Annotated in this window: 40 protein-coding genes (2 of these 40 cut by a window edge); 14 read left to right on the forward strand and 26 right to left on the reverse strand. The window is 54.2% G+C overall.

Annotation, left to right across the window (positions count from 1 at the left end):
* A protein-coding gene (locus tag ABD971_RS29730; RefSeq protein WP_345327338.1) for an AAA family ATPase crosses the window boundary here: on the forward strand, positions 1–1,137 show its final stretch. It extends 1,743 nt beyond the left edge of the window; 1,137 of the gene's 2,880 nt are visible here — the last part of the coding sequence; its start codon lies beyond the left edge, outside the window; the stop codon is at positions 1,135–1,137.
* Between the two features lie 436 nt (positions 1,138–1,573).
* Here ABD971_RS29730 and ABD971_RS29735 read toward each other — a convergent pair whose 3' ends face one another.
* The 8 genes from ABD971_RS29735 to ABD971_RS29770 form a co-directional block, all read right to left on the reverse strand.
* On the reverse strand, positions 1,574–2,368 hold the full coding sequence (locus ABD971_RS29735; protein WP_345327339.1) for an anthrax toxin lethal factor-related metalloendopeptidase: 795 nt from the start codon (positions 2,366–2,368) through the stop codon (positions 1,574–1,576).
* Positions 2,368–4,950, reverse strand: a complete 2,583-nt coding sequence (locus ABD971_RS29740) for a spermine/spermidine synthase domain-containing protein (protein ID WP_345327340.1) — start codon at positions 4,948–4,950, stop codon at positions 2,368–2,370. Before ABD971_RS29740 ends, ABD971_RS29735 begins: the two co-directional genes overlap by 1 nt.
* A 612-nt stretch (positions 4,951–5,562) precedes the next feature.
* Entirely contained in the window at positions 5,563–6,099 is a 537-nt protein-coding gene (locus tag ABD971_RS29745) for a hypothetical protein (protein WP_345327341.1), read from the reverse strand.
* 140 nt (positions 6,100–6,239) lie between these two features.
* On the reverse strand, positions 6,240–6,893 hold the full coding sequence (locus tag ABD971_RS29750; RefSeq protein ID WP_339942608.1) for a hypothetical protein: 654 nt from the start codon (positions 6,891–6,893) through the stop codon (positions 6,240–6,242).
* 118 nt (positions 6,894–7,011) lie between these two features.
* Positions 7,012–10,212 carry an efflux RND transporter permease subunit gene (locus ABD971_RS29755; RefSeq protein ID WP_339942609.1) on the reverse strand — a complete coding sequence of 1,067 codons (3,201 nt, stop codon included), beginning with the start codon at positions 10,210–10,212 and terminating at the stop codon, positions 7,012–7,014.
* Positions 10,213–10,278: 66 nt separating this feature from the next.
* Positions 10,279–11,769: an efflux RND transporter periplasmic adaptor subunit gene (locus ABD971_RS29760; RefSeq protein ID WP_345327342.1), complete on the reverse strand. Its 1,491-nt coding sequence runs from the start codon at positions 11,767–11,769 to the stop codon at positions 10,279–10,281.
* Positions 11,770–12,191: 422 nt separating this feature from the next.
* On the reverse strand, positions 12,192–12,725 hold the full coding sequence (locus tag ABD971_RS29765) for a hypothetical protein (protein ID WP_345327343.1): 534 nt from the start codon (positions 12,723–12,725) through the stop codon (positions 12,192–12,194).
* Positions 12,726–12,866: 141 nt separating this feature from the next.
* Positions 12,867–14,465: a TolC family protein gene (locus tag ABD971_RS29770; RefSeq protein WP_345327344.1), complete on the reverse strand. Its 1,599-nt coding sequence runs from the start codon at positions 14,463–14,465 to the stop codon at positions 12,867–12,869.
* 621 nt (positions 14,466–15,086) lie between these two features.
* On the opposite strand from ABD971_RS29770, the gene ABD971_RS29775 reads away from it, so the two are divergent.
* Positions 15,087–15,854 (forward strand): hypothetical protein, encoded by a 768-nt coding sequence (locus tag ABD971_RS29775; protein ID WP_345327345.1) that lies wholly within the window; start codon positions 15,087–15,089, stop codon positions 15,852–15,854.
* A gap of 21 nt (positions 15,855–15,875) precedes the next feature.
* Here the strand turns inward: ABD971_RS29775 and ABD971_RS29780 are convergent, their stop codons facing one another.
* From ABD971_RS29780 to ABD971_RS29795, 4 genes are all read right to left on the reverse strand, one after another.
* Positions 15,876–17,330: a DUF389 domain-containing protein gene (locus tag ABD971_RS29780; protein ID WP_345327346.1), complete on the reverse strand. Its 1,455-nt coding sequence runs from the start codon at positions 17,328–17,330 to the stop codon at positions 15,876–15,878.
* Positions 17,331–17,371: 41 nt separating this feature from the next.
* Positions 17,372–18,661, reverse strand: coding sequence for a DUF1552 domain-containing protein (locus ABD971_RS29785; protein WP_345327347.1), 1,290 nt, complete (start codon positions 18,659–18,661; stop codon positions 17,372–17,374).
* A gap of 61 nt (positions 18,662–18,722) precedes the next feature.
* Positions 18,723–21,182: a DUF1592 domain-containing protein gene (locus ABD971_RS29790; RefSeq protein WP_345327348.1), complete on the reverse strand. Its 2,460-nt coding sequence runs from the start codon at positions 21,180–21,182 to the stop codon at positions 18,723–18,725.
* Between the two features lie 173 nt (positions 21,183–21,355).
* Entirely contained in the window at positions 21,356–22,264 is a 909-nt protein-coding gene (locus tag ABD971_RS29795) for a cation diffusion facilitator family transporter (protein ID WP_345327349.1), read from the reverse strand.
* Positions 22,265–22,597: 333 nt separating this feature from the next.
* Here ABD971_RS29795 and ABD971_RS29800 point away from each other — a divergent pair, with 333 nt between their 5' ends.
* The 4 genes from ABD971_RS29800 (at position 22,598) to ABD971_RS29815 (ending at position 25,053) form a co-directional block, all read left to right on the forward strand.
* Positions 22,598–23,056 (forward strand): hypothetical protein, encoded by a 459-nt coding sequence (locus ABD971_RS29800; RefSeq protein ID WP_345327350.1) that lies wholly within the window; start codon positions 22,598–22,600, stop codon positions 23,054–23,056.
* Positions 23,057–23,061: 5 nt separating this feature from the next.
* Entirely contained in the window at positions 23,062–23,508 is a 447-nt protein-coding gene (locus ABD971_RS29805; protein WP_345327351.1) for a TadE/TadG family type IV pilus assembly protein, read from the forward strand.
* Positions 23,509–23,513: 5 nt separating this feature from the next.
* On the forward strand, positions 23,514–24,572 hold the full coding sequence (locus tag ABD971_RS29810) for a VWA domain-containing protein (protein WP_339942620.1): 1,059 nt from the start codon (positions 23,514–23,516) through the stop codon (positions 24,570–24,572).
* A gap of 88 nt (positions 24,573–24,660) precedes the next feature.
* Positions 24,661–25,053 (forward strand): TadE/TadG family type IV pilus assembly protein, encoded by a 393-nt coding sequence (locus tag ABD971_RS29815; RefSeq protein WP_345327352.1) that lies wholly within the window; start codon positions 24,661–24,663, stop codon positions 25,051–25,053.
* Position 25,054: 1 nt separating this feature from the next.
* Here the strand turns inward: ABD971_RS29815 and ABD971_RS29820 are convergent, their stop codons facing one another.
* The 3 genes from ABD971_RS29820 to ABD971_RS29830 all read right to left on the reverse strand — a co-directional run bounded on the left by ABD971_RS29820 (position 25,055) and on the right by ABD971_RS29830 (position 27,742).
* Positions 25,055–26,356 (reverse strand): glycosyltransferase family 4 protein, encoded by a 1,302-nt coding sequence (locus ABD971_RS29820; protein ID WP_339942622.1) that lies wholly within the window; start codon positions 26,354–26,356, stop codon positions 25,055–25,057.
* A 183-nt stretch (positions 26,357–26,539) separates the two neighbouring features.
* Complete coding sequence (locus ABD971_RS29825) at positions 26,540–26,875, reverse strand: DciA family protein (RefSeq protein WP_339942623.1); 336 nt, start codon at positions 26,873–26,875, stop codon at positions 26,540–26,542.
* 672 nt (positions 26,876–27,547) lie between these two features.
* Positions 27,548–27,742 carry a hypothetical protein gene (locus tag ABD971_RS29830; protein ID WP_345327353.1) on the reverse strand — a complete coding sequence of 65 codons (195 nt, stop codon included), beginning with the start codon at positions 27,740–27,742 and terminating at the stop codon, positions 27,548–27,550.
* Positions 27,743–27,756: 14 nt separating this feature from the next.
* On the opposite strand from ABD971_RS29830, the gene ABD971_RS29835 reads away from it, so the two are divergent.
* The 3 genes from ABD971_RS29835 (at position 27,757) to ABD971_RS29845 (ending at position 30,770) form a co-directional block, all read left to right on the forward strand.
* A complete protein-coding gene (locus tag ABD971_RS29835; protein WP_345327354.1) occupies positions 27,757–28,680 on the forward strand; it encodes a DUF1571 domain-containing protein in 924 nt (307 codons plus the stop codon).
* Positions 28,681–28,950: 270 nt separating this feature from the next.
* Positions 28,951–29,472 carry an ATP-dependent zinc protease family protein gene (locus tag ABD971_RS29840; RefSeq protein WP_339942626.1) on the forward strand — a complete coding sequence of 174 codons (522 nt, stop codon included), beginning with the start codon at positions 28,951–28,953 and terminating at the stop codon, positions 29,470–29,472.
* Positions 29,473–29,543: 71 nt separating this feature from the next.
* On the forward strand, positions 29,544–30,770 hold the full coding sequence (locus ABD971_RS29845; RefSeq protein ID WP_339942627.1) for a RimK family alpha-L-glutamate ligase: 1,227 nt from the start codon (positions 29,544–29,546) through the stop codon (positions 30,768–30,770).
* Positions 30,771–30,847: 77 nt separating this feature from the next.
* Here ABD971_RS29845 and ABD971_RS29850 read toward each other — a convergent pair whose 3' ends face one another.
* The 6 genes from ABD971_RS29850 to asnB form a co-directional block, all read right to left on the reverse strand.
* Entirely contained in the window at positions 30,848–31,753 is a 906-nt protein-coding gene (locus ABD971_RS29850; protein ID WP_345327355.1) for a transglutaminase family protein, read from the reverse strand.
* Positions 31,754–31,857: 104 nt separating this feature from the next.
* The gene (locus ABD971_RS29855) at positions 31,858–34,416 is read right to left on the reverse strand and encodes a circularly permuted type 2 ATP-grasp protein (protein WP_345327356.1); all 2,559 of its coding nucleotides are present in this window, start codon (positions 34,414–34,416) and stop codon (positions 31,858–31,860) included.
* A gap of 265 nt (positions 34,417–34,681) precedes the next feature.
* A complete protein-coding gene (locus ABD971_RS29860; protein WP_345327357.1) occupies positions 34,682–38,017 on the reverse strand; it encodes a transglutaminase family protein in 3,336 nt (1,111 codons plus the stop codon).
* Positions 38,014–38,964: an alpha-E domain-containing protein gene (locus ABD971_RS29865; protein ID WP_339942631.1), complete on the reverse strand. Its 951-nt coding sequence runs from the start codon at positions 38,962–38,964 to the stop codon at positions 38,014–38,016. The genes ABD971_RS29860 and ABD971_RS29865 overlap by 4 nt, the downstream gene beginning before the upstream one ends.
* Before the next feature lie 135 nt (positions 38,965–39,099).
* Complete coding sequence (locus ABD971_RS29870) at positions 39,100–40,614, reverse strand: circularly permuted type 2 ATP-grasp protein (protein WP_345327358.1); 1,515 nt, start codon at positions 40,612–40,614, stop codon at positions 39,100–39,102.
* 230 nt (positions 40,615–40,844) lie between these two features.
* Positions 40,845–42,752 (reverse strand): asparagine synthase (glutamine-hydrolyzing), encoded by a 1,908-nt coding sequence (gene asnB / locus ABD971_RS29875; protein ID WP_345327374.1) that lies wholly within the window; start codon positions 42,750–42,752, stop codon positions 40,845–40,847.
* A 571-nt stretch (positions 42,753–43,323) separates the two neighbouring features.
* Between asnB and ABD971_RS29880 the strand changes: the two genes are divergently transcribed.
* The gene (locus ABD971_RS29880) at positions 43,324–44,085 is read left to right on the forward strand and encodes a hypothetical protein (protein WP_345327359.1); all 762 of its coding nucleotides are present in this window, start codon (positions 43,324–43,326) and stop codon (positions 44,083–44,085) included.
* 233 nt (positions 44,086–44,318) lie between these two features.
* The gene (locus tag ABD971_RS29885; protein ID WP_345327360.1) at positions 44,319–45,086 is read left to right on the forward strand and encodes a hypothetical protein; all 768 of its coding nucleotides are present in this window, start codon (positions 44,319–44,321) and stop codon (positions 45,084–45,086) included.
* 537 nt (positions 45,087–45,623) lie between these two features.
* On the opposite strand, the gene ABD971_RS29890 is transcribed toward ABD971_RS29885, so the two are convergent.
* From ABD971_RS29890 to ABD971_RS36135, 3 genes are all read right to left on the reverse strand, one after another.
* On the reverse strand, positions 45,624–46,298 hold the full coding sequence (locus tag ABD971_RS29890) for a response regulator transcription factor (protein ID WP_345327361.1): 675 nt from the start codon (positions 46,296–46,298) through the stop codon (positions 45,624–45,626).
* Positions 46,299–46,398: 100 nt separating this feature from the next.
* Positions 46,399–50,073: a CheR family methyltransferase gene (locus tag ABD971_RS29895; RefSeq protein ID WP_345327362.1), complete on the reverse strand. Its 3,675-nt coding sequence runs from the start codon at positions 50,071–50,073 to the stop codon at positions 46,399–46,401.
* Positions 49,994–50,320, reverse strand: coding sequence for a chemotaxis protein CheB (locus ABD971_RS36135; protein ID WP_425571393.1), 327 nt, complete (start codon positions 50,318–50,320; stop codon positions 49,994–49,996). Before ABD971_RS36135 ends, ABD971_RS29895 begins: the two co-directional genes overlap by 80 nt.
* 747 nt (positions 50,321–51,067) lie before the next feature.
* Between ABD971_RS36135 and ABD971_RS29900 the strand changes: the two genes are divergently transcribed.
* Positions 51,068–52,249 (forward strand): hybrid sensor histidine kinase/response regulator, encoded by a 1,182-nt coding sequence (locus tag ABD971_RS29900; protein ID WP_345327363.1) that lies wholly within the window; start codon positions 51,068–51,070, stop codon positions 52,247–52,249.
* Between the two features lie 1,109 nt (positions 52,250–53,358).
* Here the strand turns inward: ABD971_RS29900 and ABD971_RS29905 are convergent.
* Positions 53,359–54,612, reverse strand: a complete 1,254-nt coding sequence (locus ABD971_RS29905) for a PDZ domain-containing protein (protein ID WP_345327364.1) — start codon at positions 54,610–54,612, stop codon at positions 53,359–53,361.
* A 970-nt stretch (positions 54,613–55,582) separates the two neighbouring features.
* Positions 55,583–56,452 carry a formate/nitrite transporter family protein gene (locus ABD971_RS29910; RefSeq protein ID WP_345327365.1) on the reverse strand — a complete coding sequence of 290 codons (870 nt, stop codon included), beginning with the start codon at positions 56,450–56,452 and terminating at the stop codon, positions 55,583–55,585.
* Positions 56,453–56,875: 423 nt separating this feature from the next.
* Here ABD971_RS29910 and ABD971_RS29915 point away from each other — a divergent pair, with 423 nt between their 5' ends.
* Both ABD971_RS29915 and ABD971_RS29920 read left to right on the forward strand, forming a co-directional pair.
* Entirely contained in the window at positions 56,876–57,538 is a 663-nt protein-coding gene (locus tag ABD971_RS29915) for a ferredoxin reductase domain-containing protein (protein WP_345327366.1), read from the forward strand.
* Positions 57,539–57,568: 30 nt separating this feature from the next.
* Positions 57,569–57,671 carry the 5' portion of a type 1 glutamine amidotransferase domain-containing protein gene (locus tag ABD971_RS29920; protein WP_345327367.1) on the forward strand. Its footprint extends 467 nt past the window's final position, so the window shows 103 of its 570 coding nt (coding positions 1–103); it begins with the start codon at positions 57,569–57,571; the stop codon falls past the right edge of the window.

Below are 57,671 nucleotides of genomic sequence, written 5' to 3' on the forward strand. Positions count from 1 at the left end.
ATGGCAGGTGAAACACAACTGGAGATTGCAGATTACACCACCATCATTGAGATGACTAACGCGCCACCAGACCAGAGAGCAAAAGCTCTGTTAAACAGAGGATTTGTTTACGGGCAAATCAGTGAGTCGGAGTTGGAGCTCGCAGATTATTCAGCGATCATTGATATGCCTGGTGTTCCGATAAAGGAGTGTGCCAAGGCTTTGCTAAATCGTGGTATCAGGCACGGTGAGCGAGGCAAGCCTGAATTGGAAGTCATTGACTACTCAACGGTCATTGAAATGCCCAACGCCCCCGCAGAGCAAAAAGTCAGAGCATTGTTATGTCGTAGTGTCTGGTACGGCCAGCGGGGTCAGGAAGCACTAGAAATCGCAGACTGCACAACAATTATCGAGATGCCCGACACCCCAGCAGAGCACAGAGCAAAAGCCTTCCTCATTCGCGGCATATCGCACCACCGACTAGAAGAATCGGAGTTGGCGTTGAATGACTTCGATGCAATTGTTGGTATGCCCCACGCCCTGCCGGACACCAAATCAAGCGCCTTGAATAATATAGCCGCGTTACATTTTGAGTCGGGGCGGCTTGAACAGTCTCTCGAATTCTTTGATGCTGCGTTGCAAGTGACCGGGAAATCAAGGAAACTGCGAACCAAAATACTTTTTTCCAAACCCGAGCCGATGGCGGCACTGGGCGAGGCATCGGTTACGATCGAAGCTCTGCGCGAAGCCTTCGAGACAGGCGATTGCAATTGCGTGGACTACGGCGGAACACCAGGCGCGCTGCTTAGCACAATACTTCGCCACAGCCCAATGGACTGGAGTGATTACGCAGATGCGTTAGTGCCACTGTTTGTTGAGCATGGTGTCGGAGCGAAACTGGGCAAAGGGATCGTGGAATCGATCGGAAAATTAGACGAAGGCGAATTCTCTGACTCTCAGTTAGAGTTGTGGAATGATGCTTGGCAATCCGCGGGGAAGGAATGTGATGAACTTGAACTTTCCCTTCGCTGCCTCGACGCGGCAGTCGAGGTGTTGCAAATGGACAAACCATCCGACCGCCCGCTCTTTCGCCTGCCGCTGGAGATCCGAGGAATCGTTCGAGATCTGCTGACAAATACGCTGGGCCCAACAGCGTAGCCGACAATAAAGTGAAGCGAGAGGGAGCAGTTCCCCCAGGTCGCGAATGGGAATGGCTCTCCTCAAGTCACATTGCGACTGGGCGATCAGCACAACTCAGCTCGCTCGAGCTTAGGTGACTGCTGATTTAGTAACAATGATCACAGGCCGGAGGCCGACACGCCCTCTGCCGGTGGCGTGAGCCACCGGCTAGTGAAGGTGGGGAAACATAGCCCAGCGGGCGACACACTCTGCAGTCAGTGTGTCGGCCTCCGGCCTCATGGCGCCAGGTCGCCCCAAAACCGTTGGCTCACGCCAACGGCAGTTCATGTTTCGGCCTCCGGCCTATTCGCGTGCTACTAAATCAGCAGTCTCCGCAGCTAGGGAGAGGTGACTACACAATGAGTTGCAGCCGATGAAATCGAGACTGCTTGCCCCGGCCTGCCCAGGTACACCACTACTCGACTTGGTCCTCAACGCCCCATAACTTGACCAACAGCGACAACATCTCGGGATCGTGTTTTTTTAACTCTTCTCGATCGTAGGGAAAAAAGTCATTGCGGCTGAAGTAGGCTTCGCTTGTTTCGGCAAAGTACTCTTGCGGCGTTGTCATTGCATACGCTCGCCCCCGATGCTTGCGGCCGTTGGCGTCTTGACGCTCGACATCGTCGTACTTGCCACTCGCCTTGGCTTTCTCGTAAGCCTTCTTTAGCGGTTGATTGCCAAAGCCACGCTCAAGCACTCGGTCGTGGTAGGCGTGGGCCAGTTCATGCAATGCGAAGTTGGGCATCCGCCGCGTCTCGGCTTCGAAAATGCGGACATTGGTGAACTCGACGCCCTTCGCCATGCTCGGATCACGGCCGTTATCAATTAACCATTTTTTGTTTGGATGATATTCCGCTCGTGGCTGAGTGTCCGGGTACTCGGGCGAAAACCATAATGGCACCTTTAGTAACTCTGCGACTGCGGGCTCAGGAACCACCCGAATAATCTCTTCGAGCTGCTTTTCTAGCAGCTTCAGCGCCTTCGCGGTCGCTTGCTCGTTTTGCGATTCCAATTTCTGGCTGACGTGAACCGTCCAACCCGCAACCACCCGTGTCTGGTGAGATGAATTCGATTCCTCTGCGGCTTGCGACTTCCGCCCCACACCACTGGCCAACACCGCGGCCGCGATGACGAACCGGATCCAATTTCGACGACGACAACCGATCTGCATCTGTAACACACTTCTTATGACGAAAATTCGGGACACTAATTTGAATTGGGTTCGGGAAACATCACCGCGTGTTGCCACGATCGATCACTCGGCGGTGACGATCCCGTTGCTCCAATATACTTGATCGAATCGGTTGTCGATGTCTCCTGAAACCGTTTCAGAAAACGATGCAGCGCGGCCCCCCGCATCAAGCTTCGACTTCGATGCGATACTGGTGAATGAAACTCGACCCACGGGTGCTCGTCGGTATTCAAACGAGCCCCCTCACGTTGCGGCCAATCTCCCGCGTACAACTCAAACAATCGCGTCGCCGTTGCTAACGAGGTATCCTGAAAATGCCCACCTGCCAACAATTCCCTCAGTCGTTCGTCGAGCGCAATTTCGTTGATCTGCAGCGGTGATTCGGAGGCCACCAGACCAACAATCGGTCGTGACCGGCTCAATCGCCCCCACCACAATGTGACATGAGGAAAGACACTGCGAAGCGAGTCGGCGATCATTTCAAAGTCGTCAACGCCAAGCTGATAGAGCGGCAACCACTGGCACAGTAGCCCTTGCGGGCGAAGTCGTTTCTTGGCCGCTGCAAATTGCTCGACCGTATACAGGTACCCTGTTTCGCTTTCCCAGGGCACAAACAAGTCCGAAACAATCACGTCGTATTTCCGCTCGGTCGTTGCCAGGAAATGACGCGCATCATCAACAATCATGGTCGTCCGCGGATCATCGACCACATGACGATTTTCGTCGCCCAGTAGTCGCACGGCATCGACGACTTCGGGGATCAGTTCGACGATGTCGATCGATTGCAGTTCACGATGCGGCACCGCACCACCCGCTGTCATTCCGGTGCCCAATCCAAGCAGCGCGACGTCACGCGGTTGAGGGTGCAATAGCAGCGGTAAATGGGCTTGGCGATACTCACGTTCGGCGCTTTCCCCGGTCGCTCCGAATCGATAGTGCAAATTCTGACGAACCTTTTTAGCACCGGTCCGCGGATTTTGAACCACGTCGATCCATCCGTAGGTGGAATGCAAACGACGCAGCAACGTGTCCTGATCCTCGCCACGCACCCACGATTCGGGATTGCCAATCAGAAGCGGCAAACACGCAAGGACCGCGACTACCACCGGTGTAAGAATTCGCATCCGTGTCGCGTCGCTATGTAATTGCCAAAATGCCGGAGCCAGCATCGCCAATGCCACCACCGCAAACGATTTCCAGAGTCCGAGGGCAGGAAACAAAACAAAGCTGGCGATGATCGCTCCGACCGCTGCGGCGACGGTGTTGGCGAGCGTCAATCGTCCCACTTCATGGCTGTGCGTTTCCGCTTGCACACTCAAGGCAAACCAAGCGGTCGGCAAAATCAATCCGGTAAAGAAGGCGACGGGCAAAGTGATCGCCAGCACCAACAACAAACCGTTGGCGTAATAAGCGGCAAATGTTTCGCCCGCTTGAAAATACAGCAAGCGAGTTCCTGTTACAAAGGCGACTACCGAGATCGCAATCGCTGCGGCTGCTAAACATCCGGCCCAGGTCACGATCGTTTTCGGCGAAAAAGAAACCAGCAACCGACTGGCTACCATGGCACTGAGCGAAAGCCCCAGCAGAAAACCGATCAGCACGAACGAGAATGTGTAGGTGCTGTTATGAAACACCAAGCTGAACAGCCGTGTATACAAAACTTCCATGGCCAACGTTGCAGCGCCCGAAACCACCACCACCATGCTCCAAAAGCGGCGCTCGGATTTGTCAAGATTGCCAGGCCTCTTCGGCAGCGACTTCTCCACGGCATTCTCACCTAGGTTCGCCGGAGCCATTGCTGACGTAGCGGAACTCGTCATGAGTTTCGAGCTGTTCTGCGATTCACGAAAGTCTTGACGACTTCCGCTACCAGTCATCCCGTCACCTGATGTTCCGGCAGTTCTTAACCTCGTCACGCGTCGCAGCATCAGTGCAGCGGCAGCACAGGCCAGCGAGATCATCGCTGCCACCCCGCTGCTTCGCGTCACCCCGACGATCGGTAATAGCAACGACGACGCGGCGAGGACGCCACCGACCGCTCCGAGCACATTCCATCCATAAGCTCGCGTCAAACGATCACGAGGAGCGACGCCATCACTGAGCTGCATTTGCCGGAAAATCTCGTTCATGATTGGCAGCGTCGCGCCCAACGCAATCGTCGCGGGCGCCAACAGCAACAGACTGAACACCACTCGCGATCCCATTTGGATCACTGAAACGCGGGAATGCAGCAGCGGCTCGATCAGCGAACCAGCCGAGTGACTGATCAAAAACGGAACGGTGATTGCCCACAAACCGGCGACGATTTCACAGGCGGCATAGCCACGAAAGGGACACACTCGATGGGCCCATCGTCCGCCGATCGCATAGCCGATCGCCATGCCGCCAAAGTACGCGGCCAGCACCGCTGCGGCGGCATGCGAGGTGTGCCCAAACAGCAATCCCAGCTGACGATTCCAACTGACCTCGTAAACAAGCGCCGCAAACCCCGAAGCAGCAAAGATGAGGTAATACGGCAGCATGGCAACCTTAGGCAGCGGGCGGGAGGTTTCTGTTTGGGGTGCGATGCGAGAGACCTGCCTGGATACGGATCTCATTGCAACGATGTGTTTTTAGGGCAAAGGCTGCTTGACATCACCGATCTTAAGTTAGCCTGGACTGCTAACACTTTGGTATTGACATCGGAGGTTAGGGGTGGGTTTTTCTTCCGGTCGTTACTGCAGTTACCTCTCCACCGACGAAGGGTGACTGCTGATTTAGTAGCATTGATTGCAGGCCGGAGGCCGATACACCCTCTGCCGGTAGCGTAAGCTACCGGTCAGGAGAGGCGGAAAAACATAGCCCGGAGGGCGACACATCTGCTGCCAGTGTGTCGGCCTCCGGCCTTACGGCGACAAGTCGCCCCTAAACCGTTGGCTCACGCCAACGGCAGTCTATCTGTCGGCCTCCGGCCTGTGCGTTTGCCACTAAATCAGCAGTCACCGAAGTTGGTGGAGAGGTGGCAGAAAACTAGCGCATCCAAAAATCACGGCAACACTAGAGTTTTAGCAGTCCAGCTTTAGCCCCGGTTGGATGGTGACGAAACCATGGCTAGCGCCAAAACGGCTAATTAATTAACTGCTACCTATCTGCTTAGGACCGTAAACGGCCGAAAGTCTTGGCGACTTTCGCTACAGCTTACGGCCCGAAAGCTATTCGTCGCCGGAAGACTAGTGGTCGTGGCCTTCGTGGTCGTGGTCGTGTTTGATCTCGCCGCGATAGGGCGTTCCGTTGATCGTCACGCTCAACTTGGGTGCCGAAGCTTCGTCATCGATATGCCCAACCAATTCGGCATCGGCCAGCGTAAAGCGTGACGACTTGCCGTCTGTGTCGCCGGAATCGGGACTGGCCGCCAACTTGAACTGCTCGGGCGCTCCCTCGTGCGTCAAATTGATCGTGACTTCCTTGGCATCAATTGGAACCGCTTTCGCTGCCGCCGAGTCAAGGATATAGACAGTGACCGACTTGGCATCATGAACCACTTCGGCATGATATTCTTCGTTGCCGAGTTCGACTAACGAACCATGGTGAGGCCCTTCGCTCGGATGGGCGTGCACATCGACGGTCGCAGGCGGAAGTCCGTCGACGGTCACGTCGTTACCGGAGACGCTGGGGTCCGCATCGGGATTTGTCGTCGTTTTATCGCCACATCCCGTGGTGAAAAGAATCAGACCGGCGGCAAAGGTTGCAAATTTTGTCATACGCATTGTAAAAATCTCTGTGATCAGGGGGCAAAATGAGAACGTCTCACGAGAAGAAATCGCGAGGCGGTACGTTTTCGGAAAAACCTCGCAACCGAAATTGCGAAGCGACTGCGGGGCGGCTTTCGATTTACCCCGCTACGGCATTAATGGGAGTGGCGAGCTTCAAAGCCGTTTTGTTGTAACCACGAAGCCCATTGTTCGGACGTGTTGTGGTCAACCAAGTGGATATCTCGCCAAGTTGGGGCGCGAAACCGAATGTCGCGGTGATCGCCGTGGCTTTCGACGACCACCTCGCACCCCATGTCTTGTAATACTTTCAAAGTCTGAGTTTCTTGAGCCGAACCGCTGCCATGGATTTGCTTCCAATCGACCATGCGAAACTCGACAATTTCCGCACCTTCGGAAAATACCGCTGCGGTGTGAGCATGAGACACATCAAACCCTGAGGCTTTGAGCCACCGAGCCCACTGATCCGCCATCGCATGGTCTTTGACACTAAGTGATCTCCACTTCGGACTGCGGTAAGCAATGTCGATGTGTCCGGCATGTTGGTCCTGCTGGGCTTCACAGCCAAGCTGTTGCACGGTGGCAAGATGCTGAGCCGCCTTGTTCGCGTCTTCGAAATGCATCGTTTTCCATTGTGGCAACTGGAACGCCAACGTTTCGCCCGAGTGATCATGATCGCCATGCGAATGGCCATCATCACCGCCATGCGAATGGTCGTGTGCTTGGCCGTAGGACGAGCCGCCGCAGGTGACCATCGCAGCAAAAACCATCAGGGGGAACAATTTCTTCATTTTCTTCTCCGTACGAACCAAGGGGGGAGAGACTCCGATCATCGTGTAGCAAACCTTGAGCCACCGGCGTGGGCTCGCGACACCGTTTTTCACGCACGATTTTTTTTCACGCACACATCTAAACTTCATTCAATTCGATTTCGCCTGCGGTGGCATTGACGACCCGCTCGGCTGACTTCATGCCAAACAACCAAAACAGCGCCGGATGCACAAAGAAGTCCAACATCGTCGAACTCACCAATCCGCCTAGAATCACCGTGGCGACGGGATACAAAATTTCTTTACCCGCATCGCCGGCCGACAACACCAAGGGCACCAATCCAATACCCGAGGTCAATGCGGTCATCAAAACCGGCGCAAGTCGCTCGAGACCTGCGCGAACAATCATCGAGGGCGTGAACTGTTCGTCTTCGTGTTGCACGAGATGCAAGTAATGCTGCAGCAACAGAATGCCATTTCGCGACGCGATCCCGGCAAGCGAGATGAATCCAACCATCGCGGCGATCGTTAGCGTTTGACCGGTGATCACCAAGGCGGCGACCGAACCGATGAACGCCATGGGAAGCGCCGCCATCACTTGAAACGCCAAGTTCACACTGCGGAACAAGGTGTACAGCACCAGAAACACGCCCATCATCGAAATCACAAATAACACCGAGATGATTCGGCTAGCCGATTGCTGACTTTGAAATTGGCCTCCGTACTCGACAAAATATCCCGAGGGCAATTGAGCAATGATCGGTTTGATCGACGTCTGAATATCGGTCACCACGTCGACAACGCCGCGGTCGGCAACGTTACACTGGACCACGATGCGGCGACGAACATTCTCGCGATTGACCACGTTGGGACCACCCGATTCGTAGACTTTCGCAAGCCCGGACAGCGGGATCATTCCGCCATCAGGCAACTGAATCGACAATCGCTTCAATTCTTCGATGTCCTCGCGGTAGTCCTCTTTCATTCGCACTATCAAATCAAACGTTCGCATCCCGTCGAGCACTTCCGAAGCGACTTTGCCATTCATGGCGGTTTCGATGTATTCGTTGACCGACGCAGCACTGAGCCCATATTGCAACAATCGATCGCGATCCAGTTCGATGCGAAGCTGAGGGATAATGACTTGCGGTTCGACCAACGCGTCGGTGACGCCCGGCACCAATTCGATTTCCGCCTTGATCTGTTCCGCCTTCTGACGCAACACATCCAAATCGTCTCCGTAAATCTTGATCCCCACCTGGGCTTTCACTCCCGACAACATGTGCGAGATCAAGTGGGCAATCGGTTGCTCAACCGCGGTGACCACGTGCGGAAACTCTTCCATCGCCTCGCGGATTTCGGCTAATTGCTCTTCACGTGAGCGAGGCGAATTGGGATCAAGCTCGATGATCATTTCGGACATATTGACGCCCTCGGCATGCTCGTCCAACTCCGCACGCCCCGTCCGCCGAGCAAACCGCTGCACATCGTCAATCTGTTTCAATGACTCTTCAACCGAGCGAGCGATCTCGTTGGACGCCGCCAACGAGGTGCCCGGCGGCAGCACGACGTTCAACTGGATTGTGCCCTCGTTAAAGGGAGGCAGAAAATCTTTTTCAAGTCGCGAGACGAAGATCGCGGCGATCGCGACCATCAACAACGTCACACCGAGGTTCAGATAGGGAAAGGTCAAACTGAACCGGATCACTTTATCTGCAACCCACTTCAACCCCCGCAACACGAAGCCATCTTTTTCTTCGCCGCTTCCTTTACTCATTCCGAGCAACCAATACGACAGCACCGGTGTCACCGTTAGCGAAACCACCAATGATGAAAGGATCGAAACGATATAAGCAACTCCCAGCGGAGCAAATAATTTGCCTTCCATCCCTCCCAGAGCAAACAGCGGAATGAAAACCAAAATCACGATCATGGTGCCAAACACGATACTGCGACGCACTTCGGCACTGGCTCGAAACACCACCAGCAATGGGTTCAGCGGATTCCCGGCAGCACGGTTTTCTTTCAAGCGGCGATAGATGTTCTCGACGTCCACGATCGCATCATCGACAAGTTCGCCCATGGCCACCGCGATCCCGCCGAGCGTCATCGTGTTAATCGACAGCCCAAATACCGCGAATACGATTGCGGTCATGACCAGCGACAGTGGGATGGCCGTTAGCGTGATGAACGTCGTTCGTAGATTCAGTAGAAACAGAAACAGCACGATGACGACCAAGATTCCGCCGTCACGAAGTGCTTCGACAACATTGTCAATTGCGCGGTCGATGAAGGATTTTTGCGAGTAGACCGTCATCAGCTGCGTGCCCGCCGGCAACGTTGGTTTGAGTTCTTCGATCGCAGCCATCACATCTTCGGTCACGCGGCGGGTGTCGGCGCCGGGCTGTTTATTGATCGTCAGCACCACCGCCGGCCCACCACGCCAATTCGATGCCGGATCGTCCGTTGCGTTCGATTCGGAACTTGCATTTGTCGAGCGAACGAAGGCAGAACTGTCACCGCGTTTAACTTGCGCTCCCTCGACCACCTCAGCGACTTGAGACAGCAACACCGGCCGACCTTCGCGAATTTTCACCGGCACTTTTTTCAGATCGTCCAACGACTGAATCCGTCCTAATGAGCGAACCAATAGTTCTTTCGGTCCCTGTTTGTCGAGGTAACCGCCCGTCCCGTTTTCGTTACTCTCGGTCACGGCCGATTCAATTTCGGGCAACGTGACTCCGAAACGGAGCATCGCGTCGGGGTCCACCAAGACTTGAAATTGCTTCCGCTCGCCGCCCATCGTGAAGACTTGCGAGACACCAGGAATCGTCAACAACCGTTGGCGGACGACCCAGTCGGCGGTGGTGCGAAGCTGCATGGGGTCGACATCTGGATTGTCGCTCCACATTCCCAACATCAGAACTTGGCCCATGATCGACGAGATCGGCGCGAGCTGAGGCGTGATCCCGGGTGGCAACCGATCCTGAACCATCTGCATCCGCTCGGCCACAATTTGCCGGTCGGTATAGACATCGGTGCCATAAGCAAATTCGACATAAATGACCGAGATCCCGACACCTGAGGAACTGCGAACCGCCTCGACCCCGTTGGCACCATTCATCGTGGTTTCGATCGGGAAAGTGATCAGCGACTCGACCTCTTCGGGAGCCATACCCGGCGTTTCTGTCATGATTACGACGCGAGGTCGGTTCAAATCGGGAAACACATCGATGGGCATCACCATCGTTTGCCATGTCCCGTAACCAATCAGGAACAGTGCGACTGCGATGACAAGCAATCGTTGATGAAGTGCGAAGCGTATGACGGCGTTAAGCATGAATCAATGGAAAATGGAGAAGCGGTGATTGAGACGATGACGTGTCGGAGTCTTCCTGTTTGTTTATCAGTGCGAGTGTCCGGCATGCGGATCGGCACCACCGCCCGATTTGTTTTTGATTGCCATTTGCATTTGGTGCGCGGCTTTCAGGGCAATCACATCACCGGGATAGATCGAACCATCGTTGGCGATCACCACGGCGTCTTGGCCACGATGGCGAACATGCACCGGCACGCGAGTAAAATTCTTACCGTTTTGCTGAAACACAAACCAATCGGCACCCTCTTTCACGACCGCGTCCACCGGCAATACGATTTGATTCTCCCACTGTTCCACGGGAACACGCAGTTCAAGTCGCTGGCCGATGCGATACTTCCACGAAACAAACCGCTGCCCCTCGTCATTTTTGACATCACGCATCTTTTCATTGGGCAATTCCACGAACAGTGACAAGGTTCGCGAATCACTGTCGATCGAATTGGAAACGAAGACCAACTTCAATCCGCTAACGACCTCTTGCCCCATCGAACCGCTGAACACCGCATCGACTGACCAACCTTGCTGAGCTGCTTCGGAGATCGCCGCGATGTCGTTTTCAAACGCTTTGCCTTCGATAAACAATTGGGTGTAATCCGATAGCGAGCAAAGCTTGTCACCCGCCGTGATCGCTTGTCCTTTGTGAACACTCAGGTCATCGATCACCAACAGTTTCTTGTTGCTTCGGTTGCGAGTCATGTCCTGAGGCAACCCCTGTGGCTTGGTATACGAGACCGGGTGCACGGACACCTGGCTCAGATGCAGTTCCTCGTCCTCGCTATGGCTGTCCACATCAGGAGCCACGATCTGCAAATCGCCCATCAATTTTCCGTCGCGAGCAATCGCATCAATTTGCCGGTCCGAAAGTCCGTGCAACCGGAGAGCTTCTCGCTGTGACTTTGCAAACGCTTCGAGTTTTTCTTTGGCGTATCGCCGTTCCAACAGCTGTTTCCCTGAGATCGCACCGGACCGGGTTGCATCTTCCAAACGAGCGATCTCGCGGTTTTCCACTTCCAATTCGCTGATTGTTTTCAGATAGGCCGTTTGCGTTTCCACCAAGTCTTCGTAGGTCAAACGCACTTCAAACAGCAGGTCTCCTGGCATCACCGCTTCGCCGGTAACCGCGTGCACGTGGGTGACGACGCCATTGAGCGGCGACGACACCACGATCGAGGATCGCCCAGGTTTGGCGACCACAACGGCGGGGACGGTGATCGAACGACGATAGTTCGACAACTCGACCGGACGCAGATACTTTGGCGTCAATCCGAGGTTCTTGCGAGCTTGCGGCGTCAACTCTAACGATGTGACCTCTGCCGTTTCCGCGGCCGGCAGAGCATGAGTCGCGTGCTCGTCACCCTCGGCAACTTGGCCGCCACGCTGCGATGAAAGCGTCGCGTCAATCCATGTCGATAGCGGCGGCCACCACATCGAATAGGTGCCCCCGGCCGCCACAACAACGACCAAACCAATCGCGATTTGGATCACAGGCAAAGGTAATTTTGAAAGTTTAGGTCGCATTGGAAACGCTTCTTCTATGAAACAAAATTTAGATGAATTGGCAAGGCAGCGACGTCGCAGCAAACAGCATCGAAACACAACAGCACGCTGAAAAACGTGCCGCTCTGTGGCGATGAATGCAGCCCTGAATTTCAGCAGCTGGAACCGGTGGTAATGTCGGCGTGTTTCGAGCAATCGCGGCGTCGATTGAAGCTGCATCGCCTCGAAAGGCAGAACAAGTTCAAATAGCAGGCCAAAATCAAACCAAGTTCGCCATATGCGAAAAGATTCTTTTGGACTCGCGCCGACGCGTGGATGCAGCAAGCCCAAGGACGTTGACTGAAATCACGCAAAGCGTTGCGGTCGGATCCGATCGAGTCAGAACGTCACCAGGACGCTGAAACCAACCTCGGCCCAAGCAGCAAACAGAGAGAAAGAAGGGCTCAAATCTGCCAAGATTGCAGACGAACACACGACTCAGACGAGGATAACACCCGAGCGCGACAGAGGCGGTCGAACTCGCCCCCCAACGTAACCCGCGGCGTTTGGGCCACCATGTCGACGGTCAAAAACGCAAAGGGGACCGACACCAATTGAAGATCCAGATCCAACCCTTTGGAAAATAATCCCACAAAGTGGCAATGCGCTTCATCGCAATGGTGAGAATGGCCGCAAGGTGAATCCGCATCGGTTAACGTGACGGTTTCGACAGCCAAATCACCAACCACCCAGTCGGTTGTCGGTGGGGTTATGACGTGAGATTTAGCGTGAGAATGCGTGCTGTGATCACAACACACCGCCACAGTATGGTAGTGACCGTGATCCGTATCGCCACACACATCCGCTGCGGCAATCTGGTCGGCATGTTGCTCGCAACATGCATTCCCCAGTGCGTGAGAGTGATGCCAGCAGCAACCCAGCACGGCATGCGCCGCGAACGCGATCAGCGTCAGTAGATGGGTCGTTCGGACAAACACTTTAAACACAACCTTTGGGGGACAGGACCATCTTGCGATGCTCTAATCTTTCCTAGCAAGCTGAATCGGGTCAAGAGGAACAAATCTTGATTTGAATTCGCCAACTCAGCAAATCATGCCATTCCCGCTGCGTCTAGCGGCTTATTGCTGGCTAAACGTTAGTCCACGCAGAGCATCGTCACCGCTATTGTCCACCATCGCGTCCAGGGCGCCGCTGAGCACGTAACCGTCCACGCGAGCCCGAGCCTGGGCCAATTGGGCCTGCGAGGCGATAAACTGCAGGTTGGTATCATAATAGGTGCGCCGCGCCACCAAAACTTGGACAAAACTGGTCTCCCCCGCCTTGTAGGCGGTTTCTGCCAATTTCAGCCCATCGGCGGCATTGGGCAGAATGTCATTGCTGTATTTCGACACTGCGGCGAGCGAGGAATCGTAATCGCGTGAAACGGCAGCCAGTCGGGCTTTGATCGCGTTTTCGATCCGCAATGCGTCCTGGCAAGCACGGACCAGTTCAGCACGCGCGGCGGCAATGTTACCCTGGTTGCGATTGAATACCGGAATGGGGGCACCCACCTGAACATTAATCATTCCCGAATCGGTCGCGTTGTCGTGCCCGGCCGCCAATTGGAAATCAAGGTTCGGAATCGGCTGCACACATTGACGCTGAATATTCGCTCGAGCCTGGCTGATTCGCGTTTGTGCCGCTTGGTACTCGGGGCTCGACGCGACCATCGTCGTGGCGACATCCGACCAATCGAGCGAGCTTTCGGTCTGTGGCAACTCACCTTGTAGCGAGATCGGCTGCATGTGCGGAGTCCCAGCCAACGCAACAAGTTCTCGCCATGCCGCCGCATAGCGAATCTCGGCTTGCTGCAACGACAAGTCGATCTCATTCTTTTGCACTTTGGCCTGCACGACGTCCAACTGGGATCCTTCGAGTGCCTCTTTGCGGAGCTCGGCTAGTTCCAACCCCTTGTCGGCAACGGACTGGAAGTCGCGGATCAGCTTAATGCGTCGTTGAGCGGCCAAGGCATCATAAAACTTGACGCGAATGTCGGTCGCAATTCGGTATTTCTGTGCTTCAAGCTGGAACAACTGAGCTCGCAACGCCTCGTTTTGGACACGGCGATTCAGCTCTAACTTGTCCGCGGTAATTAGCGTCTGAGAAATATAGACGGTGTGTTGATCGGTGCCATCATCGGCTAACTGCATCCCTTGGTAACCGACAGTTGGATTCGCTCGCAAACCGACCTGAGTGCGAAAACCCGCCGCCTTTTGAGTCGTCGCCACCAATCCTTGGATGGTCGGATTGTTGCCAAGGGCGAGGGCTTCGAAATCGGCTAACGTCATTGCCGATTGCCCCGTGGCATAGGTCGCCGATGTCGATGGCTCGGTCGCATTGTCAAACGGAATCGCAACCTGAACCATGGTCTCGGGATACGTCACATTGCCGTCGCTGGCGTAACCAAAATCATCAAAAACGACTTGGGCAACGTCGCTGTTGGGCTCGGTTTCCGCCGCAGCAGCGGTGCCCGAATCGGCTGCTGTGGATGGGGCGGCCCCAGAAACAGTGGACTCAGAAACAGCGGACTCAGGTGCGTCAATCAGTGACACATCAAACGACGACGTCGGGCTTGAATCCAGCAACGATGAAAACGCACCCGGCGATGCACACCCGACCATACTAGCAGTCGAAGCGGCAAGCAGCAGATTAGTAAAAAGAAATCGTCGTCTGGACATAAGATACACCAATATTCAAGGCTGGTCCGCTGTCGTGAAACTCGTTGACAGTACAAATAGGCGAACGGGAAAATAGGTGAACGGGAAAAATGCAAACGTCTCCCCGGACATCAGCTCTCCGGACATCAGCCCGGTCGAGTGGAATGGATTATTACTGTTATTCATCGGATATCGCCGGTAGGCATCGTTGGGAATAAGTCAGTTACCGGCGTGCCGAGACGTTCAGAAACGTGAATGATCGGTGTAACCGGCAAAGTCCAATTCAAGTTCGATGGAAAAGAGTCGTAACAAAGAAAAATGACTCAATACGCACACTCAAAGCGAGGGTTTTGCGTGTCACTATCACCGGCGCCGCTGTGCGACTGCCCCATTTTCGACGGCTTGCTTGGCTTCGCTGCGACTTGTTTGGCTTCGCTGACAAAGTGTCCGCTGTCTGTATCGCTGCAATCGCGTTGCTATTGATTCGTCACCCTTGACCTTTCCGCACGCGTTGCAATGGATTGGAGAGACACGGATCCAGCAGCACCTCGGCGTGAATGTTTCCGCTGACGAGGATATCGTCATGGTGCGAGTGCTTGTGTGTCGGAAACGCAAGCGTCCCATTAAAGAGTGAAGGTTAGCATGAAACAAACATTTACCGTTGCTGGATTCCTCTGCGTTGCCCTGATGGGTGTCTTGTGCCTCAACGCCACCGCGCAGTATCCCGATTGGCATGGACACCATTACGATCGAAATGGGCACGACTGGCACTCTCCCTATGAACATGGCCACGAGAAGTATGATGGGCACGGATATCATGCCTACGAGCACGCTGGGTACACACATTCGAGGCATGGACGAGCTGGACAGAATCGATTGAGATACCGTGACCCTCACGCTGTCGATTTCATGCAAGACCGCTATGCAGATGCCCTCGGCAACGACACGCCGGAACCGCGTCTGCGTTTTTACGGTCCCATCGAAAGCTACGATTCTATGGCAATGCCACGCTCGTGCGGTTCCGGCTATGCCGACTGTCCCTTTGCTCAGAACGCCCCTCGCGCCGGTGCAACGCCATGGCAACACGGCGACCACTCGCATGGAAATTCTTTTGCGAACCCGCACGGCCATGCGGACGGGATGCAGCGACGAGGCAACCCTGATTTTGCAGTTCCCAATCGGCCGTCACAAAATCGAGACAACACGTATATTCCTCAGCCATCGCTGTCGCAGCCTTCATTGCCACAGAACCGCGACGCCGTGCGTGGCAACGCTTCGGACGCAATCGTGATGGACGGGCCGCCACCCTCGCTCGATGGAATCACGCCAAGTTCCAGCGGTGAGTCTTCTCCGCCGCATGTTCACGCGGATCACGACCATGAACACGCCGGCCATGAGCATGCTCACTAAGCCACTCCGCTACAAAAACACTTAGTGGCCGAGTGTCCAGACCAGGACCAGTAGCATCAGCGTGACCAACAGGATCGTCATCCGTCCGGCCCATCGCTGGCCAATCGTGAACGCGCGATCCACTCGCATGCCTCGCGCGTACAGCACAAACGACGACCCAATCATGATCGTCAACACGTTCACCGACACCAGCAACACCGGACCAAAGATCGGCGTCCCTTGGCCGCTCGCCCAGATCGGACTTTCAGCCCCCTGGGTCAGGCGAAAGGCGAGTTGAAGTCCGGCTGTCGAAATCGGCGGCACCAATGCTGCCGCGATCGCGGCACCGGCCAGTGCCGAGGAAAGATGGCTGCGAGTCCGTGCGTAGGACGCCGCCATGCCGCCAACCAACCCGACACAAAAATCGAGTGCTGACGGTTTGCAGCGAGCCCACATCTCGGGCGTGATCTCGGGGGTTTGCAGCAGCACCACGAGACAACCAAACAGAAAACTCGAACTCAATGCCCCAAGAAAACCAATCACAATCGCATTGGATGCCGACTGAAAAAGCGGCCGGTTGCCATGCGTCAGTGCCAAACCCGCGCCCAGAATCGGCGTCATCAAGGGGGCAATCAACATCGCTCCGATAATCACCGCCGCTGAATCTTGCAGCAACCCAAAGGCCGCCAGCATGGCGGATGCCGAGATCAATCCCAAGAATTCCCAGCTCGGCTGCGAACCTTCGGTTAACGACTGGGATAACTCAACGCGTTGCTCTCGCGTTACCGGTTCGGCAACGTGGGTTGCCCAGTACCGCAATCGCGAGGCGAGCGATTCAGAAAACGTCTCCCCTTTGCTGATCAAGGCAATCGACGCCTTGCTCGATTCCTTCAGCAGCGCACGCGCCGCGGCGTACCGTTTTTCGTCGGCGGGTGTCCGGCCGTAAACGATCCAGACCAAATCTCCTGATCCGCAGCGTTCGCCCTCCAGCCGCACGCTTTCCTGTTCCAGCCACTTTGGGACATCGGTATCGCTTGGGGGATCATTTTCCAAAAGCGGCGAATGAGCGGGATGCCCGAGCAATCGCTTCGAGATCCGCTGCGTTTCCGCTTGCGTTGGAACATCAAAATCATAGACACGCGACGATGACGTTGGCGGCGCCCCGTTGATGCGAAGCCACAGCGTTTGGACCGGCGAACGCTCGAACAGGGATCGCTGAAACGGTTCGTCATGTTCATCTTTGACAATCAGAACCAAGGACGACTTCTTGACTCGAATATGATTCAGAACCGAGTCGATATCTTCATCAACGATCTCGATTGTCTTGATTGACGACGACGCCTGCAACGTTTTGCGAGCCTGCTCAGCGAGCGTATTCCGATCCTGGCCCAGCACGACCAATACGATTTCGGCATCGATCGAATCGGCAATTGTCTCGGCCCAAGGAGTCCCCTCGGTCAATTGACGCTGCGAACTCACAAAGAAATAGAGCGACATATTGACGGCGGCTTGCTTGGGAACAACGCGAATCTCGCGGGTTAGCTGGACAACCCGTTCATCGTTCCGGTGCTGGTGGCGAATTGGTCAATTTCCATGCCAAGATTCTGCAACATCGAAACGTACAGGTTTGGCAGAGGGTAATTGTTCTTTCGATCAAACGCGAGGTGTTGCCCATGACGAAACCCACCGCCTGCCAACAGCACGGGCATGTTGCGGTTGTCGTGATTGGACGCGTTGCCCAGATTGCTCGTCAAAAAGACCGTGGTCAAATCCAACAGCGACGTGCCGGAATCATCGGTCTCTTTCAATTCTCGCAAGAACTGGCCCCACTGAGCCACGAACGCTTCTTCGACGATTGCGAGTTGTGACAACTTGTCTTCGTCTTGTCCATGATGGCTTAGCGAGTGATAGCCTTCATCCACCCCTTCGATCGGAAGCACACCACCGCCGCCAGGGATATGGAACGAAATATAGCGAGTCGAATCGGTTTGCAGCGCGAGCTTGATCACTTCGCACATCGTTTTTTGGCGAGCGATCAAATCGTTCGGGTTGCCCACGTCGACCGGCTTCTTGGCATCGACGACCGGCTTGGGAAGGTTGGCCCATCGCTCGGATAATTCCATCCGTTTTTCGAGTTGACGGACGCTCGTGAAATAGGCGTCCAACCGATTACGGTCTCCCGCACCCAGTTGCCGCTCGAGTGATTTCGCATCCTCGCCGACAAGATCCATGATACTGCGACCTTCGCGAACGCGTTGGGCTTGTATCTTTCGCTGCTGCGGTGGATCGTTGATGAACAATTTGGCAAACAAACGCGATGGCGATGATTCCGGTGGAATCATCGATCCATTTTCAGTGTACGAGGGACTTGTCGAGCCACCGTTACTAAGCACAAGCGATGGAAATCGAGTGGCGTCGCCAAAGTGTTTGGCGAGCAACTGATCAATCGAGATCGAGTTCTTTGCCTTGCCCGCAGTCCCCATCGGGGTGGCCGTCAAAATGCTCGCTTCGGCGCGGTGCCCTCCTTTGACTCCCGGATGCGACGTCCCCGAGACCACGGTCAATTGATCCCGCAGATCTTGCAGCGCACGAAGGTAGGGTGTCGCTTGATAGTCGCGACCCCCGGTCTCAGGAAACAAGTTGTCGGCGACCAAGCCTAGTCCAAGCGTCATCGTGACAAGTCGCTTCGGTTTGCTTTCGCCCTTGTCATTGGCAAACGTCGGCTGCATCGCACTTAACCATGGCAACCCCATCGAGATCCCGGCACCACGCAACACGGTGCGGCGGTTCAGGCGAGATTTGAGATTGAAGTAAATGGTTTTCTTCATGGTATATCTGTTCGTTAAATGAAAGGTGCGCTGATGGTATCGGACGGTAGCTCACCGAGATCTACTTCGATAAAAAAATCGGACTCAAAACCACCTCGTTTAAGAGCGACCGCATTCCATAGCGATCGTCGGATGTCGAATCAACAATCTGCTCGACCTGATCACGGTCCGCAAACGCGATCGGAGCACCGGTGCCGTAGACCAGCAATTTTTCAGCAAAGTTACGAGCCAGCATTTTTTGCTCATTCGCGATCAGTTCACGAAATTGGTTAAATCCCTCAAACGGACGACCATCAGCCAAATGGTAACTGGGATCCACTTTGGGGCCTTTGCGATTGCCTTTTCCTGAGATCGCATAATGATCTCGCCATTGCCCGGCCGCATCAAAGCTCTCCAGTGCAAATCCGGGCGGGTCAATTTTGGAGTGACAGCTGGCACATTCGGTATGATTGCGATGCAGTTCCAATTGGTCGCGAATTGTTTTCGCACCACGAATGTCGGGCTCAATCGCAGGGACGCTTTCGGGAGGCGGAGGAACAGGTTGTCCCAAAACACGATCGCAAACCCAAACGCCTCGCAGCACCGGAGACGTGGTCGTGCCATTTGCCGTGACTTTCAAAATCGAACCTTGGGCCAGCAGTCCTCCGCGTGACGAACCTTTATCAAGTTTGACACGCCGAATCGCATCCCCTTCGATTCCATCAATTCCGTAAAAACGTGCCAAGCGACTGTTCACAAAGGTAAAGTCCGAGCGGACAAGTTTGTCGATGCTGGCGTTCTCATTGAGCAGCGTTTCGATATAGCGATGCGTTTCAGCCAACATCGCGTTTTCGACCACCGAGTCGAAACGGGGATACAGTTTGGGATCGGGTTCGGTAAAGTTGATGTCCACCAAATCGAGCCACTGCGATGTGAAATCCGCAACAAATTGTCGCTGACCTTTTCCATCTAACAATCGATCAACCTGGGAAATGAGCACCTCAGGATCGCGAAGTTGTTTTTGCTGAGCCAGCTTGAACAATTCGGCATCAGGCATCGATCCCGTCAAAAAGTAGCTCAGTCGTGATGCGATTGCAAAATCATCCAGCGGAGCTCTTGATGACGTGCTGCTTACCAACTCGGTTGACGTAGGCTCGACCAAGTACATGAATCGGGCCGAGCACAGGATCGCACGATAGCTCGCACGCAACGCTTCGAGTGGATCGCCGTCGTTCCGAAGTCCTTGCGATAGAATCTCGGCGTAAGGCTGCAATTCTGCCTTGGAAACAGGACGCCGGAACGCGCGATGTGCAAAGCGATTCAATTGCTCGCGTAGTTCCGTCTCCGTGACCTCCTTGTCCAACTGCAATCGCTTCGATTTTCTCGTTTTCGAATCCGCCTGCTTGTTGAGCTTTAAGTTTCCCAGCAAATGAGTACGGACCGATTGTCTGTCACCCCCTGGATGAATTTCTTCAATCTCCATTTGGTGGAATGCGACACCCGCAAGATTTTGCGGCGTCCCCTCACCAGCGCCCACTTGGCCTCCGGCGAATCGTCCTTGCTTCAACGTTAAATCGCCAGGACGAATTTCGAACATTTGGCCTTTCGGAATCCACGCTTCGAATGTTCGCTCGATCGGTTCGTCGGTCGCCTCGAAAGCTCCAACCCACGACATCAGCGGCGCCCCCGATGTGCAGAATCCGGTACGCACCGTGCACCAAACGCCATGATCTTTGGGTTTGTTCATTGCCGACGCGGTCACGGTCATTCGGTACCAACCATCTTTCGGTACCGTTGTCGTCTGGATGCGGCCGTAGAAGATCAGCCGGGATGCCCAAACCACCGCTTTTCCATCGAGCATCTCGGGTTCGCGACATCGCCGCTTGGGATTCGTACGTGCAATCTGTTTTGCGTTCAGCGATTTCACAAACGGAGTGCCCTCACCCAAGGCACGATCAAAGGCTTCGTCAAGCGCGGCATCGACAATGTTCAAATGGGATTCGATCTGAAAGTGTGACATCGCTTGGGCCGAGGCAATGTTAGTGAACCCATCAACGCGAGGGTCCTCGGGCGCAAGTGACGCCAACGGGATGTCGATCGAGAACAAATCGTGCAGCGTTCGCTCAAGCTGCAATGTGGTCAATCGCCGCGCTCGCACGCGGCCCAGCTTTGCAAACTCGGTGAGTTGAGTCGAAGTGATCCACTGAGAAGTCGCATCGAGAAATCGCTTGCGGTCGCTGGGCTCCAATTCCTCGGCGTCGCGGGGCGGCATCTCGCCCAATTCAACCCGGTCAAAAACGCGTTGCCATGTCGCCAGCGTTTTCGGATCGGCGAGATCGGACCCCAGTGCGGACGCATCAAATCCGCCTTCGCCCGATTCGTCAGCGTGACAATCGATGCACGAATTTTCGAGCAATTGGGTGGCTGCCACCGGAACACGCGACTTCACAGGATGGTTTTCCGCACTCACACAAAACGGTGCAAGAGCGATCACCATCGCAAGCGTTCGGGCTGAGACACGCGGGATCAAAGGGTTCGGCATTGCGGGAGGGGCAGCAGGCTAGGGTGACATGGGCCGCAGCGATTGCCGGGCTTGGGGGAGGGAGGGGGGGGTGGGGCTGATACCATTTTAATCAACACGTCAAGGATTGTGCGAGTCCTTTTCGCCCTGGATATCGCCGCTTTGCTTGCAAGCAGTGCGTTTTACGCGTTATTTCACAGCGACCCGGCCTCGGCTTGACGGCAATTCGCAGCATCGACACTTGATTCGATTTGGACCGTGGCATGGCTAATTTGAAACTCGTGATCCAAATCGTGAGCGATTTTTTTCAGCAGTGCATCGTTGTTTTCAAGCTGCGGCTTGACCAGATGGGCGGTCAAGGCGATCTCGGTTGTGCTCATGGCCCAGACATGCAGATCGTGGATCGCCGTCACTCCCGGCAGACTCAGTAGATAGGCGTTGACATCATCCAGGTCGATTTTCTTGGGCACCGCCTGCAGCGCGTAATTCATCGATTCACGAAGCAGGTCGGTCGTGGCAAAGAAGATCACCACGGCGATCAACAAACTGGTTGCCGGGTCGATCCAGTTCCACTGGGTATACAGAATCAGGACCCCCGCAATCGCAACCCCCAACGACAACAACGCGTCGGCGGCCATGTGCAGAAACGCGCCACGGATATTCAAATCACCATGCCGACCTTTCATAAACAACAGCGCCGTGATCGTGTTGATCACCACTCCAATCAACGCGACGATAATCACCGTCGGTGCGGCGACCTCGGAGGGTTCTTGAAACCGATGAATCGCTTCCCAAGCGATTCCTCCAATCGCGACCAGCAGAATCAGCGCATTAAATAACGCTGCCAAAATGGTCGTGCTCCGCCAACCGTAGGTGCGTTTGTTACACGGCGGAACCTTCGCCAACGCGTAGCCACCCCAGGCGATCAGCAGCCCTAACACATCCGAAAGATTGTGCCCGGCATCGGCCAAAAGCGCGAGCGAATGGCTGTAGAAACCGTACCCCGCCTCGACCAAGACGAACACCACATTCAGTGCCACGCCGATGGCAAAGGCCGATCCATAATTCTGATTTTCGGTGTGATGGTGGGCGCACTGATGCATCGTCGTTCCTCAACACGGGTGATCACGCGAACAAGAAGGGCTTGCTTGTTGCGACTTTATAGACAAACGGCAAATTTTGATAGCCGTACGGCGGACGTCCAACGTCGATGGCATTGTCTGATCATCTCAGCTCTTCCGGGGGGCACCGCGGCGGACTTATCGCTGCAACCGCTGCAATCCGCATTTCAATGCGGTGGGGTGAGGCAAGTTTGTGCGTGGACGAACCGGATCGCGCAACTCTGACCTACGGTTCCCTATGAGAGCCGATTGCCCTCTCAGAGCCATCTGACGATTCTCGAGTCATTTCACCTATCCATTGTCGCAGACGAGACCATGAGCCAAACCAAATCACGCCGCAGCCGTACGCTTGTTGATCGCGAGGTCCAAGGGGGATTGCTTCGCAAGATCGCGATTCACTGGATCGTTTTCTTCGTATGCAACGCGATTGCCTTGACCATTTGGATTCGCTTGTTCGAGCAACCCGATGCCGATTGGGGGCAAACGTTCGCCGACACGATGCAACGCTTCATGCCATTCTTTGTCATCACGATGGCGCTGATCCCCGCCTTCGTCTGGGACACGCTGAAGCTGACCAACCGATTTGCCGGCCCCATTTTGCGACTTCGAAATGCATTGGCCGACGTCCGTACCGGCCGCCCGGTGGCTCCGCTGCAATTTCGCAACGACGACTTTTGGCAAAACATTGCCGCTGACTTTAATGCGGTGATCGAACGAGTTCCGGCCGTGACGCCAATCGCCAAACCATCTCCGGCCAGCGATTCGGAGGTATAAGAACGATGACAATCACGATCCCCCATGACGTTCCCGCGATCGATCATCCCCGAACCAATCGCACCCGCCGCCGTTCGCGGCGAGCGGTCGCAGCTGCCGAGTTCGCCGTCTGTTTGCCGATCCTTGTGCTGCTGGTGTTCGGTTCAATCGAAGCGAGCAGTTTCATTTTCCTGAAACAAGCACTCAGTGTGGCGGCGTACGAGGGAGCTCGCGAAGCGGCCCTGAGCACTTCGACCGCCAGCGCCGCCGAAGATCGCGCCACCAATATCCTTACTGCACGCAACGTGCGTGGTTTCGCCGTTCGATTTCCTGATCGCAATCCCGAGCAAGCCAAGCGGGGTGAAGAGATCGCGGTCGAAATCGTGGCCCCCACGCAACCGAACAGCCCACTGGCGGGCCAATTCATTGCCAATCGAGACTTAATTGCACGCGTCGTGATGTTGAAAGAATAATGATCATGAACCATCCAAACCCTCAATCTACTTTGCGTCGATCTGATTTGCCTCGCGGTGCATCGCGTCGCCGTGGTGCGATGCTGATTTTGATCGTGATCATGATGGTCGCCTTTATGATGGCGGTCACATTCTCGGTCGACATCGCTCAGATGCATCTGGCCAGAACGGAACTTCGCAGCGCCACCGATGCGGCCGCTAAGGCAGCCGCACTCGAGTTGTCGCAATCGTTTAACGAAGGTCTCGCGATTCGTCGCGGTCAACAGATCGCACTTCGCAACACCGTCAACGGTGATCCCCTGATCGTCGATGCAAGTGATTTTTCGTTCGGGGCCAGCCGCGAAGCGAAATCAGGAAAATTCGAGTTCAGCCCCGGCCAACGCCCCATCAACAGCGTCAAAGTCAACGGCAAACGGACCCACGGTTCGAGTGCCGGTGCCGTTCCGATGTTCTTTGGCAACATGGTTGGGTTTGAATTCTTTGAACCGCAAGCTCTGTCGACAGCAACCTACATCGAACGCGACGTCGTGCTTGTCGTGGACCGCAGCGGATCGATGGCGGGAGACAAGATCGCCGATCTGCGAGACGCCATCAACATCTTTACCAGTACGCTCGAGGGTACCCCCGTCCAAGAGCAAGTCGGTTTGGCATCGTACAACGACAGAGCCCGCGAAGACGTGCAATTGAGCGACGATTTGAATCTGATCACCCGTGCGATGGCGGCGTTGCCGGTCGGTGGATTCACCAGTATTTCACGAGGCATGGATGCAGGTCACGAAATCATGAACCGTAGTCGTGATGCCAAATTTGTTGAAAAAACGATGATTGTGATGACCGATGGAAAGCACAACCGCGGACGTGAACCGCGTGAATCGGCAGACGAAATCGCTCGCGATGGGATCACGATTCACACCATCACGTTTGGTGCTGGCGCCGACACCACGCGAATGCGAGAAGTGGCAACGATTGGTAACGGAAAAACCTTTCACGCCGCCAGCGGTGATGAACTGCGCCAGATCTATCGCGAGATCGCTCTGACGCTGTCCACCATGATGACCGAATAGATTTGAATCCTGAACGAGTGCTTTGAAATCAATGGATCCAAACCTGACACCCCCGCCCACTGTTTTTGGCAAAAAGCCCATGACCCAAATGAACCAACGACGCCAACGACGAGGCGCAGCCTTGGTGGAATTTGCAATCGTCGCCCCGATCTTGTTCCTGTTTTTCTTTGCGGCCTTTGAATTTTGTCGTGCCGCGATGATTCGCCATACCGCTGACAACGCGGTCTACGAAGCTGCACGGACAGGCATGTTGCCGGGAGCGACCGCCGAAGAGACCGAATCCAAAGCTTTGGGGATTCTTAATTCGCTTGGCCTGACCAATGTTCGCGTCCAAGTCACCCCCAAAAAGATCAAACGCGATACACGCGAAGTGACCGTCCGAGTGGAAGTGCCGATGGAGGGCAACAGCTTTGTCCCGATCAAGTACGTCAAAGGCGAAATCAGTCGCGAATTGACGATGCGTCGCGAAGGCATGAAGTAGTTCACGAGACGGAGGTTAGCTCGGTGAACAGTGCCGCCAAACGCCGAGCCGTGATTTCAATCGAATGCTTTTCAAGCACATTCGCCAACCCCGATGCGATTAATTGCTGTCGATGCGAATGATCTTTGGCCAGCAGATCGATGCCGCCAATCAAGGCTTGATGGTCATTCGCGGGAACCACGATGCCGCCACCAGTCGATCCAATCAGTTCACCAAACGCGCCATGGTCGGGCAGCACCACCGGCACTCCCGATGCGATTGCCTCGAGCACAAACAGCCCCTTGGGATCTTCGTATTCCGTCGGCACACACAATAAATCAAGCGTTCGCAAGAATTCAGCTTTCTGCGAGAGCGAGGGGCTGCCGTGATAGGTAAAACGCTCGCTCAAATTCGCGGCGTCGATTCGTTGGCGAAGCGACTCGAGATAGGCGTGATTGTTTTCGCCGAGCCAACCGGCGACCTCCAGCGTCAGACGGGAATGGGATTGCTGCGTCGCCAATTCGATAAATGCATCCACCAGCCGGTGCAGCCCTTTCTCGGGTGCAACCCGCGCCATGTAGCCCAAGCGAAACGTCTCCGCTGCGGACGACGATGTCGGTCGTGGCGAAAAGTGCTGAAGATCAATCGAAAGCGGAATCGTCGTCAATTTTGATGGCGGGATCTCGAGCAGCGATCCCATTTTGTCCGCATAGAAACGGCTGTTGACGACAAACTGATCGACTGATCCCACAAGTTTTCGGCATAGCTGAACCGCCTCGTTCCGCGCCGCATCGGGCAAGTGGTCCAAGAAAATGTCATCGCCTTGTAGCAACACCACGATCTTGGTGTTGGGCAATCGTTTGCGAATCGTCGGTAACGCTCCGCCAATCAATAGATTGCTGAGCACAAGGACATCGGGGTGCATCTCGGTGTCGAGCCAATCGGTCAATCGCCTGACCTCTTCGGCTTGCCGCCCCTCGGTCCCTTTGAGCATCGAAATCGCCAGTGCGGCAAGCTTGGCGGCATCGGTGGACATCGCTCGGCTTGTCGCCATCCGGATCAACGGCGGCCAATCGAGAAATCGCCGTAGCGATGCAGGCACAAACCGAATCCACGGCATCTGTTGCAGCAGATAGATGTGAATGCCACCAAAGAAAACCTCTTCTTCAGCGATGCTGGTTTCATCGGTACGGATCGGCGTGTAAATCGGCTGCAAGACACAGTCGATACCGGACGCTCTCAGTACCCGCGCGGTGGCATTGTCGTGCATACAGCTGCCGCAATACATGCCAGCAGCCCCCGCGGTCAAGAAAACCACTTTCATCGTGACACAAAACTCCCGCGAACTTGGCGGGCCAAACGATGACGGGCCAAACGATGACGGGCCAAACGTTGGTGGGCGCGAGATCGATGCATTGGGCTCAGAAAGGTGGGTGAGTTTTGCGTTGGCGGGTTGTCGCTGATCGCTCCGCGATCAGATCGATGGATCGCCGAGCGATCAGCGACATCAATTGGCTTGGATACGAAACTTCAGTCCTGTGACGTTGGATTGGGGAAGCGTTTTTTGCAGCTTCTTGAGGATCGTTCGCTTTTGAAAGTTCAGCTCTTGCAGGGTGACCGAGTCCGACGCATAGATCTCCAGCACGCCTCGTTTCAAATTGCCAATCCGCACGCTGGATCGTATCTGCTGGTCAATCAGCGCGATCACAGCGTCCTGGATTTCGTTGACCACCGCAACTTGCGCATAGCCACGTCGCGAAATCAATTGGTTCACCAACGAACCAATTTTTCGCACGCGAGGCTTCTCTTCCGGCGCGGTTGTGGTCGCCCTGGACGACTTCATCTTAATTGGGGTGGGCCTTTTCCGAGGCAATCCGTCGGACAATTCTAATGTTCCTTTGCAACGAGATTTTCGGCGAGAGCCTGCGCAGAACAGACAAAAACCGAGGTTTGGGAACTGACCCCCTGCTTCGAAGCTGCTGACGTCGTTGGCTTCTGACGTCGTTGGGCCATGCCACTGGACCGAAGCAACCGCCCAGCGGCGATGTCAGTATTGCTTAATCGAGTCCATCAGTACAGATCGCCATCGGATCGAGTTCATGCGGATCGGGCTCACAGAAACGCCTCTGAGGCGAAAAACACGGGGAAAGTTACGGGGAAAGCTCCAGAGAAACCTCATTTTGCTGCGACACCGCCGGGGCGTCCCTAATCGAAAGCGGACCCTATTTCCGTTGTCCCCCGGCGGATGGAGATCCGTTTCTTCCTGAGTCGACTCGCGCTGGATAGTCCGGGCAGCTGCGAAACGTGAGCAATTTCGATCTGTTTCTTGTCCGTAATGGGCGCGCTGTTTGCGGTCAGTCGCTGCGGCAGCGGCACTGACGCTGTTAATCGGATCCGCCACGTCATCCCTCGCGGTTGATGGGGCAAGAAACCCGAAACGATGGCAATTAAATTGATGCGAAATCTGCCACTGCGTCTAACGAACACGCGGTAGACGAGTCGGCGGAACTCGGCGTCATTGCCGGATCGTGCCCTGGCGAAGGTCGTTGATTGCATCGATTGAGGTGCAAGGATTGTATTTTGGTTGGTTCGCCGCATTCGCGACGAACCAACTGTTGTGATGAAGAACCGGCAAGGGCATCGCCGCGAGTTGCCCTTGCGAGACGCGACTGCCTTGTTTTGCTACCACTTGAATTTGCTGTTCTTTCAACTTGGAAATTGACCATGAAACGAGATTATCTGCTTGCTGTGCCACTGGTCGCCGTACTGTTCATCCCCGCATCGACTCGCTTGATTGCGGACGAAATTCTAGCCTCTGCTAACACCGCAGATCGCGTGAGCTCACCGCGACTCAGCGACGAAGAGGCGTCGCTGCGACTCTCTCCCGACTCGCTGATCCCCGAAACCAAGAAACTCACCGCACATCAACAGGAACTCAAAAGGCTCGTTAAACAAGCTCAAGCGAGTTTGGATCGATGCCGCCAACAGGTCCAGGACTACACCTGCACATTTTTGGCACAGGAGCGTGTCGACGGCCGACTCGGGCCGACAAAACGCTGCCAAGCCAAAGTGCGGCATACCTACCCCGAAGACGAAAATGACGATGTGTCCACAAACATCTACATTAAATTTCAATCGCCTAAATCGATCCATGGACGCGAAGTGCTATGGGACAGCCACGCCAACGATGGACGAATGCTAGTGCGCAAAGGGGGCAAGGTTCTCGGGTTCATGACCGCGATGATTGAGCCTGCAAGCATGTTAGCGATGCAAGGCAACCGGTACCCCATTCACGAATTTGGCATCCGACGACTGCTCGAGCGTTTAGTCGACGTGGGTAATGCCGAGTTATCGGTCGAACACGTGCTTGTGCAAAGCCGCCCGAACGTCGAAATCAACGGACGCAAATGCCAGTACTTCGAAGTCGTGCATCCGGTTCGCCAAGAGCACCTGCCGTTTCACATCGCCAAGGTTTATGTCGACAACGAATTACGATTGCCGATCCTGTTCGAAGCATTCGATTGGCCCGAAGGCGAATCGGAAGACCCCGTTTTAATGGAACGGTATCTGTACTGTGACCTGAAACTGAATGTGGGATTGACCGATGCTGATTTCGACAAATCCAACCCCGAATACCAATTTCACTAACGCGGTCGCGGCCGTGATCACGTTTTCCTTCTTTCGTGACATGCCCCATACGACATGACGCCATACAAAATGGTCTCATGCGATGAAGTGATCGATGCCGTTGGCTCCGAACCTGCGAAGATCCAACCGATTTGATTTGTGGAAAGTTGCCGTCTAGACATCGCGACGCCGGGATGGTTAATCTCTGGATATTCGAAAGTTTCTGACTTCCGGTGCTGTTCCGAAGACCCCCAAAACCACGTCCGCCATGGCGAATCGGGATCGATAGTTTTGACATTTCCGACAGATTCAGACGACGTTTTCGACGACCAACCTGCTCCGCCCGACCCCAGTGACACGAAGGACCAGTGGATTATCGGGTGGCGTGAATGGGTTTCTTTGCCGAGTTTAGGAATCCGCCACATCAAGGCGAAAATCGATACCGGTGCAAGATCGTCAAGTTTGCATGCTTTGAATATCGAAACATTTGATGCAGGTGGCATCGATATGGTTCGATTTGATGTTCAACCTCACCAACGTTCGGACGCCAAAACGATCGTCTGCGAAGCTCCGGTTCACGATATTCGCAGCGTCCGCAGCTCAAGCGGGCAAGCTTCCAAACGGATCTTTATCTTGACCGAAGTCCACTGGCTCGATACCACGTGGCAAGTCGAACTGACGCTTGCCAACCGCAACAAAATGGGGTTCCGCATGTTGATGGGACGCGAAGCCATTCGCGGACGCATGCTTGTCGATCCTGGCCAATCTTACTTTGGCGGACGCCCCAAAAAGAAAAAAAGAAAACACTGGTGAATCGTCACCAGCGACCTACGGACCGCCAAATTACCTAGCCCTCTAATAACCTTTGCCTTGAGACCCTTTTTATGAAGTTGGCGATCCTTTCATGCAGCCCGAACTGCTACAGCACGCGGCGTCTAAAAGAGGCGGCACTGTCGCGCGGCCATGAAGCCAAGGTGCTCAATACGCTCCGCTTTTCGATCGATCTGAAGCAGGGCGAACCCGATCTGTATTTTCGTTCCAAACTGCTCAGCGACTATGACGCGGTCATCCCCCGGATCGGTTCGTCGATCTCGTTTTATGGCACTGCCGTGGTTCGCCAGTTCGAGCAAATGGATGTGTTCACGACCAACAGCTCGGCCGGGATCACCAACGCACGCGACAAACTGCGTTGTCTACAAATCCTGAGTCGCCATCATATCGGGATCCCTGAAACCGCCTTCGTTCGCGAAAAGCGAGACGTGTTGCCTGCGATCGAGCGAGTCGGTGGCGTGCCGATCATCATCAAACTGCTCGAAGGCACCCAGGGCGTCGGCGTCATTTTGGCCGAGTCGGTCAAGACCGCCGAAGCGATCATCGAAACGCTGCAAAGCACCCGGCAAAACGTGTTGGTGCAAAAATTTGTTGCCGAAAGTCGTGGCCGCGATATCCGTGCATTTGTCGTCGGCGATCGCGTCGTTGCCGCAATGCGGCGTGTGGCGCAGGGACAAGAGTTTCGTAGCAACGTGCATCGCGGCGGTCGCACCGAACTTGTCGAACTCGATGAAACGTATTGCGAAACCGCAGTCCGCTGTGCCCAAATCATGGGACTTCGCGTTGCTGGCGTCGATATGCTCGAGGGCAGCGATGGCCCGCAAGTGATGGAAGTCAATTCGTCACCGGGGCTCGAAGGCATCGAATCCTGTACCCAACTTGATATCGCCGGCGCCATCATCGACTACGTTTCGGCCCAAGTCGACTTTGCCGAAATCGACGTTCGCCAACGCTTGACCGTCAGCCGAGGCTATGGAGTGACCGAGATCCATGTCCCCGAAGGCTCGGAGTTCTGCGGCAAAACGATTGATCAATCGGGACTTCCCGAACAGGACATCAACGTGTTGACGCTCTACCGTGGCACCAGCGTGATCCCGAATCCTCGGCTGAAACGGACGCTCGAACCGGGCGACCGCTTGCTGTGCTTTGGAAAACTCGAAGCGATGCGGACGATGATTCCCGACAAGACGCGTCGCAAACGCCGCCCCAAGGTCAAACAGCTGGCGACCGAGATCTCGGGTTCAACGCCTTCGAATCCGCAAGACCGCGATTTCAATTAGACCGATTGTCCCGTCGAAAGTCTTGACGACTTGTTGATTTAGTGAGCCGCGACGCGTCAGCGGCCGGGTCCCACGCGTTAACCGGTGCCTTGAATCGGTTCGACATCGACGCTGACCTTTAGCGCGGTTTGACCGCCGCCCAAAATCACGCCTCGCATCGGGCTGACGTCACCGTAGTCGCGGCCGATGCATATCGGAATATGATCGGTCGTGCATTGGCAAGCGTTGGTGGGATCAAAGTCGATCCAATCTAAATCGGAACCACAATAGACGCTGATCCAGGCATGCGATTCGTCCGCTCCGATCTTGCGAACTTCTCCAGGCGGCGGAATGGTTCGCAAATAACCGCTGACGTAACGTGCCGGCAATCCAATCGAACGCAAGCAGGCGATTTGGATATGGGCGAAGTCTTGGCAAACGCCGGCTCGTAGGGCAAACGCATCGGCGGTCGGCGTGTTGACTTGGGTGGCACAGGTGTCATAGCGAAAATCGTGATGAATTCGCTTGGTCAAATCCAAAGTCGCCTCGACAATCCCGCGTCCCTCGCTGAACGAGATGCGAGCGTAGTCCGCGTACTTGGTGTCTTTCTGAACACGCGGTGAATCAAAACAAAACTCGTCGACATAACGGCCTGAACGACTCAGCCGAATCTGTCCCGGTTCCCCCACGATTGTGTTCCACGAGATCGCATCCGAAACGCTAGCAAGTGACGGTGGATCGATGGTGACTTCGCTGGTGGCAACCGCCGTCAACTCTTTGTGCAGCGTTTCGATGGCAAACGAGTAGACACAATTGCCAAAATAATCGGTGTGCTCGGTGACCGTCTTGGGTTCGGGTGAGATCGTGATTCCTGAATGATGGCATGTCACCCCAGGCCGCGTGCTCGGTTGCATCCGCAATTGATTTTGGCAAACCGCTACCGAATCGCTGTAGCGATAGTGAGTTCGATGCGTGATGCGATAACGAATGGATGCTGCAGGCACAATTCAAAGCCATTAGGTCATGGACGACACGGATTCACCATTGTCACGGAATTCCGTTTTCTTTCGCAAGTGGTCCATTTCCAGAACCCCTTGTTGGGATGGATTTAATCAAGCTCCGGCGCGCCGACTCCGGTTAGAATTTGCGTTGTCCCGGTGTGGATCAGGTAGCGTGCCGCGATAGCGTCGGACAGACTCGGTAATCCACGAATCAACTGCTCGAGCAATCGTTCCAGGTGAGGTCGATTTTTATTTCCACTCACTTCGCTTAACTGAACGGGATCTGCCATTCGCAACAGGTGTAACATCCGGCTGGCAACCTTCTCATCCGCCCCCAAACCGACAATTTTTGCACCGGTCGGCAATTGGCTAATCAACGCTGCAATCTCATGCAGCTGAAAACTTAACGATCGAGGATTCGTTTCGTCGGTCACTAACAAATCAATCGTCGGTGCGGGACGAACCAAGTTCAAGTATCGCGAGCGATAAGTCATCATACTGTCCAGCGCATCCAATACCCCTTCGCAAACCGAGGTCTCGTTGCCGACCGGATTGACCAACGTGGCGTCAAGCAGTTCGGCGGTCTGATCCGCACGTTCAATGCGTCGTCCAAGCTGCAAGAATCGCCAAGCGTGCGTCCGAGTGGTACTTTCGCTGGCGACACCGGCAAAGGCCAGTAGATCGGTGATCAGCAGATTCAAACGCTCGATCACTCGCCCCATATTTTCGCCGGGGTGCAATGTTTTTTCCATGGTATCGCTGCCGATACGTTGGATGATTCGATAAGCGTCGATGGAAATCCGATCGCGAACGGCACTCGCATTCATCACGATCGAGCGGATCGTCGCTTGCAGCCCGCGCGGCTGATTGCGATCCATGATCGAACTGGGCAGCATGTCTTCGACGCGAGGCAAGTTTCCATCAAGTCCCGTGACCGCATAGCCCGGTTCGATTTGCCCGATTGCCGCCAGCGCGGCTAACAAGCGAGGAATCTCGGGCATATCGCGAAGCTCGTTTTCCCCCGCCAGGCGAACGATCGTCGTCCGCAGCAACCGCGTGATCGCTTCCGCACGCTCGGCATAACGACCAAGCCAAAACAGATGTTCCGCCACACGACTGGGCAGCTCATCACCACTTCGCTTGAGAACAATTTTGGCATCCGCAGGTGGCAACAGCGTCGTTTCGGTATCGATCGGCTGGGTGCTCGAGACCCAACAATCCATCGTCAAGTGACCGCTGGCGTGCGAACGATCAAGTTCCTGTTCTCGCGGGCTGACACGCGCAAGTGCCCCTGGCAAAACCTCGACCCCCTCGGCCGTCTGCAATTGAAAACAACGTAGCGCCAAGAACCACGGCTCGAGTTGACCGTCGGTCCAAACCGGCGTCGTGCTATGCGCCAATTTCTGTTGAGCCACGAATTCGCGTGGTTTGTCCTTGATCGCCGCTACCAATTCGTCACGTGCCGAGCTGGACAAAGTCGACGGAGCCACGGGTGGCACCCCCGACACGACAAACGCCGGGCGGATCACTAACGAATCAAGATTGCTAAGCACATAATCACACTCTTTTTTGCCACCACACCAATAGGTGGCCACATTCGGCAAACTCAACGGTTCACCCAACAACAATTGACTGGCCGCCGGCAGAAACGGCAGCAGCGCCGGCGTTTGTGCCATCACGCTGCCGATCGAGTTGACGACCGCGACATTTTTTTCACGTACCGATCGCAACAACCCCGTCACGCCTTCGATCGAATCGGGGTCCAGTTCCAACGGATCACACTTGCGATCGGACACATGACGCCAAAGCACCTCGATCGGCAACAAACCGCCCAACGTCTTCAGATTCAACTGGCCACCTCGCGCGGCCAAGTCGGTGCCTTCGACCAACGTCAAACCGAGATAGCGAGCCAAGTAGGCGTCTTCAAACTCACGATAACTGTCATGCCCCGGCGTCAACAATGCGACTCGCGGGTTATCTCGCATTCGTGGAGCGAGCGAACGAAGATGATTCCGTAGCGAATCAAAAAAGGAAGCGAGCCGCCGCGTGTTGCACTGGCGAACCACCTGCGGGAACACACGCGTGGTGACAATGCGGTTTTCGAGCAAATAGCCCAGCCCGCTCGGTGCTCGAGTGCGATCGCTCGTCACCCACCATGTGCCATCAGTGGCTCGCGCGATATCGGTGGCGGTAATATGCAACCGTTTGCCACCACAGCTAGGCATCTGGTGATACGCCCGCTGAAAATAAGGATTCGCCCACAGCACATCCGGCGGAACAATCTTCTCCTTGACCAAACGCTGCTCGCCGAGCAGATCCTCCAGAACCGCTTCCAACAGCAACGTTCGCTGAGCAAGCCCGGCTTCGAGTTTGGCCCAGGAAGCGGAATCGATCACCAGCGGAATCGAGGACAGTCGCCACGGACGCACGAGCCGCCCCTCTTCGCTATCGACATTAAACGTGGTTCCGTTTTCGTGAACCAGTTCGTCGATCGTCGCGACCCGCTCGTTCATTCCCTGGTTGCCCAGCGACTGCAGATAATTGGCGACAGGCTGCCAATGGGGACGCAGCTTCCCCCCTGGCGTTTTGCATTCGTCAAAACGGTCTGGCGTGGCGGCGTATTCGCCGAGTGAGGGTGTCGAGGCAACGGGCGATGTCAAAACCATCAGACTCGCAGGTAGGAGCAAGAAGCATACAGCGGCGTGGGCCTTTCCAGCGAAAAGCGGGCCGCCGATAAGTTGCCAGTCTATATCAAGGGATGACTGTCGTCATTCGGTCGATTTGCAACTCAGACTTGTTGAAATCCAGCATTTTTTGGCATCCCATCGCCGACCTTGGTCGATTCGGCCTCCATTGACGATGAATTGGCCTCTAATGCTTCACAGCATTGCCCTACTAGCTTTGGGGGTTAGACAACATTGATGGCCATGCCTAGCTGCGAACATGACGCCGCAAATCGAGCGTGATCGGATATTCACATCGGTTCGCCAATGGGGGGAGATCCGCGATATCAAACTTTTCACCGCTCATCGTTGCACGTTCAAACTGAGCCGCCCGTCTCGATTCGGCTTCGCTCGCATTGATCGGGAACCGTTCATGGCTGCGTCCCGCCGGATGCACCGCATGGTAACGACATCCGCCAATCGATTGACGATTGCGAAGATCGACGATATCGAATTTTAGAGGCGTGTGAATACCAATCGTCGGATGTAAACACCGCGGCGGTTGCCAAGCACGATATTTAACGCCCGCAACATATTGGTTCTGGACCCCGGTCGGATGCATCGGTACACGGACCTGATTGCACAATACCGCATAGCGAGCCGAGTCCATTCCGTCGACAAGTATCTCGAGTCGCTCGAGTGACGAATCGACATAGCGAGCCGTCCCGCCCGATCCCGGTTCTTCGCCCATCACATACCACGGCTCGATCCCACTTCGCAGCCGCAATTGGACGCCTTGATGGGTGACTTCGCCGATCTTTGGAAAACGGAATTCGTGTTGCGGTGCAAACCATTCCGAACGCAACGTGGCACCGCGGCGATTCAGATCGTCGATCAAATCACAAAGATCTTGCCAGACGAAATGAGGCAACATAAAGCGATCGTACAGCGTGGTTTGCCAACGTGACATTGGCTCTTGATACGGTTTTTCCCAGAATACGGCAATCGCAGCACGAATCAATAACTGTTGAGCGAGGTTCATTCGCGGGTTCGGTGGCATCTCGAATCCACGCAGCTCGACAAGCCCAAGTCGGCCGGTCGACGAGTCCGGCGAATAAAGTTTGTCTATGCAAATCTCGGTGCGATGCGTGTTGCCGGTCAAATCGACCAACAGATCGCGGAACAAACGATCAACCAACCATGGCGGTTGATTCTCGCCAAGCGTGTTAAGTTGGCTCAGCGCAATCTCCATCTCGTAGACCGCGTCGACACGTGCTTCGTCCATCCGCGGCGCTTGGCTGGTCGGGCCAATAAAACGACCGCTAAACAAATACGAAAGTGCAGGATGGTTATTCCAAAACCGAATCATGCTGGCCAACAAATCCGGTCGCCGAATAAACGGACTTTCCGGCGGCGTCGATCCACCAAGCACGATATGGCTTCCTCCACCCGTGCCAGTGTGACGTCCGTCAAGGTCAAATTTTTCGGCGCCAAGTCGACTCTGTTTCGCTTCCTCGTACAGTGTCTCGGTTAGATGCACCAACGATTCCCACGAATCAGTCGGCTGAGTGTTGATCTCGATCACCCCCGGATCCGGCGTCACTTTGAAATACTCGATGCGGTCATCAGGCGGTGGCAGATAGCCCTCCAAGATCACCGGAACATCCAATTTCACACAGGTCTGTTCAATCGCCGATACGAGGTCAAGGTAATCTTCGAGTCGCTGTGTCGGAGGCATAAAGACATGCAACCGCCCAAACCGACACTCCACACACAGCGCTGTGCTGATCACATCGTCGCTGGTCGGCAAATCGTCGGGATCCTCTTCGTCGAGCGTCTGCTCGTTAACCGGGAGCGTCGCCAATTCTTCACCGCCGAGAATAACCGATTCGTTTCCTTTTCCTAACGGTGGCAACGGAGGATGTGCCGCGAACGGATCCGCAGGCGTCGTATGAAATACCGCACTGGAACTTGTACCACTGGGTAACGATTCAAGCGGCAAACGCAGTCCAATCGGTGAATCGCCAGGAATCAGATACAGTTTTTCGGCGCGGACCGGCCATCGCCCGCTGATCCATCCCGGATTGGCTTGCCACCAAGCCCGCCGCAACGGCAACACACACCCCACCGGCTTACTGAGCCCCTGGGTGAACGTACGCATCATCATCGCGCGTTCGTTGGGATCGTCCAATTTCGAGTCTGTCGGGTCGACATCCACCGGCAAGCGATTTTCTCGCCACAAGTAGTGAAACACGTCTTCGTAAACCGGGAACGACATCTTGGCATTGATACCCAGCTCGGACGCCAAGATTTGCACAAATCGACTCGCGTCGTCGGCGGTTAATCCGTAATCCTTACCTTCATCGGCGATGTATTGCGGATCATTCCAGACGGGCTGTCCATCACGTCGCCACATACACGTCAATGCCCAACGCGGCAGCGATTCGCCGGGGTACCACTTGCCTTGGCCATAATGCAACAAACCGCCCGGAGCAAACTGGTCGCGAAGCCGCAGCAGCAACACGTTGCTGAGCACCCGCTTCTCTTCGCCGACCGCATCGGTGTTCCACTGAGGGTCTTCCATATTGTCGATGGAAACAAACGTCGGTTCGCCGCCCATCGTCAAACGCACATCATTTTTCCGCAACCGCTCGTCGATTTCTTGACCGCTTTGCAGAATTTCGGACCACTGTTTTTCCGAGTAAGGCTTGGTGACACGAGGATCTTCGTAGATCCGCGACACGGTCATCGTATGCTCGAATTCGACCTCACACGCCTCGTGACCGCCCGTGATCGGTGCAGCACCGGTGTAAGACGGTGTACAGGCAAGCGGAATGTGGCCTTCGCCCGCGAACAGACCGCTGGTGGGGTCAAGTCCGACCCAGCCCGCTCCGGGCAAGAAGACTTCGGTCCAGGCATGCAGGTCACAAAAATCGGCGATCGGTCCCGCAGGCCCTTCCAACGGTTTTTCGTCTGCGGTCAATTGGATCAGGTATCCCGAGACAAACCGCGCCGCCAATCCCAATTGGCGAAACGTTTCGACCAGCAACCAAGCCGAATCACGACACGAACCGCTGCCCAACTTCAACGTTTGTTCAGGCGTTTGCACGCCCGGTTCCATTCGCACCAAGTACTTGACTCGCTGCTGGGTCAAGCGATTGATCTCGACTAAAAAGTCATTGATGGACGTTGTCACCTTGGGTAGCGACGCAACCCACTCGTCAAACCTCTTCGTCCCAACCGGCTTCGTCAGATACGGCGCAAGTTGCTGTTTGACGTCGGCGTCATAATCAAATGGCCAATTTTCCGCATACGATTCGACAAAGAAGTCAAACGGGTTGATGACCGTCATGTCCGCGGTCAAATCGACCGTCACACAAAGTTCTTTCGTCGGTTTTTGAAAGACAAAGCGGGCAATCGGATTGGCAAACGGATCTTGTTGCCAATTGACAAAATGATCCCTCGGTTCGACTTTTAGGTTGTACGCATCAATCTTCGTCCGCCCATGATACGCTGGGCGAAGCCGCACCAATTGAGGCCCCAAATGAATCGCACGCGAATACAGGTAGCGTGTTTGGTGATGCAGTGCGACACGAATGGTCATGGAGCCGTCGATATATTGAAATAGTCTTGATTTAGCGAGCTACCGATTTGGTTTAGCTCTTGCTGCAAATTGTCGATAAATTGATGCATCCCACCGGCCAACACCTCTTTCACATTGGTCGAGGACATCCGATGCCGCAGCGCCGCCATCTGCTTCTTCGCCGTGCCCGATGACGCGGAATTCGAAACCTCTTGAATCGCATCCAACGATGCATCGGCACCCGCGACGCAGGACAAAATTGAACGCGGAAAGGTACGATGGAACAAGAAAAAGCTGACCACTTTCTCGATGTCCATCAAATGGTGTTCGCGGCGATACGTTTCAAATCCACTGATCGCCAACAACAGCGCCGACCACTGCAAATCATCCACAGCGGTCCCCACATCATCGACGCGAGGCAACAAATTAAAGTATTTGACATCCAAAATTCGCGACGTCTTGTCGGCACGTTCGATCAGTCGACCGAGGTTGGCAAAATGCCATCCGGTGTCATGCGCCATCGTGCTGTCGAGCACTCCGGACCAAAACAAAGCATGTTGCCGCACCACATCAAAGAACTCGGCCGTCGGATCAGTAATCGTCTCGGCCACCGAATCGTTCACGAAGTGATAGAACTCGTTGATCTGCAGGAATGCTTCAGACGACAATCCCTCGCGAACACTTTTCGCGTTTTCGCGTGCACACCGTAGCGATGTCAGCATCGAACTATGGTATTCGGTATCAAACGCTAGAAATTGGACGACGTTTTGCGCATTGGCCTCGCCATACTTCTTTGCAAACCATTCATTGTCTCCGGTGACCTGCACAAGCGGTTCCCAGGGATCGACCAAATTCTCGGGTTGATCCAGCACGATCCCAAGCGTGATCTCCAGAAACCGGGCAAGATTCTCCGCTCGTTCTACCTGGCGGCTCATCCAATAGATTGATTCAGCAACACGAGAAAGCATGGGAGTATTGTGTCAGAAGAAAAAGGAAGTTGAATGAATGACGAGGGGCAGGATTACCAAGTGATTCGCCAAAATAACACGCTCCGCCGCCTGCTCGCGCGCGAGACGAAACGGCGATAAAATACAGGCCGCTCGCTAACTGAGTTCATCGATCGCAACGGATTGCCCTGGATCGGCAACGACCCACGTGTCTTTGCTGCCGCCGCCCTGCGACGAATTCACAACCAGCGACCCTTTCCGCAGTGCCACGCGAGTCAATCCGCCGGGCATCACCCACACGTCATCTTCGCTATTGCAAAGAATGTAGGGCCGCAAATCGACATGTCGCCCCTCGATATTGCCATCGGCAAGCGTGGGCATTCGAGACAGTTGCAGTGTTGGTTGGGCAACAAAATTACGTGGGTTTTCGCGGATTTTCTCCGCAAACTCGGCCCGCTCTTTCTTGGTCGCATGAGGCCCAATCAAGATCCCGTAGCCACCCGATTCGTTGGCGGCTTTGACAACCAACTCGTCCAAATGAGCAAGCACGTATTTGCGGTCTTCGGCTCGCGAGCAGACATAGGTGGGCACATTGGCGAGAATCGCTTCCTCGTTCAGATAGTAGCGAATCATATCGGGGACAAACGCATAGATCACCTTGTCGTCGGCGATCCCGGTTCCCGGTGCGTTCGCCAAAGCGACGTTGCCGGCACGATAAGCACTCATCAACCCTTTCACGCCAAGCATCGAATCGGCGCGGAACACGTCGGGATCGAGGAAGATATCGTCGACACGTCGGTACAACACATCGACTTGCTGCAGCCCATCGGTGGTCCGCATGTAGACGATGTCTTTTTCCACCACCAAGTCGCGGCCTTCGACAAGCTCGACTCCCATTTGCTGGGCCAAGTACGAATGCTCGTAATAGGCGCTATTAAAAACACCGGGCGTTAACACCGCCACCGTGGGATCATTGATATCCTCGCGTGCCATGCCTCGCAACATCTGATACAAGCGAGCCGGATAATCACGCACCGGCCGGACGCGTGACGCACTGAAAACTTGCGGAAAGTTCTTTTTCATCACGTGCCGATTTTGCAACACGTAGGAAACGCCCGAGGGGCAACGCAGATTATCTTCGAGTACGTAAACCGCGCCGGTATTGTCACGGACAAGGTCGGTTCCGGTGACATGACACCAAACATTGCGAGGCGGCTTTAAGCCAACACATTGTGGCAAAAACGTCGATGCCGAATCGATCAAGTCACGCGGGATGACGCCATCCTTGACGATTTGCTGCTCGTTATAGATGTCACCGAGAAACAGATTCAAAGCTTTAATGCGTTGCTTCAGCCCCGCTTCAATATGATGCCACAGCATCGTCGAAACGATTCGCGGCACGATATCAAAAGGCATGATCTTTTCCGTCCCCGCCGCATCGCTGTAGACCGTAAACGTGATTCCCATTTGATAGAGGGCACGTTCGATCGCCTTCTGCCGACGTAACAATTCTTCGGCGGGCAACCTGTTGATCCGGTCGATCAACAACTCCGCGTCCGGCCGGGCGACCGTTTTGTCGTCGACTAATTCATCGAAAAACCCGTCGGTTTGATAGCCCAACAATTTGGGTGGGGCGATCGACTGAGTCTGGCTTTGAGATTGTGAGGCCATTTGAAAAGCAACGGTTTCCTGAAGAGGGAGCTCTAGTGTCAGTCCGATTCATGATCGACGCACTCGTTGAATCCGCATCTTACCAGTTCCGCCGTTCTGGTTCTAACAATTCTATAGCGAATGATCCGAGATGATAGTGACCTTAAACGATTTCGATTGCTACGCAGTCCCACCAAACCTTTGCTATATCGTTAACGGTGGACAGCGACAGCTTGGCGATTCCCCAGCGATCAAGTCCAGCGCCGTAACCACTTTTCAAGGATCAGCAAATTCCACAATCGGTAACCGTGATTCTGTTCGTTTTGTTCGTGGGATCGCACCAATTCGGCAACACGGTCGCGACGCAAAAACGGCTGGATCTTTGCATCCTCGGCCAACAACGTTTCGTGAACCATCGGCTTCAATTCGTCGCGGAACCAATTCGCAATCGGAATCCCGAAGCCCATCTTTTTTCGCGTGAAAATCGATGGCGGAATCATTGATCCAAACGTGTCCTGCAAAATCAATTTGCCTCGACCACCCCGGAATTTATATCGCACCGGAAGCGTTGCAGCAAATTCCACCACGCGGTAATCCAACAACGGCTGACGCACTTCCAACGCGTTGCCCATCGACGCAATGTCAACTTTGGTGCACAAATCACACGGCAAATAAGTCAACACATCGCTCGCCGAAGCGCGGCTCACCACGTCGCGACCTTTGGAACGAGCCCAGGCGGCATCAAGAAAATCAAAAGGGTCGTCTCCCGGCAAACGCTCAACAAAGTCGTCGCTGTACAACGACGCGCGAAGCGATTCGGGAAAGATTTGCAGCCAATTTAAATAGCGACGTGCCGTCGGTTGCCCCAGCGCCTCGAGAAACCGCTTGGCTCGCCGCACGACCGACCGACGCTTCTCGGAATCTGGCAACCGCTGGACCAAGCCGATCCCTGGAACCTGATGCAGCGGAAACATCTTTTGCAGTTTATTGCTGAGCCATAACGCACGGTACCGCTCGTAACCGGCAAACAACTCGTCGCCGCCGTCACCCGACAAAGCGACCGTCACCTGTTTGCGTGTCAATTCGGACAAATACCAAGTCGGAACCGCCGACGAATCGCCGAATGGCTCGTCGTAGTGCCAGACAAGTTTGTCGATCACATCGACACCGTGCGGCATCACTTCAAAGCGCTGATGGTCGGTCCCAAGATGCTTGGCCACTTGGGCGGCGTAGGCGGTTTCGTCGAAATCCGCGACGGGGAATCCGATACTAAACGTTTTGATCGGTTGATCCGAAAGCGATTGTGCGATCGCCGTGATCAACGACGAATCGATACCGCCTGACAAAAACGATCCAAGCGGTACATCACTCTGCATTCGCAACCGGACCGAATCGGTCAACAGCTCTCGCAACCGGTCGCACGCGTCGCCGTGTGAGATCGGAATTTCGATCGAGGGGTCATAGTTCCAATAACGCTCGACGCGAACCTGCCCGTTTTCAAAGACCGCAAAATGTCCCGGCGGCAACTTCCGCACGCCCTTCCAAATCGTTCCCGGAGGCGGGATGTATTGATAGGTCAAAAATTCGTCGATCGCCGCGGGATCAATCTCGTTGCAAACGCCTCCGGCGGCAACGAGGCACTTCAGCTCGCTGCCAAAAACCAGCCGGTTATCTTTGAGTGCATAATAGAGCGGCTTTTGCCCGATCCGGTCGCGTGCGAGCACTAGCCGATTTCGCTTGGCGTCCCAGATTGCGATCGCAAACATACCGTTGAGCTGCGAAAAACAATCGGTACCGACGTCCTCGTACAGATGCAAAACCGGCTCGCCATCGCCATGCGTGGCAAAGGTGTGCCCGGTTCCTTCGAGCCGACGGCGAAGCGTTTTGAAATTGAAGATCTCGCCGTTAAAGACCATGCGGACGCTGCCGTCCTCGTTGGCCATCGGCTGGCGAGCCCCCTCGAGATCGATGATGCTCAGCCGGCGAAACCCCAGCCCAACGCCGACCGCATTGCCGTAAGCATCGTGGTGGTGAGTGTCCATCCACGTTTGCGAATCATCGGGCCCGCGATGCGCTATCGAATCGGTCATTTTGTTCAGCAGCGACGCATCGACCGCAGCCCTCGCGTCCAACCAAACCGCCCCGGTAATCCCACACATCGAGTTGTCGTTTCCTAGTAGTTTGAAAAATGTGGGATAGGCTTCCAGCATGGATGAAGCTGGCACATTTCAAGACTCGATTTGCCGAAATCCCTTGGGTTTCGCTTAGTTTTTGGAGATCGGAAAAGGCATCAAATTTGGTTCGTTTTGGGTTAGTTTCTGGCAATTAACTACATTTTGCTACATCTGTGTCGTTTCAGGAAGTGGAGCGGAGTTGGTCGTGGCGATGTTGACAGGCCGAGTCACTTAGGTCAACGGCTCAATTTCTCGATATTGATTAGCACTAGACGATGCGTTTATTGCGCCGCCACATTTGTTGCATTCAAGAGCGTGTTGGCGACGACACCCTCAATTCCTGCTTGGCAGAGTATTTCTCGCCTCAGCCGCTGTGGCCCGAGTCCTCCGCTTTAGAGCCACTTGCCGCCAGTCGGTAAGTGGCTATTTTTATTGGTATTCGCGTCGTTTATGCGACTTTCTCGGGCGGTCAATTTTGTCTCGAAAATGCGATGTTCCGATAAGAAGCCTGTCAGGGACCCTGATGTACCGATAAGACTGGCAGGAGTGGTGCCAAATGGTCACGCGAGCGCGTCGTCAATGGAAACCCGACAGCCGGGGATACTACACCCGTCAGATAGGCTGGAAGCTAAGTAAATCCGGCATCCGGCAGCAGCACAAATTCATCTTAGGTACCGACCTCCGCCAGGCTGAGATTCGCGAGGTCAAGCTTCGGGAAATCTGGACTTTAATCGCGAGCCGCTCGCGCGAACCGGCCCCACTCTGGTGCGAAACCGAATTAGAAGTGGCCCGAGCCACCGCTAAAGGGGCAAGTGAGTTTGTCCTGCCCCGCAACGGTGGTGAGACGCCGACAAACTACGCGAAGCGACTGCAGAGGCTCCAAATGCGTTTCACGGTCATTCTCGTTCTACCAGAGGATCGACGCGTCTATCGAATCGGAGAGGAAAATCTGACGAGATTGGAAGCAATCAACGACGATGGCCAGCTTGCGTCCGTCCACACGCGACTAGAAAACGTGGATCCCGCAAAAATCTTGGCGATGCAAGAGTCTGAGCGGGTGCTTGTTGCTGCGGGAGTGCCGCTTACCTCTCCCAAGCCGGACGTCGTTCCCGACAAACCGTTTGTTGGCGAAGAATTGCCCGACAGCGATGCGCGTCACTTGTCTCGCTCCGAAGTGACATCGTGCGTGGAGCCAGCAGACGCAATTGCGATCGAAGGAATGCTGCACCAAGCAATGAAGAAATATCAAGAGTACCTCGAGCGCGAGTTCCACCGCCCAGAGTCAAACAAATTTCCCCCGGGGGTAAAACTCAGGTGAAGCAGGTGGAAACCCTGATTCAGCATCACGGGGACCGCCCGATCAGTGAGCTCGATTCTTCCGAAATCAACGAACTAATCGGGTACTGGCGTCGACGCCCCTGCAAGCTCAGAACAACGACTCCGATGACGGCGAAAAGCTGCAAAAACTATTTGAGCGCACTCACTCGCTTTTTAAAATGGCTGGACTCCAGTTCGCGATTCGAGTGGTCAAAACCCATTGCTTTCGGCGACATGGACACGCGAATCAGACGTCTTGCTGTCGACCATGCACGAAAGAGCTTGGAGCAGGTAGATACGTTCTCACTTGATGAACTGAAACTGCTGATGCGGTATGGACATCCGTTTGATCGGCTCTTGCTTTTGATGGGGCTCAATTGCGGCTTCGGTCGTGCAGAGATCGCATCAACACTGGTAGGCGAAGTGCACTTGTTCTCGGCCCACTCACCCCGGCACCAGGAAATTCTGGACTTCAATTCGACCGCGGAGGATTCCTTCATCAAGCGGGTCCGTCGCAAGAGCGGCGTTTATGGAGAGCACATTCTCTTCCCATTGACCGTCCAGGCCATCCAGTGGGCGATGAAGCATCGCAGAACATTCCCCGGCTACGGCCCTCATGCGGTGCTAGTAGTCAACAGGGCGGGCACCGCTCTCGATAAGTCCACCAAAGCCGGCAACACAAACCAAATGATCCCGAATCACTTCGATCGGTTGATCAAACGCATTCGAGCCGATGGCGACGACATTCGGTCATTGTCGTTTGGAAAGCTCCGTAAGACTGGCAGTCAGCTCATCAAGCGTTCTTCTGACGGGGAGATCATGGGAGTGTTCGATTGCCATGGGCAACCCGTCAAGACTGACGCTCTGACCGACGCGTACAGCAATCGTCCATTTGGTCGCGTGTTCACCGCGATTCGCAATGTCCAAGAATACCTGCAGCCCGTGTTTGCTGAAGCGGGTAACGACCCTTTCCCCACGCGGGACGCAGCATCGAGCCAGTGACCATCGCGGCCATCTCTGGACGCGAGTGCATTCATAGAGCCTTCCGGCGACGAACGCACCAAAATACTTCTCGTGGATAGGCCAGGGGTGATGCGAGCCGCTCGGATATCTGTCGGTTCAGTGAAAAAGAAAATCCGCGAGGCGGCAGGGACTGAGATCATAATTAGAGTTCCGCGGTTCGCGAGCTAGGTTCACCCTCCCAATCACAGCCGCGTTTCCATTTGCGGAGGTGAGTCTCATTAATGAGAAGCCTTCCAGGTCATAAGCTGTAAACAACAGCAATCGTCCGCTGCGATACTGCGACGAACCTTGCTGTATTTCACCATGGCTGTAGGGTGAGTATCAATAGTGGCAGTCGTGCTGCAAACCTAGTCCGTTTTGGAGGGTTTTTTGCACACCATTTGATTTTCAAGGGGCACTCAGGCCACTCGAATTGAGGTGGACTTGGGGGATCCTGGGCAATTAGGTACATCTTGCTACACGCAGATTCCGAAAATCGATGGCTCGAATTGTAATTCTGAACATCCGTTCTATATGTCAAAAACCGCGACCGAGCACCCACTGGGTTGCACGCTGGACCAATTGGGTAGCGTTTTCGATTCCTAGTTTTTGCTTGATGTTCTCTTTGTGGCGTTCGATGGTCTTGGCACTCAAGTACATGGCGTCCGCGATTTGCCGCGTGCATTGGCCCTTGCCAACATGCTCCAATACTTGCAACTCGCGATTGGTCAAGGAGTCGATACCGACTGGCGCGAGGGTCCGATGGTTGCCCACACGGCCGCGGATCAACGTCTTGGTGACCTCCTCACTGAAAAAGAAGTTGCCTCGCAAAATGGCTTGGATTCCGTCGATTAGTTTCTCAGGTGCTCTTCGCTTGTTGATGAAACCAAGTGCGCCAGCAGCCAAAACGCGGTGCGCGTATAGGTTTTCGTCATGTGCGGAAATGACAAGTATTTTAATCTCGGGATTGATTGACATAGCCGACTTGATCAGGTCCAACCCGTCTCCTTCATCCAGCGAAAGATCAATGATGGCGAGATCTGGTTGCTGTTCACGGAGCATCTGCAAGCCTTCCTGTTCAGTGGAAGCCATTCCACAGACCTCAAGTGTTGGTTCTTGATTGATCAACTGGGCGTAACCAAACCGCACAATGCCGTGATCATCGACCACGGCGATACGAGCCGGTTTACCGGAAGTGCTAGTAGTCGTCATCGTCGATTCGCCCTTTCATTTAATCGGCTGCCAGATTGTCGTTCGATCGCTCCGCCGATCGAATGATTTTCTACGAGCCGGCGGAGCGGTTCGGCGTCTGTCAACGCATGGCAGATACTGGGATGTTTAGCAAAACACTTGTTCCGTGCGCCCGTGATGATTCAATTTCAATTCTGCCGCCGACGGATTCGGCTCGAAATTGCATGATACGTAGCCCGTTGGTCTTTGCTTTGCGATGGTGGGTGTCAAATCCCTTTCCGTCGTCATGCACGATTAACCGAAACGTGTCACCGATGCCGACTTTCATTTCGATTTTATCAGCATCCGCGTGCTTGACTGCGTTGTGAATCGCTTCGCGGGCAATGTGAAATATCAAATCGGCGGTGGCGTCATTGCGTATCAACGATTCATCAATACCTTCGTCGACGACTTCGCAGCAAACGTCAAACCGTTCACTTGTCGTCGCTGCGAGGCCGCGTAGGGCGGGAATCAGATCGTCCGCGTGAACCGGATCGGGAAGCAAACCGCTGGACAGGTGGCGAACGTCGTCCTGAGTTTGATTCAAGATTTCAATCAGATGGTTCATGCTTTCGATCTCCGTCTGCATCGCTTCCGGAAGTGAGTGTTTGAGTGACTGAGCGATCAAGGCGCCTCCGGTCAGTTGCTGAGCGATGCCATCATGTAACTCACGGCCAATTCGACGTTGCTCTGCGTCGGCAATGCTGGCGACGATGCTTTGCAGACGACTGCGGCCGATCGCGTGACCGAGCTGGATTCCGATGTCAGGAATGATTTCCAAAAACCGCTGCTGTGGTTCGATTTTTCGATCGGAGAAGATCTCCATCACGGCGACGACTTCCGTTCCAATCGTGATCGGAAACGCGGTTGCGGCGTGTAGTGGCAATCCGCTGATCATGCGACGCAAAGCATCCGGCTGGTCGCAGATGTCATTAACCCATTCGGGCCGCCCCGATTGCATCACTCGGCCAACAAGACCATCTCCTTTGGAAAGTCGTAATCTGGCAGACATGCGTTGGAATTCGTGGAATGCCTCATCACTGGCCGAATTGGCTATAGCCACAGTTCCGCCTGCCGCAGTTTCATGACCGGCAACCGACGCAGGCACGCCTTGGTTGATACTTTGTAAATGATCAGGCCTTTGATTGATGCACCAAATGCCGGAGCTTTCTAATTGCGGATCGTCTGGTGTACTGTCATTGGCGAGCTGCCACACATGGCCGACGAACCAACCATTGAATTCGGTGATTTTGGCAAGGGATGAACGCAGAGTTTCCTCAATCGAGGTGGCTTCGTTCGCCAGCCGCGTGACGTGTTGCAGAATTCCAAGCAGTTCCGTCCGCTCACGAGCTTGGCTCTCCAAATTCTTCGTTAACTCACGCAATCGTTCCTCACTGGCCTGGAGTTGTCGTTCTCGCTGCCGCTGCAACGTAATATCCACCATCGTGATCACTATACCGCCGATGCGATGCTCATCCGTACGGTAGGGAACGATTCGCCGGACAAAAGAACGTCCGTCCGTGCAATCCATTTCATGCTGCGCCGGGATCAAGTCCTTTAAAACTCGCTCACATGCCTCATGCAAATCATTGGTCACAAAATCGTGTTGTAAGTCTCGCAGCGGTCGGTCAATGTCCGATATTCGGATGCGGATGGTCTGCTGAGACGCGGGTGTGAACCAACGAATTTGAAGGCTCGTATCCAAGCAGACAGTGGCCATATCCGTGGCTGAGATCAAATTCTCTAAGTCGGCGTGCTTGATCTCCAGTTCCTCGACTTTGGAACCAAGCTGGAGATTGACGGTTGATAATTCTTCGTTTAGCGATTGCAGTTCCTCTTTGCTGGTTTCCAGCTCTTCGTTTGTACTCTGAAGTTCTTTATTGATACTCATCACTTCTTCGTTGCTGGCTTTGAACTCTTCTTTGGAAGCTTCAAACTGCTCAATCGTGATTTGCAAATCATCCTTGGTCGCTAAAAGTTCCTCTTCCAATTGACGGATAATCGAATCTTCGTCGACATCTATCCCGTCGAAGCCGTCAGACACCGACGAGCTTTGAATGTTGGTTTCTAAAGTGGGTTGATCGCTGCTTAGCGCATTGGCTGGCCAGTTTCCTGCCGAAGGGGGACTTTCTAACTCTTCGAAAACAATGAGCGCGAATGCTTCCTGGTGCTTGCGATCGGTCACATAGCGAACTTCGACACGAACGGGATAGTACGTACCGTCTCTGTGCATGCGGCATTGAACACTAACGCTGGACTTTTCTTCCAATGCTTTGTGAACCGCACCACGCAGTTTGTTTCGCAAGCCTGCACGAACCTTGCTGAGCAAATCTTCGTTGGGAACGCCGGGCTTATACAAAATGTACGGATTGACGTCGCCACTGATGTAAAGTATCCGCCAGTGACGATCCACGAGTATGGCACGAGGTGCCATCATGTCGATTAGTATTTCTTGAGCCAGATGCGAAACCTGATGATCACGTCGTGGCAATGCTAGTTCCGCGAAATCGCTAGCTCGCGGGATCGAGCCCGATGTCGCCGGGAAATCCAAGCGGTCGTGACGTGGCGGCCCAATGCTGCGGTAGATCCGCCATCGTTTATTTAGCGTCTCAAACAAATCGTCTTGCCTCCCGATCGTCTCGGCCGTTCCCAGCATCAGGTATCCCTGTTGTCGCAAGGCGAAGTGAAACAGTCCGATCAACTTCTGCTGCGTGTCCGGATTCAGGTAAATTAGAACGTTGCGGCAGAGGATCAAATCGAGATGTGAAAACGGCGGATCGGCGAGAAGGTTTTGCTCAGCGAAGTCAATGGTTTCCCGCAACGGCTTTTTGACTTGAAAGTGAAGATTGCCATCTTCCAATTTGAAGAATCGCTGAATCCGCTCAGCCGAGACATCGGCCACGATGCTGACCGGATACCTTCCGGCGCGAGCTTCGTCAATCGCTCGTTTGCCGATATCAGACGCGAAGACTTGCAACCGATTTGATTTCTTCTGCTGGCTGATCTCTTCCAGTATCAACATCGCGATTGTATAGGCTTCCTCACCGGTCGCACAGCCAGCTACCCAAACGCGTACGGCTTCTTCTGCCGACTTCTTTTCAACGAGATCTGGAATCACTTGGCTGGCCAACGCGCTCCACGCTTCGGGATCTCGAAAAAAGTCGGTGACGCTCATTAGCAGGTCGCTCGCCAGCGATTTGATTTCAGCGGGGGTCACTTTCAGATAAGCAAGATAGTCCTCAATTTCGTCAATGTGATGCAAGCACATACGTCGGCGCGTGCGGCGCAGCAGCGTGGCATCTTTGTAGTTTCGGAAGTCGCGATGTCCACTTTTTCGCAACAGCGTGACGATCGCGTCGAGCCCAAAGGGTGATGGTTGTTCATCATCACTTGAGGCAACGTTTTGGACGCTAACATCCGATTTGTCGTCGCCGAACCTTACGCCCAAACACCTTTTGTCGGCTTCGGATTCTGGACTGGCTGCATCGTTGCAGATGTAGTCATGTTTGGCAAAACGGATCAGCGCTTCAGGAATGGCCTCGGGAGCAAGCACTTGATCGACTACGCCCGACCGAATCGCCTGCTCGGGCATACCGCCATGTTCGGCGGTGCCAACTTCTTGAACCAGAATCAGTCCGCCAGCTTCCTTGATCGCCTTGACACCGAGCGCCCCATCGCTACCAGTGCCGGATAGGATCACGCCTACGGCTCGCTGACGCTGATCCTTGGCCAATGCTCGGAAAAAAAAAGTCAACACTCACGGGAGGAAGTCGCGGGCCCTTCATCTGCGTCAGTTGCAATTTACCACTGACGATGCTCAGGAATTTGCCCGGTGGGATGACGTACACATGATCTGGCTCAACGACTGGCTGATCATCAACCTGCCTGACTTCCATTTTTGTGTACCGAGCCAGTAGCTCAGGAGCAAGACTGGGTTTGTCCGGTGCCAAGTGCTGAATGATGACCAGGGCGACGCCCGGAGCGTCTGGCATCGCTTGGAGCATTCGCCGTATCGCATCAAATCCACCAGCGGATGAACCGACACCAACAATAGGAAAATGCGTCGGTGACGAGGTTGGTCTAGAGTCTTGTCTCGTCACGCGAGCCCCGACGTGAAAGAAGGAATGTTGTTAGGATCGAATCATTCTACGAAAGTATTATAAAGTTGATTAGCTGACAGACGATATTACGCCGTTCTTCACCCGTTTCGTTTCGCTGCCCGCCCGGCTTGGTTCATTCGCGAGTTCATTGGACTGCAATTGCCAGATTACCGATATTCGATGGCAACTCGGTTGAGTAACGCGAGATGCTTCCGTCATGACTTCTGATGAATTGCGAACGCTGGAGCGTTGCCAAGACCGTGTTACCGCGTTGAGTGGGGAGTTTCCCCATTTCGCACCCTCAGTTCAATCGTTTAGCATGACAAATTGGTGTGTGCGAGTCTCCTTCTTCGCGGATACCCGGTGCATGTCGGCACTGCACGAATCGCCTGTCCCGTGAGTTCGGCTTTTGTGCCCCAAAAGCCGGCTCGCGTGGACTGGCCTTCTGGGGGATTTCCCCATTTGATTGTGGGTCGAATTGGGCTGTTGCAATTCTAATTGCGCCCTGACAATTAATGCTGACCATTTCAGTGCAGGAGGCGATTATTGAGGTTCGTCAAGGATTGATTACCAAATTCACGCAAGACAGGAAAAAGGCACGTCACGTTCGACTCGAGCGTGCGCCATGACTTTTTCAATGGACGAGAAACCGTGGCGAACAACGACACGACGCTTTCTGAATTTCCCTCCCAAGTTTTCCCTGACGATCACAGACAGAAACCGAATGCAATTGACCAATTGCATCGCGTTACGGCCATCCTCGCACATGAGTTGAGAAACCCGCTCAGCGTACTACAAGCGGGGATTGACTTGATGGACGACGATGCCAATGACGAACACTCATTGAAAAAACTCTTCCAAACGCAAGTCCAGCAGATGACACGATTGGTCGAGGACTTGTTGGATTTGTCGCGGAGCGCTGATGGCAGAGTACGAGTGAAACGGCGGCCCATCGACCTGCTGCCTAGATTAAACGACGCGATCAAAAGTGTGGAGCAAGTCGTTGCCCAGCGGAATCAACGCATCACAATCAATGTCACAAGTGAACCGCTGTGGCTTAATGGAGATCCGCAACGAATCGTGCAGATCTTCACGAACTTGCTCTCCAATGCGTCGAAGTATAGCGAGCAAGGGACCGAGATTGTCGTATCGGTCGCGCGCGTCGAAAATGACACCATCGAAATTCGAGTTTGTGATCACGGCATTGGCATCGACGCAGAAGATTTGGCGATTGTCTTTGATTTCTTTTCGCAAGTGAAGACGTCAGATTCTTTGGCTCATTCCGATGGAGGACTGGGGATCGGATTGGGATTAGTCCGCACTCTGGTCCAAATGCATGGTGGTTCCGCGTGGGCGACCAGTGAGGGAATCGGCAAGGGAAGCGAGTTTGTGGTGAGGCTTCCGAGTTGTGAACCACAGTTGTCGGATCAAGGTCGCGACCAATCAGTCGAACCGCTGGTGCCCGCACGAATCTTGATCGTCGACGACCAGCGCAGTAACGTATACATGCTGAATGCTCTACTTGAGAAACTGGGTGGACACGAACTGCGATCTGCTTCCGACGGAGCAACCGCGCTATCAGTGTTAGCGGAATTCATTCCGGAGATCGTTTTGCTCGATCTCGGTTTGCCAGGAATGAGCGGGCTGGAATTGGCTAAGGAGATTCGCCAGCTTGAGCACTGTCGGCACTCGCTACTGGTTGCCTTGACTGGATACGACGATGATCAATTACGAGCGGAAGCCACAGCGGCGGGCGTTGACTTGTATCACCTCAAGCCCGTTTCGATGGATCTGCTGCAACAAATACTCAGGCGTCGACGAATCGAGCGTTGATACTAGCAGTGAACCGGTCGTTGCGTGGAATTGTAGATCCGCAGCAAATCGCACTCCTTATGATTCGGTCATCGCGGTAATGGGGAATTTTCCCCGTCGATTTCTGGGGCTTTTGCGTCGTCAAAAGGCCCGTTGTTTTCAGTCGACGATGAGGAGCTTCGTTGCCCGCGTGCTGGGATCAGCCTAACGCCACGATGGCAATCCCCAATCCCAAGTAAGAAGCATGATTCGATGCCTACGCACAACCCTGGAAATACTTTCCAATTGGTAACCATCACGTCACTCAAAATTCTCCTTGGAACACTTTCCCTGTCATCGCCTGCCTCGGTCCAAGAACAGTCTCTAAATTGAGAACAGGAGAGAAATGACAAGCAACCTAACTAATGCGAAATCCACCGCTGTGGATGATGAACACGCCGAAGACGAATCCGCAGAATTTTGTGTCATCGTCGGCTCGTGTCGTGGCGAGGGAGTGTGAGTGCTGGATATGGTGTGGGGTAGTCAGTCGGAATCCTATTAATACTGATTGGTCTTTCGATCGGCGGTTGCCTAGCCCAGGCGTTTTTTTGCACCCTTGGGACTACTCATGATAGCTCCAGAACTGCCGTCGCAGCTACTTTGGATTGGACGAAATCAACGGTGCGCCGTTTTGGTCATCGAGTTGCAGCATGTTTCAGGATGAAGGATCCGTAAGCAATGCACGCTTACTTGCTACAATCTGCTGTTTCGTTACAGCGTTTACTTGACGGGCATGAGGGTCGACCCGTAGAAGTCGCTGGTCCTAATTAGTGAGGACGAATTTGTATTCATCACCAACTTTGACGTTTTCGACATCTGCGTACCAATCCGTTGACCTCTCATTGCTCGACGTGGGCATCCGCTTGCCCATTCGTTAAGCGATCCGACAACCGCAATCGATCGGCGTACGGTGCCCAAACTCGAAACGCCACGCCTTTTTTATGTGGGACTGCTCCCATGCCTCGTCGGATTCCAACCGCTGCTGTCATTGCTCACATTCGGCTCAGTGCAGTCTCGCTTTCCGATGTAGAAGAAGGAGCGGAAATGCCCGACTGAATCGCACGATTCAGCCGGGCACACAGCTTGATCGTCTAGCGAATGTCTCGCCGACGATTCTCGTTATCAGCGTCAGCATTATTGCCGTTACGGTCATCGTTGTTATCGTAACGATTCTGCTGCGAAGACCTATCGCGGTCGCGACTGGAAGAGTAATTGTCGTTGCGATCACGATTGCCGTTTTCAAGCCGACTGACTTGCTGACGGAGCAGTTGCAACTCTTGACGAATCCCCGCCAGAACTTGCGTCAGAGATTCATTGGAACCCGTCATTGGGCTGTTACTGAACTGCGTCATGTTGCCTTGGCGGATTGGGGTCGAATTGTCATATCCATCGAATCCGCTGTTGTAGGGCCCATTGTTGCCGACCGTGCGGCGATCGACCATGGCGCGTTGAATTGTCTCCGCTCTCGATGTCAGTTGGATATCAAGTTCCTCTTCTTCGCCATCGGCCATGATGGTCAGGTCAACGGATTGGTTAGGATCGAGTTGATGAATGCGGCGGACAACGTCGCCGGCGTTGGACACAGTTTGTCCTTCTACCTTCAGAATACGGTCACCCGTCTTCAGGCCAGCTCGATGCGCGGGACTATTGGTGTATACGCTGGCGATCCGCACTCCTGCTCCTCGGCCATAAAAGTTTGAGTCCAACGTCACACCGAGGGATGCTTGATCGTCAGAGTAATTATCGTCGTTCTGTCGATTATTTCGCTTGTCACGACTATCGCGGGCCCGCTGATCACGGTTGGATTGGTCATTCGAGTCAGCAAAATTCTGCGAATCCTTATCGCGATTTGCATCGGACCGGATTTGGTCAGTTCGATTGTTTTGACCTGACTGATTTTGGATGCGATCAGCGCGATCCAGCGTCAATGTGACTTGGCGATTGCGGTTGTCGCGCCGGACTCGCACGTTCACATCGGCTTGAGATGATTGTCGTTGTTGTTGCATCATCTGCTTCTGCAATTGATCGGGAGTATCAATACTTTGCCCATCAACAGAGACGACGAAGTCTCCTTTCTCCAATCCAGCTTTGTCGGCGGGGCTATTGGGTTCAATGTCGACGATCTTCAGCCCTTGTTGATTGCCATTCGCTTTTTCAACCGTCAACCCACAAATCGAGCATTTTTGCGAATCTGTGGCTCGATCCTGGTAACTCGCCTGTGAAGTTCGGTCCGAATTGCGATCGGACCGGTTGCGGTTGTTGTCTTGAGCTGACGTGACGCCAGCTGTACTCAGGGTCAGTGCGGTTGCCAAGACGGGGGCAACCAAGAATCGTTTCATCTTCATCTGATTCTCCAAACATCTAAAGGCCATTTACTGATTTGGCAGCAAACACTACTGCCACCTGGGGGCAAGACGACTTCGGTCGTAATCCGTGTTCCATTGAATGAGGATTTCGACAGGTATTTTTTCTCTTCTACGAAAATGGGGATTCGTCCCAGTATAAAATCGTGTAACTACAGGGTTGTCGCCGAACTGCTCCGTTGGTTCGTATTTTTAACACCGACCGTCGGAACGGTCGGGTGACGCTTGTATGGCGTCACTTGTGAGGTCACGGCAGGGAATCACTTTTCGCTGAGGTTGTACATAACACCGCGGCATCGAACCATTCATGAGGGGCTGTCGATCGTCATCCACGTTGGCTGAGTCGAGAGTAATGAAGCATCCATGACAGTGAGGGCACTTTATATTGGCACCGAGATACTCGATCCTCACCAATAACCTGCGGCCGCAGGTTTGACAGGACGAGTTGAATTGAACTTGAGTCAACACCTCGACTCCTCGTATAGTACCTCGATATCATTGATGACTTGATGAATACCATCAACACGCCGAATAGTCTCTTGAGCAATCTGCTTCAAGAAAAACGACTGCAAAGTTCCTGACAGTCTCGCCGTAGATCCGTTGACGTGGCATGCTATGCCGGACAGTGAGCGGCGACCGCAATCACGGAGTTGTTGGTGGGCGGTGTCTTCCAAGGGGTTTGAATGTCGCTTTGGTGCCGAGGTTGATCGATGTCGCCGAGACGAGCCTGGGCGATCGAGTGTAGCCAAATTCATTGGGCAAAATCCTTCCGTAGGTCTTGTTGGCAACGCTGCCTCAGTGCTGGACAGCGAGGGATGCGGTTTGGGGAGACTTAGAGACTCGACCCTTCCTCGTTAGTTTCGCGTTTGTTCAATGGTGGACAATCAGTGAAACCCGAATATTGCAATGGGGGTATTTCCCAGCTCTCTGAAGCATGGGACCATGATGATGTTCAGATTGTGGTCACGGGCTGATCGTCGGCACGCGCATGGGTGTGTTTCAGCAAAGCTAGAAAGACCGGGCCTCCAATGGCATTGCCAAGCGTGGTCCAAAGCAGAAAATGTCCGAAATCGCCCCACGTTGTTGCACTAGAACTAAATACGCCAGCGAGAACTTCAACCGTTCCGACAATGCTGTGGTGCAGGTGTCCGATTCCGATCGCCGTCGTGACAAGCCATACGATCACGATTTGGCTGATCGTATCGCGTCCTGCCGCGACCAGCCATGACAATAAACCCATCAACCATCCGGCCAGGATACCGCTTAGCAAAATTGTTTGCGGTGGATGCTCGACTACGTTCTGCGCGATTCCAGTAAAGACTTGGCGATCGATCACTCCAAGCGAGGGACCGATATAAGCGATCAATCCAGCAAACGCCGCTGCGCCGATGATGTTGGCCACATAGACGATCGCCCAAAGACGCAGCAAACCCTTCACGGTCGCCCGTCCGCTCAAGACGGGGAGAACTGCTAAACTTGTTTGCTCAGTAAAGAGTTCCGAGCGCCCCAGAATCACCAGTATGAAGCCGAATGAGTACATGTTTGCGACCAATATCGTCGAAACTGAATGAGACAGATCGTTCTGCACCAGTGTCTGCATCGCAGCCATCAGAAACAAACTGAACCCGATTTCCAATCCTGCTGATAAGCCAGAAAAGAAAAGCCGACCCGATGGACGCTCAAGTGCCGTCAGCGCCTCTTTCAGTTCATGCCGCATGATCTGCTGTGACGCCTTCTTCGGTTCGTCGGCGTTACCTAAATCCGAGTCAAGCGATGAAGTATTTTCCTTTTCGAGCTTCGTTTTGGATGACTTACTACCCATTAATGGCCCTCCGCCGTGTCCGCTCGCACCAACAGAGAAATTACGAGCAAACAGAACCCGGCCGGCCATTGCTCGCATATCATGAGAGCGGCAAGCACAACAGTGATGAACGACCAGATCTTTACAAGCATTAGTTTCTCCACCGACGAATGATTGCCCCAGTTTGAGCGAGCACCGACTTCATTCATTCAATCCGATGTTGGATTCGCAACGTGCAAACAGCATTCCGATTTCTAATCTGGAGGAAATCCCCATTTCCTCATTTAGTTTCGCAAGATTTCGTAAATAGGTACCTTGGGCACGAGATTCGCAAATAAGTTCCAAAGTTACGAACGATGCGGGAGAATCGATATGCAATCCAGAACGAAGCCGAACAACGGCACGGAGGACTGGCGAGAGTTTGGTAAATATCGAAGTCGCGTCATGCATCGTGAACCCCTCGCAAAGAACGTCAATCTCTATGTGATCGAAAAGCCGGACGGTTTCTCATTTCGCCCTGGACAAGCGGTTGAATTGTCGATCGACGAAGAGAAATGGCGAGAGGACAAGCATCCGTTTACCATCACGAGTCTGCCGGACAATCTGCGGCTTGAATTCATCATCAAGTCATACCCCGTAACCAAGAATCCCAGGCATGACGGAATGACGGAGCATCTTGGACGCGATGTTGAAGTCGACGATCGGGTCTTGTTTGGTGACGTCTGGGGTGCGATTGAGAATCGCGGCACCGGAGTCTTTATTGCTGGTGGAGCGGGGATGACGCCGTTTGTCGCGATCTTACGAAAATTGGAACAAGACAAGCGGATCGATGGCAACCGACTGTTCTTTAGCAATCGAACCGAGGCCGAAGTCTTCCTTCACGGCGAGTTCGCGCGATTGCTCGGTCGCAATGCCATCCTTACTCTCACCGGTGAGAAGCATCGCAACTACGAAAGCGGACGGATTGATCGTGCCTGGCTGGAATCACGAGTCGATAATTTCGATCAACCTTTTTATCTCTGCGGTCCACCGAAAATGGTCGAAGAGCTTTCAGGGACGCTAGAGTGGCTCGGTGCCAACGCGGATTCATTAGTTTTTGAGAAATAATTGTCACAACCACCATCAGGAGAATTTACGATGACGAAGAAATTACTCTCCGGTAAGCGGATCGCATTTCTTGCAACCGACGGCTTCGAGCAAGTCGAATTGACCAAGCCATGGGAGGCAATCAAGGCCGTCG

Origin of the sequence: Novipirellula rosea, assembly GCF_039541335.1 — a bacterium.
In the GTDB taxonomy this organism is placed as follows: domain Bacteria; phylum Planctomycetota; class Planctomycetia; order Pirellulales; family Pirellulaceae; genus Novipirellula; species Novipirellula rosea.

Bases quoted from the DNA above. Each gene is read 5' to 3' on its own strand.
- ABD971_RS29810 (WP_339942620.1), top strand. From the start codon at position 23,514: ATGAACCATCCAAACCCTCAATCTACTTTGCGTCGATCTGATTTGCCT.
- ABD971_RS29860 (WP_345327357.1), bottom strand. From the start codon at position 38,017: ATGACCATTCGTGTCGCACTGCATCACCAAACACGCTACCTGTATTCG.
- ABD971_RS29885 (WP_345327360.1), top strand. From the start codon at position 44,319: ATGGACACGCGAATCAGACGTCTTGCTGTCGACCATGCACGAAAGAGC.
- ABD971_RS29760 (WP_345327342.1), bottom strand. From the start codon at position 11,769: ATGCGACCTAAACTTTCAAAATTACCTTTGCCTGTGATCCAAATCGCG.
- ABD971_RS29865 (WP_339942631.1), bottom strand. From the start codon at position 38,964: ATGCTTTCTCGTGTTGCTGAATCAATCTATTGGATGAGCCGCCAGGTA.
- ABD971_RS29740 (WP_345327340.1), bottom strand. From the start codon at position 4,950: ATGAGATCCGTATCCAGGCAGGTCTCTCGCATCGCACCCCAAACAGAA.
- ABD971_RS29870 (WP_345327358.1), bottom strand. From the start codon at position 40,614: ATGGCCTCACAATCTCAAAGCCAGACTCAGTCGATCGCCCCACCCAAA.
- ABD971_RS29915 (WP_345327366.1), top strand. From the start codon at position 56,876: ATGCATCGTGAACCCCTCGCAAAGAACGTCAATCTCTATGTGATCGAA.
- ABD971_RS29905 (WP_345327364.1), bottom strand. From the start codon at position 54,612: ATGAAGATGAAACGATTCTTGGTTGCCCCCGTCTTGGCAACCGCACTG.
- ABD971_RS29805 (WP_345327351.1), top strand. From the start codon at position 23,062: ATGACAATCACGATCCCCCATGACGTTCCCGCGATCGATCATCCCCGA.
- ABD971_RS29755 (WP_339942609.1), bottom strand. From the start codon at position 10,212: ATGCTTAACGCCGTCATACGCTTCGCACTTCATCAACGATTGCTTGTC.
- asnB (WP_345327374.1), bottom strand. From the start codon at position 42,752: ATGTGTGGGATTACCGGGGCGGTTTGGTTGGACGCGAGGGCTGCGGTC.
- ABD971_RS29890 (WP_345327361.1), bottom strand. From the start codon at position 46,298: ATGACGACTACTAGCACTTCCGGTAAACCGGCTCGTATCGCCGTGGTC.
- ABD971_RS29800 (WP_345327350.1), top strand. From the start codon at position 22,598: ATGAGCCAAACCAAATCACGCCGCAGCCGTACGCTTGTTGATCGCGAG.
- ABD971_RS29795 (WP_345327349.1), bottom strand. From the start codon at position 22,264: ATGCATCAGTGCGCCCACCATCACACCGAAAATCAGAATTATGGATCG.
- ABD971_RS29910 (WP_345327365.1), bottom strand. From the start codon at position 56,452: ATGGGTAGTAAGTCATCCAAAACGAAGCTCGAAAAGGAAAATACTTCA.
- ABD971_RS29780 (WP_345327346.1), bottom strand. From the start codon at position 17,330: ATGTCGCTCTATTTCTTTGTGAGTTCGCAGCGTCAATTGACCGAGGGG.
- ABD971_RS29825 (WP_339942623.1), bottom strand. From the start codon at position 26,875: ATGAAGTCGTCCAGGGCGACCACAACCGCGCCGGAAGAGAAGCCTCGC.
- ABD971_RS29880 (WP_345327359.1), top strand. From the start codon at position 43,324: ATGGTCACGCGAGCGCGTCGTCAATGGAAACCCGACAGCCGGGGATAC.
- ABD971_RS29770 (WP_345327344.1), bottom strand. From the start codon at position 14,465: ATGTCCAGACGACGATTTCTTTTTACTAATCTGCTGCTTGCCGCTTCG.
- ABD971_RS29750 (WP_339942608.1), bottom strand. From the start codon at position 6,893: ATGAAGAAATTGTTCCCCCTGATGGTTTTTGCTGCGATGGTCACCTGC.
- ABD971_RS36135 (WP_425571393.1), bottom strand. From the start codon at position 50,320: ATGCTCCAAGCGATGCCAGACGCTCCGGGCGTCGCCCTGGTCATCATT.
- ABD971_RS29820 (WP_339942622.1), bottom strand. From the start codon at position 26,356: ATGAAAGTGGTTTTCTTGACCGCGGGGGCTGCTGGCATGTATTGCGGC.
- ABD971_RS29855 (WP_345327356.1), bottom strand. From the start codon at position 34,416: ATGGTTTTGACATCGCCCGTTGCCTCGACACCCTCACTCGGCGAATAC.
- ABD971_RS29815 (WP_345327352.1), top strand. From the start codon at position 24,661: ATGAACCAACGACGCCAACGACGAGGCGCAGCCTTGGTGGAATTTGCA.
- ABD971_RS29790 (WP_345327348.1), bottom strand. From the start codon at position 21,182: ATGCCGAACCCTTTGATCCCGCGTGTCTCAGCCCGAACGCTTGCGATG.
- ABD971_RS29835 (WP_345327354.1), top strand. From the start codon at position 27,757: ATGAAACGAGATTATCTGCTTGCTGTGCCACTGGTCGCCGTACTGTTC.
- ABD971_RS29845 (WP_339942627.1), top strand. From the start codon at position 29,544: ATGAAGTTGGCGATCCTTTCATGCAGCCCGAACTGCTACAGCACGCGG.
- ABD971_RS29745 (WP_345327341.1), bottom strand. From the start codon at position 6,099: ATGCGTATGACAAAATTTGCAACCTTTGCCGCCGGTCTGATTCTTTTC.
- ABD971_RS29775 (WP_345327345.1), top strand. From the start codon at position 15,087: ATGAAACAAACATTTACCGTTGCTGGATTCCTCTGCGTTGCCCTGATG.
- ABD971_RS29785 (WP_345327347.1), bottom strand. From the start codon at position 18,661: ATGAAGAAAACCATTTACTTCAATCTCAAATCTCGCCTGAACCGCCGC.